This window comes from Streptomyces sp. NPDC036822 (genome assembly GCF_055609145.1).
Genome location: NZ_JBVJPY010000025.1, coordinates 1 through 55,885, shown reverse-complemented (window position 1 = coordinate 55,885; position 55,885 = coordinate 1). Strand labels below are relative to the sequence as shown.

Sequence of the window (55,885 nt, the reverse complement as noted above, 5' to 3'; positions counted from 1 at the left end):
TGTAGAGCCGGCGCCCGACGACGAACAAGAGGATCACCCCGACGATCACCTCGTTCACCTGGGCGTCCTTCGGGCCGTCCTGCCAGCCCATCGGGAGGATGGTGAGGGCCACGGCCGCGAGCAGCATCGGCAGGCTCAGGAGCTGATCGTGGACGGCGACGCGCAGTCCCCGCCTGGTGACCGCGTCTTTCGCTATGTAGTGGTGGTTATAGGTGCTCATGCCGGACTCCTTTCGCACCGCCAGGCAGGTGCCCACCCCTCGTCACGTCATTCGCAGGTGCGTACCGGCGGCATGCCGGTGCCGTGCGCCCCACCCCGCGGTCACGTCGGCGGGCGGGTCCACGCCGGGGCGGCGGAGGAGAGCCGGAGGGCGAGGATGCCGGTGACGACGAGTACGGCGAGCGCCGCGCCCAGGGTGACGGCGACGGATGTCGTCAGCAGCAGGGCCGCGCCGCCGAAAGCGCCGAGGACCATGACCAGCACCGAGAGAATCCGGCGGCCCCGGTGCGGTCCCGCCGCTTCGGGCCCGGAGTCCGCCGCCAGCCCGGTCAGGGTCGTGGTCAGTACGGTCGTGCTGATGTCGGGGACGCCGAGGCCGCGCGCCACGGCGTTCTGCAGGCCCATCGTCGCGCCGAGAAGGACGATCAGCGTGTAGCGGGCGGTGTCCGGCATCGGCCCGTGTGCCGACGCCGCCGTGGCGACGGCCGCGGTGAGGAGCACGGACTGGATTCCCATGCCGAGGGTGAGCAGATGGCCGCGGTGCCGTGCGAACCGAGTGCCGAGCCGGCCGCCGGCCAGCGCACCCGCGAGGAAGGCGGCCATCGACACGGCCGCGGCCGGAGCGGAGAGCGTCGCGGCGCCCGCGAGGGCGAAGCCGAGGAAGACGACGTTGCCCGTCATGTTGGCGACGAAGACGTGGCCGAGTGCCAGGTAGCTGACCGCGTCGACCATGCCGGTCAGCAGGGTCAGCGCCAGAAGCAGCGGCGGCAGCGGGCCGTGCCGATCACCGTGCGGCGGCACCAGCGTCCGCGCCAGATCGGTCAGCAGCCCGCGCACACCGGCTCCGGTCTCGGCCATGGCAGGCGGGGAGGGGTGTCAGCGCCGCAGCAGGGCGCAGACGAAGTCCTCCTGAACGGGGCGGAGCTTGGCCAGCAGGTCGGGTTTGAGCGTCTTGCTGGTCTGTGTGTTGATCGAGAACGTGAGGGAGCGCTTGCCGTCCTGCGTGGCGACGGCCAGCTGGGTGTAGCCGGGGAAGTTGCCGGTGTGGCCGTAGACCGTGCCGCAGCGCGTCGTGTAGCGGAAGATCGCCAGGCCGCCCGCGTTGACTCCGGGCCCGGCGGGCTCCGAGGCGGCGCCGGGGATGAAGTCCCGCTGCTGGCTGCGGACCTCTGTGGACAGGTAGTGGCGGCCGCCCGCCCAGGCCCGGATGAACGAGTTGAGGTCCTTGGGCGTGGCGACGACGCCGCCGGAGGCCCAGACTCCGGAGGCGCCGATGGCCTCGCTGATGTCCTCGGGCGGGGCGGGCGGGGTGACGTCGTAGCCGTGGAGGTACGGCCTCGGCATGCGATAGCCCTGCGGGAGGCTGGTCTGCCGCAGGTCGAGGGGCCGGTACACGAGCTGTTCCAGCAGCTGCTCGTAGGGCCGTCCCGTCACCGCCTCCGCCATCAGCGCGACGGCGATGTTGTCGGAGTTCGAGTACAGGTAGCGCGATCCGGGCGGGAATTCCAGCGGTTCGTCGGCGACGAAGTCGAGCAGCCTGCGTGAGTCGAAGTGGTGCCTCGGGTCGGCGACGAGGATCTCGACGAAGGACGGGGCGGTCGAGAAGTCGGGGAGCCCGCTGGTGTGGCTGAGCAGCTGGCGGAGGGTCACCTGGTGCCAGGCTGTGGGCAGCGTGGGAAGGTGCTTGCCGATGGTGTCGTCGAGGCGCAGGCGGTGCCGGTCCACCAGGCGCAGGGCGACCGCGCCGCTGTACGCCTTGGCGACGCTCGCGAGCCGCATGTGGTCGTTCGCCCGCGGTGGCCTGCCGCTCCTCGTGTCGGCGACCCCGGCGCGGTAGACCGTCGTGCGGTCGTTCACCTGCATCAGGGCGATCACCCCGGGCGGCCCGCCGACCGTCCGGACGAGGTCGTTCAGCTGCTTCTGCAGGGTCCTGTCCGGCGGTTGCGGCGTCTCGGATGCCCGTACGGGCTGGGCGAGGGCGCCGAGCGCCGCGGTGACGGACAGGGCGGCGACGGACAGTCGCAGACGTCCGCGCGAACGGGCGGGAACTCCAGAGCGTGCCGACACAGGCCCTCCTTCTCGTGAACGGCGCGTGCCCGGCGGACGGGCAATCGGCCAGTGCGATCCGCCCCAGCATCAGACGCCCCGCCGGCAGCCGCCTTTCCGCTGCTCCATCCGGCCGAGACCCCTTCCGGTCCTGGGCCGCCGAAGGGCGCGAGGCGGCGTCGAGGCGGGGCCGGCCGGGAGACGGAAGGCCGGTGGTCGACACCCGCTTCAGGACCCGAATACCTCCGGATCGCTCGTCGGGGTCCCGTTCGCGGGGGACGGCTCGTCGGGGCGGCGGAGCGTGCACGGGTGCCGAAGACTCCGGCGTCACCCTCCTGGCCCTGATTCCCGGGCCTCCGTAAGCGCTAGGTATAGGGACATGAGCAACGAGAACGCAGCACCCGATGCCCTGAAGGCGAAACACCGTGCGATGTGGGCGCTGGGCGACTATCCCTCCGTGGCGTCGCAGGTCATCCACGAGCTGGGCGGCGAGCTGGTGCGGGAGTGCGGGGTCCGGCAGGGAGACCGGGTCCTCGACGTCGCGGCCGGCTCGGGCAACGCGGCCATCCCGGCCGCCCTCGTCGGCGCCGACGTCGTCGCCTCCGACCTCACCCCCGAACTCCTGGAGGTCGGCCGTCACCTCGCCGAGGTGCGCGGGGCTCGGCTCGACTGGCGGGAGGCGGACGCGGAGGCCCTTCCCTTCGCGGACGGCGAGTTCGACACGGTGATGTCCTGCGTGGGCGTCATGTTCGCGCCGCACCACCAGCAGACGGCCGACGAACTGGTCCGGGTCTGCCGCCCGGGCGGCACGATCGGACTGATCAACTGGACCCCCGAGGGGTTCATCGGAAAGATGTTCGCCGCGATGCGCCCCTACGCTCCCCCGCCGCCGCCCGGTGCCCAGCCGCCGCCGCTGTGGGGCGATCCCGAACACGTGCACTCCCTGCTCGGGGACTGCGTGACCGACGTCCACGCCCGCCGGCAGCAGTTGCACGTCGACCGGTTCGCCCGGCCGGAGGAGTTCCGGGAGTTCTTCAAGACCTGCTACGGGCCGACCATCGCCACGTACCGCTTCATCGGGGAGGATCCCGACCGCGTGGCCGCCCTCGACACAGCCCTCGACGACCTGGCCGCGCACCACCTCGCCGACGGCGCGATGGACTGGGAGTACCTCCTGGTCACGGCTCATCGAACGGCCGCGTAGGAAGGCAGGCCGAGGCGGACGCGCCGGGGTGCGAGCCCGCGGGGGCACGTGTGCGTGGCAGCCACGAGCCTCCGCCGGCGTCCGCGGCTCCGGTATGCGGCGCTCTGCTCGGGGGACGAAGGGCCCGTCTTCCAGTGCACGGGACTGGAGCGCTCCCCCGCCCACCCGTCTCAGGGTCACCGGGACATTGACCTGCGCCTCCCTGACCAGCCCGGTCCGCTCGGGACGCGCCGACTCACTGCCGATCCCGCAGCCCGGACAGACCTCGCAGGACCCGAGGGAAGAACGTCGAGCGCCGCCGCCCATGAGGGCGACACCGCACGGTCGCCTCACGGGGACAGCAGGACCGCTGCCAGGATGACCAGGCCCTGGGCGTCGCCCCAGGGCCGGGGGTATCCACCCGGCCGTGGGCGGTAGGAGGCCAGCAGGGTGCTGTTGTAGGCGGCCCACAGGACGGTGGGGAGGGGCAGGACGAACTGCCCGGCCGCCGCTCCGCAGGCAGCCATGCCGTAGGCGACGACGCGGGTCCGGCGTTCACCGAGCAGCACCGGGAGACTGCTGGTGCCGGCGACGGAATCCGTGTGGTGGTCGCGGAGGTCGTTGAGGAGGGCGGTCACGCTGCCGATGAGCACGCCCGCCACGGCGAGGTACCACGTGCGCGCGTCCCACAGCCGGTGCTGCTGGACAGCCGGCAGGAGCACCGTGAGCGCGAGCCACCCGGCCATGGTGTAGGGAAGTTTGACGCCGGGAAGCTGCCGGACGGCCAGCCGCCGTCCGCGCCACGGGATCAACGGGGCCGTGTAGAGCCAGGCCATGGTGCCCACGAGAACCATGACTGCGGCGCACCACGGGCGCAAAACCGTCACGGGGAGCAGGGCCGCCGCACAGGCGATCGTCCACCAGGTCAGGTGACGGCGGTGCCGGCCGATCCAAGCGGCTCGCGGGCTGCTGTCGGTGTCGCTGGGATCCAGGCGGTCACGGGTGTACGAGCTCGTGATGAAGAGGAAGGCGAAGGCCGCGATCAGCGGGTCGCCGGGCCGGTCCAGGGCGAGGCTGGTGACCCAGGTGAAGGCTGCCGCACTGGTGCCGAGGGTGACGTTGCTCCACGCCAGGAGGGTGAGTGGGCCGGGGGCGGACGGCTCGCCGGCCACCTCGGTCTGGGCGGTCATCGGCTTCCTCCTGGTGTGTTCGGCAGCAGCGGGGTCAGAGGCGCACCTGTACCCAACGACGCGCGCGGCCGGGCGACGGCCAGGCGCCTCCAGCACCACACTGATGGGTGAGTTTGACTCTTCTGCTCTTCCTGGGGCGTGAGGCTCCGGGACATCGTGGGGGCTGGGCCGGGGCCCGCGGCGGAAGCATAGGGATTCCGTCGTGACAGGCAGACAGGCAGACAGGAGCAAGGTGTTGACGACGGACGGAATCGGGGCGGACACGTCACTTGCACGGGAGCAGCTCGCTGCCGGGGTGACGGCCGCCAGGGAGCGGGTGGTCGCGGCCTTGAGCGCTGTCGTCGGCGTCGATGGTGCGGTGCGGCGGCCGTGCGCCAGCCGGACGCTCGAGTCGGCGCTCCTGCTCGTCCTGCTGCGCGAGCGCGGTACCCACCAGGAGCAGGTGCGGGAGCTCGGCGGGTTTCTGGCCACCGGGCAGGCGCAGGCCACCCGGTTCGACACGGCGCTGGCCGAGGCGGTCCTGCACGGCCGACGGGTTGTCGATGACGTGGTCGGGAGCGAGCTGCTGGCCGGCTTCGACCACTTCTCCATCGCCCGCAAGCGGCTGCTGTTCGACGTCCACCTCGCCGTGGCCGGGGCGGTCCCCTTCGACCCTTCGATGCTCCGTCCGGTGCGGACGGGGGTCGGGGCGAGGGACAGCTCCGTCACCTGGATCGAGATGATCCTGCTGAGTGCGCGGATCCTCGTCGCGGACGGCTTGGGCAGGGCCGACGAAATCACCGATCCGGAGCGGGAGCGTCTGCTGGAGCTGCTGGGTTCCAGCCGCGCTGCGGTGTGGGAGAACTACACCGCCGCGCACCTGCTCGCTCTCCTGGCGGTCCAGCGGTTCGCGCCTGCCCACCGGCTGGTCGATGACGGTGTGACCGCGGTGCTGCGGTGCCGCAATCCGGACGGCGGGGTGCCGAGCATGGCGAACCTGGACGTGTTCAGCACCGGCCCCGCAGGGCTCGCCCTGGCCCGGTCGGGAGCCGATCGCGCGCTGCTGCACCGTATGTGTGACTACCTGATCAGCCGGCAGATGCCCGACGGCGGGTGGCCGTTCGGCGAGGACATGCGGCACAGCGACGTGGACGCCAGCTCCTACGCCGCCGCCTGCCTGGCCGCCGTCGACCACGAACGCCACCACGAGGCCCTGGTGCGGGCAGGCGGATACTTCCGGAACATCGTCGGGCCGGACGGCGGGTTCCCGACCTACGTGCAGGGCGACCCGTCCGAGGCGGGCATGACCGCCGGTGCGGTCAGCGCACTGGCGTGGAACGGCAGCGTCCACGGTGACCTGTTGGACCGCGCGGCGCTCTGGCTGCTGGACGCCCAGCACGAGGACGGCACGTTCGAGCGGAGCTGGAGCCTGAGCGAGGCGAACACGATCTGGCGGGCGATGTGGGCGCTGCACTCGATGCCCGAGCCGGCCCGCACCGCTCTCAAGGCGCGTATCGCCGATGCGAGCGCCGCCTCACACCGGTTCCTCACGCAGGCGCAGAACGCGGACGGCGGCTGGGGATACCGGCCTGGCGACGGCAGTGACACCGCCAGCACCTGCTACTCGCTGCTCGCTCTGGCCGCCCTGGGCCTGCGCCCGCAGGAGGACGCCGTCGTGCGGGCGGGGCTGGCCCATCTGCTGTCCCGGCAGGGGCCGGACGGGAGGTTCACGGCGCTGCCCGACCAGGTCGCACCCCGCCCTCTGCTGTTCGACGCGCCGGTCTTCACCGACATCTGGGTCCTGCTGGCCCTGTCAGGCGGCGACGGCGGCGACGGCGAGACATGGTGAGCCGCCACCGGACGGAGGCGAGGGCCGCCACCTGCGGGCCGCGGTCCCCCGGCCACGAGCGGGCGCCGCGCCCCCTGCCCGTCGACCGGACCTCCCCGGTGGATCCGCCCGCCGAACTCCAGCGCCTTCGCGCCGAGCTTCCCGTGGCACCGCTGGCCTTCCCGGACGGACCGCCGGGCTGGCTGGTCACCCGTTACGACGACGTCCGCGCCGCACTCGCCGACCCCAGGCTCAGCTCGCGGCGCCCGCACCTCAACTCCCACGTCCGGGCCAGCCTCATCACCGCGGAGGAAATGGCCGCGCTGCGTCCCTCCGATCTGATCACCAGTGACCCGCCCGAGCACACCCGGCTGCGCCGGCTGGTGAACGGCCAGTTCACCGCGCGTCGGACGAACCTGCTCGCCGAGCGGATCCGGGCCATCGTCGACCAGCACCTCGATGCCCTGGCCGCTGGCCCCCGACCGGCGGACCTGATGCGGACCGTCGCCCTGCCCGTGCCGTCGCTCGTGATCAGCGAACTCCTGGGCGTGCCCTTCACCGACCGCGATCTCTACCAGCGCCTGACCGGCGAGCTGCTCTCCCTCGATCGCACGCGCGACCAGCTCCTGGCAGCCAAGGCGGAGATGAAGTCCTACCTGCTGCGCCTGATCGACATCAGACGTGGGGAGCCGGATGACGACCTGCTTTCCCGGCCTCCTCCAGGCGCAGAGCGCCGACGCGACGCTCAGCGACGACGAGATCGCCGCCCTCGCTCAGCTCCTCCTCATCGCCGGACACGAGACCACCGCCAACGTGATCGGCCTCGCCATCCTCCTTCTGCTGCGCCCGCCACGCCTGTGGGACACGGTGCGCCGACGGCCTGAGCTCGTCGACGGGGTGGTCGAGGAGACCCTGCGGTACGCGACGGTCCTTCAGTTCGGACTCCTGCGGGTCGCCCGCGAACCGGTGACCATCGCCGGGCAGGGCATCGCGGAGGGCGAGCGGGTCGTCCTCCACCTGCCCGCCGCCAACCGCGATCCCGCCCGCTTCGCCGACCCCGACCACTTCGACCCCCACCGGCCCGACGCCGCCAAGCACCTCAGCTTCGGGCACGGCCCCCACCACTGCGTCGGCGACCAACTCGCCCGCGTCGAAATGCGCTCCGTCCTGACCGCGATGCTGCACCGCTTCCCCGACCTGCGCCTGGCCACCGCCCCCGACGAGGTGCCCACCCACACGCACAGGGTCGTCCACGGTCCCGCCCGTCTGCTCGTGGACTTCACCCCGTGACCCGCCGGCCGGGCAGCCGGCCGCAGCAGGAAGGGACCGCACGACCGGTGGCGGCCACGGTCCGGCCCGTTTCCGCGAGCGCCTGCGAGGTCGACGGCGCCCTCGCGTCGGCCGGACGGGCGGCCGCGGTCCTCTGCGACGCGCTTCAGCTCAGCGTCTGTACCGCGGCGGCGTCGTACGGCTTGAGCTCGTCGGTCCGCCCTGCCAGGACCTTGGCCGCCCACTCCGGGTCCTGGAGCAGTGCGCGGCCGACGGCCACCATGTCGAACTCGTCGCGCTCCAAGCGGTCGAGGAGGTCGTCGATGCCCTGGACAGGAGCACCCTCGCCCGCGAAGGCGTGGATGAAGTCGCCGTCGAGACCGACCGAGCCGACCGTGATGGTGGGCTTGGAGGTGAGCTTCTTGGTCCAGCCCGCCAGGTTCAGGTCCGAGCCTTCGAACTCCGGAACCCAGTGGCGGCGGGTGGAGGCGTGGAAGGCGTCGACGCCGGCCGCGGCGAGGGGGGTCAGGATCGCCTCCAGCTCCTGCGGGGTCTGGGCGAGCCGCGCGTCGTAGGCGTCCTGCTTCCACTGCGAGAAGCGGAAGATCACCGGGAACTCGGACGACACGGTCTCGCGGACCGCGGTCACGATCTCGGCCGCGAACTTCGTACGGGCCACCGGGTCGCCGCCGTAGGCGTCGGTACGGCGGTTCGTCCCCGCCCAGAGGAACTGGTCGAGGAGGTAGCCGTGGGCGCCGTGCAGTTCGATGCCGTCGAAGCCGATGCGCTCCGCGGCCGCGGCGGCTTCGGCGAAGGCGCCGATGACATCGTCCAGGTCGCTCTGGGTCATCGTCTTGCCCGTGCCCTCGGTGCCGTCGGGACGGATGCCGGAGGGGCCCATCGCCGGGGCGTCGGCGTAGGGTGCCTGCCCCTGCCGGCGAACCATGCCGATGTGCCACAGCTGGGGCACGATCGTGCCGCCTGCCGCGTGCACGGCTTCGGCGACCTTCGCCCACCCCGCCAGCTGCTCCTCGCCGTGGAATCGCGGAACCCGGTCGCTCTGGCCGGCCGACTCGTGGCCGACGTACGTGCCCTCCGTGACGATCAGGCCGACGCCGGCGGCTGCCCGGCGGGCGTAGTACGACCGCACGTCGTCACCCGGGACACCCCCGGGGGAGAACATGCGTGTCATCGGCGCCATCACGATGCGGTTCGGGACGGTCAGGCCGTTCAGCGTGACGGACCGGGACAGGATCTCGGCCGCGCGGGAGGTGGGGGACGCGGTGACGGTCACAGGGACGCTCCTCGAGGCGTTTACTTGACAACCTTGATGATTGAGAACTTCATGCAATGCGGACAGTAGAGGCCGATGCTTGAGGTAGTCAAGTATTTTCGGTTAGAGTGGCTCCCATGACAGAAGCTCCCCGCGTCGACACGGCCCAGCTCATGGAGCTGCTCTCCGTGGCGCTCGGTGTCTACTACGGCGACTTCACCGTCGCCGCGGCGAGCGAGAACCTGACGGTGAGCCAGGGCAAGACCCTGACGGCGCTGCGCCGGGGACCGGCCGCGATGCGCGCACTGGCCGAGAACATGACCTGCGACGCCTCCAACATGACCGGGATCATCGACCGGCTGGAGAAGCGCGGCCTGGTGCGCCGCGAAGCCGCCGCCTCCGACCGGCGTGTCAAGAACGTCATCCTCACCGCCGAGGGAGAGCGCGTCACCGACGCGATCCGCGCGAAGATGCGCACGACGCGGGAAGGCCTGGACAGGCTCGAGGACAATGACCGGGACCTCCTGTACAGCCTGCTGGAACAGGTCTTCGTCTGCCCTCCCGCCACCTGACCCCCCCCTTCACCTCCGTCTGCTCGGCGACAGCCCCAAGCTCCCGTTCGGCGCCCTCCTCCCCAGCGCCGACGGAACCTCCTTCGCACCCCTGCCGCGCACACCTGCGCAAGCACGTCCACCGAAGGGCCGGCGGACCTCATCTGCGCCGAAGTGGAACCGGCTTGTGCGTACGACGGCCCGGGGCTGGTGACCCTATGAGGGCCGGGCATCTCGCACACCGACGAGCCCTCTCCCGGCGCCATGACTCGGATGCCGCACCTTTGTCGGCATTTCGCATGCCCGGATTCTGACAGTCTGGGGCGTTGTATACCGGATCCGGCCAGAGAACGTCCTCGAGGGGTGCGCTTGAACACGGTGAAGCGGAACGGCACGACGAGGACCGCCGCCGGGGTCTCGGCCGCGGTGCTTCTGCTTCTGACCGGGTGCGAGGTGCCCGGCATGCCGGAGGTCTACCGGCCGGCCCGCCCCGCCGCCGGAGGGCCGTACACCTTCTATGTGAGCCCCGACGGCGACGACGGGAACGACGGCATGTCGCCGGAGAAGCCCTGGCGGACGCTCGACCACGCCGACGAGGCGCGCTACCAGCCCGGCGACCGGCTGCTGCTCAAGGGCGGCGAGCGGTTCCGCGGCAGTCTCTCGCTGGGCGAGGAGGAGGCGGGCGCCCCGACGCGGCCTGTCGTGATCGATTCGTACGGCACGGGCCGCGCCACCATCGCTCCGCGCGGCACGTCCGGCATCACTGTGCACGACACCGCCGGCGTGGAGATCAGGAACATCGCGCTGGTCGGCGACCGCAAGGCGCTGCGCGAAGGAGTGGGGATCGCCTTCCGGAACACGCTCCCCGGCGCCCGGCGACTCGATCACGTCAGGATCAACAACGTGGAGGCCCGGGGCTTCCAGAACGGCATCAGCGTCGGCGCGGAGAAGGACGCCGTCGCCGGCTACGGCGACGTGCGGATCACCGACGTCGCCGTGCATCACAACCTCGAGGCGGGACTGGTCTTCTACGGGCCCGCGTTCAGGCCCGACCGCCCGGCCTACGCGCACGCGGGGCTCCGGATCGAACGGGTCAGGGCGTACTCCAACGCCGGTGACCCGCAGAGCGAGGACCGCAACACCGGCAGCGGCATCGCGCTCGGCAGCGTCCGGGACGCCACGGTGACGCGCTCGGAGGCGCACGACAACGGCGCACGCTCCGCCGCCGACGCGGAGGAGGGTCCCGAGGGCATCTGGGTGTACGACTCCACCCGCGTGGTGCTGGAGAAGAACAGCTCCTACCGCAACCGCACCGGCTCATGGGTCGACGGCGGCGGTTTCGGCCTCGACAACAACGTGTCGTCCTCGGTGATGCAGTACAACCTCGCGTACGGCAACGACGGGCCGGGATTCCTCGTCTACTCCGGTCAGCCGACCGGCGCCCACAAGGACAACGTCGTCCGCTTCAACATGAGCTGGGACGATGCGCGCAAGCTGCCCGAGTACGGCGGCATCGTCGCCTACGGCTCACGCATGACGAACCTGGACATCTACCACAACACGGTCGTGATGCGGACCGAGGGCCTGCCCTCAGCCATGGCGGCGGGGAACCGGCCGCCGGCGCTCCGGCTGCGCGACGGCATGCGCGACGTGCGCGTTCACAACAACATCTTCGCCACCGACGGCGGCCCCCTGGTCGAGACCCAGTCGGCGTACGACCCGACCACGCTCCGGCTCCAGGGCAACGACTACTACAGCTCGGGAACGTGGGTGCTGGGGTGGGGCACGGAGCGCTTCACGTCGCTGGGCGGCTGGCGCACCGCCTCCCGCCAGGAGATGCTCGACGGCCGGGCGACCGGCTCCACCGACGACCCCTGTCTGCCCGGCCTGGCCGCCCCGATCAGTGACCCGGCGAGCGCCGGGGACCTGGTGCCGCGCTGCCAAACCAAGGTGCCCGTGGGCCTCGGCCCGAAGGCGCTGGGCGTCGACCTGGGCACGGTCGACTACTTCGGCAACCAGGTCCCGAAGGCGCTGACGGTCGGAGCCGTGCAGTCCGCCTTCGTGCCCGGCGCCGCCGGCTGACCCGGGCAACGCTCTGCCCTGCCTCCCGGCCGAGAGCCGAAAGGCAGGGCAGAATCCGTTTCGCCCTAGGTGGTGTCCGGAAGTATCGCCTGGGCCGCGACGCCCTTCGGGCGGACGCCGATACCTTCCGGGGCCTCCCTAGACCCTGGCGGCCGGGAGCGCCGGCGACACCGTCGCCGCGGTGCGGCCCGGCTCACCGGCCGGGGTGGCGATCGTGGACCGCAGCGGCTCCCCGTCCCGGGCGGCCGACAGCCGGTCGGACAGCGCGGCCGTCGGCCCGTCCGACAGCGGATCCGGCAGCGGGTCCGTCGGGGCGGGGCGGCCCAGTGCCTTGACGGTCCAGCCGGCCGCCCGCCACTCGTCGTGCGCGAGCGCGTTGCGCCCGTCGATGAGGACCGGCTCGCGCACCACGCGGGCCAGCTTGCCCGGGGCCACCTCGCGGTACTCGCTCCACTCGGTGAGGTGGAGCACGAGTTCCGCGTGCCGGCACGCCGTCAACAGGTCCGCGGTGTGCCGCAGCTCCGGGTGGGCGCGCCGGGCGTTCGCGGTGCCCTCCGGGTCGTGCACCCGGACCTCGGCGCCCAGTCGGTGCAGCGCCGCCGCGACCGCCAACGCCGGCGAGTCGCGGACATCGTCGCTGTTCGGTTTGAACGTGGCGCCCAGGACGGTCACCCGGCGGCCGGCCGCGTCGCCGCCGAGCAGCCGGCGGGCGAGGGCGACGGTCCGGTCCCGCTGGCGCTTGTTGATCGCGTCGACCTGGTCGAGGAAGGCCACCGCGGGCCCGACGCCGAGCTCCTGGGCGCGGGCGGTGAAGGCCCGGATGTCCTTGGGCAGGCAGCCGCCGCCGAAGCCCACGCCGGCGTTGAGGAACCGCCGGCCGATCCGGCTGTCGTGGCCGAGGGCGTCGGCGAGGGTGGCCACGTCCGCGCCCGTCGCGTCGCAGACCTCGGCCATGGCGTTGACGAACGAGATCTTGGTGGCGAGGAAGGAGTTGGCCGCCACCTTCACCAGCTCGGCCGTGTTCGGATCCGTGCTGATGTACGGAACCCCCGCCCCCAGGATCGGGGCGTACACCCGGCGCAGCGTCTCGTTGGCCTCCCGGCTGGTCACCCCCGCCACGAGCCGGTCGGGCCGCAGCGTGTCCTCGACCGCGAAGCCCTCGCGGAGGAATTCGGGGTTCCACGCCACCTCCGCCCGCACGCCGGCCGGTGTCAGTCCCGCGAGGCGTGCGGTCAGGCGCGCGGTCGTGCCCACCGGGACGGTCGACTTGCCGACCACCAGGCACGAGGCGGGCAGATGCGGGGCGAGGCCGTCGGCGACGGCGTCCACGTACCGCAGGTCGGCCGCCTGGGAGCCGGCCTGCTGCGGCGTGCCCACGCAGATGAAGTGGACCTCGCCGTGCAGCGCCGCCTCGCGCAGGCTGGTGGTGAAGCGCAGGCGCCCGGAGGCGAGCGCCCGGGTCAGGACGTCGCCGAGTCCTGGTTCGTAGAACGGCGGCCGGCCCTCGGCGAGGGCCGTGATCTTCTCGACGTCGACGTCCACACCGAGGACGTCGTGGCCGATCTCGGCCATGCACGCGGCGTGCACGGCTCCGAGGTATCCCGTACCGATGACGGTCAAGCGCATGCGCTGTTCTCCTGTCTGGGCGGAAGGGGTACGGGAGGCGTCAGGGGGTGTAGCCGTACGGGTTCTGCTGCTGGAAGTTCCACGCGTCGCGGCACATCGCGGTCAGGTCACGCCGCGCGGTCCAGCCCCAGGCCGCGGCGACCCTCGCCGGATCGGCGACGAGTTCGGCGACGTCGCCGGGGCGGCGTCCGCCCACCCGGTACGGGATCGGCCGCCCCGAGACCTCCTCGAAGGTGCGCACGAGGTCGAGGACGGACGCGCCGCGCCCGGTACCGAGGTTGAGGACCCGCATGCCGGGCTCATCGTCGATGTGGTCGAGGGCCACGCGGTGTCCTTCGGCGACGTCGACGACGTGCACGTAGTCGCGGATCCCGGTGCCGTCCGGCGTGGGGAAGTCGTCGCCGAAGACGCTCAGCTGCTCGCGGCGGCCCACGGCGACCTGGGTGAGGAACGGCATGATGTTGTTCGGCACGCCCTGCGGGTCCTCGCCGAGCAGTCCGCTGGGGTGGGCTCCGACGGGATTGAAGTACCGCAGCGCCAGCACCCGCAGTTCCGGCACGTGCCGGCACAGGTCCGCGAGGATCCGCTCGCAGGTCCACTTGGTGGTGGCGTAGGGGTTCGTCGGGGCGACCGGGGAATCCTCGGTCAGCGGGACGATGGTGGTGTCGCCGTAGACCGAGCAGGACGAGGAGAACACCAGCCTGTGGACCCCGTGGTCGTGCATCGCCGAGACCAGGGCCGTGGTGCCGCCGACGTTGATGTCGTAGTACGTGAGCGGGATCCGCACCGACTCCCCGACGGCCTTCTTCGCCGCGAAGTGGACCACCGCGTCGATCGGGTGGCTCGCGAAGACGGCGTCCAGGGCGCGCCTGTCCCGCACGTCCGCGGTGTGGGCCGCGGCGATCGGACGGCCCGCGATCTTCGCGACGCGTTCGAGGGCCTCGGGGGAGCTGTTGGAGTGGTCGTCGAGCACGACGACCTCGTGGCCGGAGCGGAGCAGTTCGACACAGGTATGGCTGCCGATGAAACCGGCGCCGCCGGTGACCAGGACCGTCTGGGGCACGGGGAATCTCATTTCTCGATCGGCCGTGGGGGCCGTCACCAGGCGTAGAAGCCGGTGAGGTAGGTGGGAAAGAGGGCGACGGCGAGCCCCAGGGGCAGCAGGCACAGCAGGCCGGCGGCGAGCGGGAGCGCGGCCGTGCGCAGCGCGCGGAGGGCGGAGGCACCGGTCGCGCGCGCGGTCTCCTTGACGTGGAGGGCGCCGATCGCGAGGGTGACGACGGTGTACGAGGCGGAGCCCAGGATGCACAGGAAGACGTAGCCGACGGCGGGACCGGTGAGCTGGCCGACCAGGGCCGATCCCGACAGGAACGTGGTGATCAGCAGGTAGGGGGCGACGGAGCGCAGCTGGAGCGGCTCCAGGCCGTCGCGCTTCTTGGGCGTGACCTTGAAGGTGATCTGACGGGGTCGCAGTTTCTGCGTCACCGCGGCGAGCACGCCCCATGCGACGTAGGGCCAGCGGGAGAGCCCGAAGAGCCAGATCTCCCAGCTGAAGATGGCGGCGTCCTTGGGACGGAGCAGACCGCGGCGGCGGCAGAGCACGGTCAGCAGGATCAGCCAGACGGACATGCTCCAGAAGTGCGCCAGGAAGTCGACGTAGTTGACGTCGATCCAGGGGGCGCCCGTGATCGCGGCGATCGGCGGCAGCAGGATGCCCATGACGGTCGCCACGGCCAGCAGCGGGTAGTACATCAGCGCCGCGCCGAAGCGCAGCCGAAGCTTGAGGGACATCCGGCCCAGATGGCGCGGCAGCATGCCCAGCAGCATCACGGCCAGGCTGCGGGACCACTGGAACTCCTGGGTGATCATCGCGCCGAAGGTGAGCGGACCCTCGCCGTGCGCCTCCGCGTCGATCGCGAACGCGCCCTGCCAGCCTGCCGAACTGAGCAGGAAGGTGGTCGAGAAGTCCTCGGCGAGCTCGGGGCCGAGACCGCCGATGTCGCGGAGCGCCTGGGTGCGGACGGCGTAGTGCGAGCCGATGCACACGGGTGCGAGGCCGGCGGAGTGGCCCAGCTGCACGGGCCCGTGGAACATGGCCTCGCGCTGCAGCCGGCCCCGGGCCGCCCAGGAGTCGTCGGCGTTGGAGTCGCAGACGCTGGGGGCGGCGACATAGCCGATGGCGGAGTCGGCGAAGGGCCGAACCACCTCGGCGAGGTACCGGGGCCCGGGGACGTGGTCGCAGTCGAGCTGGGCGACCACGTCGTAGTGGGCGTAACCCCAGTGGTCGTAGAAGAAGGCGAGGTTGCCCTCCTTGCACCGCGTGCGCCGCGGCCAGTCGGCCCGGTGGTAGTCGATACGGCCGCGCCGGCAGGAGACGTTGACGCCGTGCTCCCAGCACCAGTCGTAGATCTCGTCGGTGGGGTCCTCGTCGCACAGCCAGACGTGGTAGGCGTACGGGAAGTCCTGGTCGAGCATCGCCTCCAGCGTGGTGCGGGCGATGTCCCAGCTCTCCGACGGAGCGCGGGTCACGACGAACGCGGTGCGCAGCGCCGGTACGGGGACGGCCGGATCGAACCGCCGCATCCGGATCAGCGCGACGAGGAAGTGGACGGGCAGGTAGGTCAGGTACAGCAGCAGGGCGCTGTTGATGATCAGGCCGAGCCAGCCGATGCGGTGCGACGGCTGGAACCACCAGGTCCAGAACCAGACCAGGCAGGCCACCCAGCCGAGGGAAAGCAGCGCGACGAGAACACGGTCGGAGCGCGAGAACGCCCGTACGAAACTGGTGGGGAGGGCGGTGAGCCGGTGCGATGGCAGCGCGAGGACGGGGCCGTCCGGACCGATGGAGGCCACCGCACCGTTCGACAGGGCTCGGATCTCCTTGCCCAGCGCGTCCCATTCCTCCGGTGAGCCGGGGACCGGGGACGGGTGCGGAAGTTCCTGGATGGTGCCGGTCCCGTGGCCGGGGCCTTGCTCCAACGACGTCATGGCAGCGAGTTCTCCAGGCGGTGCGACGGCGGGCCTTGGGATGGGGAAGGGCGGGATCCGGGGCGCCACGGCCGGAATGGGCACCGGCCGGCCGCGGCGCCGGGATCAGCCGCCCGAGGCGGACGGTCCGCGTGCGGCGGTGGAGGCCACGGTGGTGCCGGCGGCCGCCGGGACCGGGATGCTCTGCTGCCGGCCGGTCCGGCTCGCCGCCATGGCCAGCGGGACCGTGTCGTGCTGGGCGCCTCGGATCGCCGCGGCCGACGCGGTGAGCCGCTCCGGACGGGCGCGGAAGTAGGCGACGGTCCGGCGCAAGCCCTCGGTGATGTCGATCTCCGGCTCCCAGCCCAGCTCTTCGCGGGCGCGGGTGATCACCGGGCGGCGTCGGGCCGGGTCGTCGACCGGCAGCGGATGGTGTTTCACCTCGGAGGTGGAGCCGGTCATCGCCAGGACGATCGCGGCGAGTTCGGAGACGGTGCGCTCGACGGGGTTGCCGAGGTTGAACGGGCCCATCGCGGAGGAGTCGAGGAGCGCGAGGAGACCACGGACCAGGTCGTCGACGTAGCAGAAGCTCCGGGTCTGCTCGCCGTCTCCGTAGATGGTGAGCGGTTCACCGGTGAGGGCCTGGGTGATGAAGCTGGAGACCACCCTGCCGTCGTGCGGGCGCATCCGGGGACCGTAGGTGTTGAAGATCCGCGCGATGCCGACGTCGAGGTGGTGCGTGCGGCGGTACGCGGCGGACACCGCCTCGGCGTATCGTTTCGCCTCGTCGTAGACGCTGCGGGGCCCGATGGAGTTGACGTTGCCCCAGTACGCCTCCTCCTGCGGGTGGACCAGTGGATCGCCGTAGACCTCGCTGGTCGAGGCGAGGATGAAGCGGGCGTCGTGACGCAGTGCCAGACGCAGGGCGTTCTCGGTGCCCCGGCTGCCGACCGAGAGGGTCTCCAGCGGACGGCGCAGGTAGTCGGGCGGGGAGGCGGGGGACGCGAGGTGGGCGACGGCGTCGACGCGGCCGGCGACCTCCACGGCCTCGCTCACGTCGGCGTGCTGGAACTCGAAGGACGGGTCCGACAGAAGAGGGGCGATGTTCTCGGGGTCGCCGGTCGAGAAATCGTCCAGGCACACCACCGAGTCGCCGCGCCGCAAGAGCGCCTCGCACAGGTGCGACCCAAGGAAACCACCGCCGCCTGTCACGGCAACGCGCATGTGTTTCTCCAGGGATGAGAAGTGGTACGGCCGCACCCCGTGCGTACGGTCAGCCACAGGGCAGTTGGCCGGACGAGCTGACATGCGGAGCACTCTCGTAATTGCAGGACGAGAGTATGGGCATACGTAGACATTTCCGGGGAGGCAAATCGTTGGCTGGGCCGTTCGGCCGATATCACCGGGGCCCGCCCTCGGGGCCGCTGCCCTTGCGGCATTGCTTGCGCATTCGAAACCGGGGAGTCGCCGGCCTCACACGCAGGGGTGAGGCCGAGTCGCGTGCGCCCGGTGCGCGGCGCGTGCGCGCGGCGCGTGCGCCCGGCGCGCGGCGCGTGGGGTTCGGCGCGCGGCGCGTGGGGTTAGGCGCATCGTGAAGCTGTACGGGGGCTCCGGCCAGGAGGTGGCGGCCGGGCAGGAGGTGCTGGGCAACGGCCCCTCGTCCGGGCCACGACCCGACTTCCCGCCTGCAAGACCCTGAAAGGTCAGGCCCTGGTGCGAAGGCCCGCGAGGAGCCGGTCGAGTGCCTGCTCCCCCGCCTGCGGGTCCCCACCCCGCGCGATCCAGAGCGCGGCCTCGTTCATCGCCCCCGAGAGCAACCGGGCCAGGGGCTCCACGGGCTGATCGGCGATGATCCCCACTGCGGCGAGCGCGGTCAGGGCCTCCGCGAGATGCCGGGCGGAGGACTCCTCGTCCATGGCCCGCCACTCGTCCCAGCCGAGCACGGTCGGCGCGTCGACCAGCAGAATCCGCCGCACCGCCGGGTCGGTTCCCGCGGCCAGGAAGGCCCGGCAACCGGCCCTCAGTTGCTCCCAGAGGTCCTCGTGCCGCTCGGCGGCGGTCGCGACCCGCTCCCCCAGCTCCTGCTGGATCTCGCCCACGACAGCCCGGAAGAGCCCGGCCTTGCTGTCGAAGTGGTGATAGGCGGCCCCCTTGGTGACCCCGGCGCCCCGCGCCACCTCGGCCAGCACCACGTGGTGGTACCCGTCGGCGGCGAACCGCCGCCGCCCTTCGGCCAGCAGCGCTCGCCGCGTGGCCGCCCTTTGCTCCGCCCGGCTGACCGTCATCGAGCGCACCGCCCTTCCCATGTCGCATACCGAGGGTATGCTAACGCCATGATTCACATACCGAGGGTATGCGAAATGAAGTCGAGGGAGCCTGCCATGACGAACGAACCCACGACCACGCCCAGGACCGCGCTCGGCGGCTTCTACCCGGTGCTCGCAAGCCGGGACGTGGCGGCCTCCCGCGACTTCTACACCCGCCACCTCGGGTTCGAGGTGACCTTCGAGGCGGACTGGTACGTCAGCATGCGCCGCCCCGACGCCTCGCACTACGAGCTGGCCCTCCTCGACTGCACCCACGCGACCGTCCCCGAAGGCCACCGGGGCGCGCTTCAGGGGGGCTTGCTGCTGAACTTCGAGGTGGACGACGTCGACTCCGAGCATCAGCGGCTCGTGGCGGAGGCCGGCCTGCCCGAAGTACTGCCGCTGCGTACCGAGGAGTTCGGCCAGCGCCACTTCATCGTCGCCGCCCCGGACGGTGTGCTCATCGACGTCATCACCGTCGTCCCGCCCAGCGAGCAGTACGCCGCTCAGTACAGCGTCTGACACCCGGGCCCCGAGGACCGGGCAGCTCACGGTCCCGGGGCATCGTCCCGTGCGGCGGCAGGGCGGAAGGTACGCCGCGCACGGGACGTCGTACGGCCCGTGCGCTACGTCAGGACGAGAGGCACGGTGATGGTGAGGTGTTCGTCCGTGGTCGGCCGGGCGGAGGCAAGAGCGTTCATACGAGCTGCGAGGTGGCCGATCACCCGGCTGGTCAGGTCCTCGTCCCACTGCGCTGTGCCTTCCGGCGGCAGCCTCATCTCCTCGATGGCAGGTGGGTTGCCTCCGATATAGCGCGCGGTGTCCGTGTTGACGACCCAACAGGCCAGTGCGATCTTCACCTGACCCGGTGCCGCCCACTGCGCCCGTACGTGGGCGCACATGGTGAAGTCGTCCCCGCCGGATGTGACCGTCGTGGAGAACGGCCTGCCACGGGGGTACTGCTGCAGCAGCTTGCGTACTGCCGGTTCCACAACCGCTCGCGCCATAGGTTCCGAGTACACCGTATGCCCCCCTGTCGAGCCTGGCCTTCAGCATCCCAGACGGGGCCTGCGAGGGACAGACCGGCCGCCGTCCCGACCGGGATCGCCTGCCGTCTTCGAGGTACTCCTCCGCCAGGTCCCGCGGTGGCGGAGGCCGAGCAGGGCCCGGGCCCGGGCCCGTAGCAGCAGGGCCACGCTGAGGTTCCGGGCGGAGCCCGTCGTGCCCGGGCCGCGCTCCGTCGCGAGAGCGTCAGGTGGCCGTGGGCCGGGGCGCCAGCGCGGTGCCGCACCGGCTGCAGAACCGCGCGTCCACCTCGATCGCGTGCCGTTGGCATCGGCCGCACACGAGGTGCACCGCGCATTGCTCCGTGAGGGGTTCGGTCCTGGGCGGCCTGCCGATGCTCATGCCGGCACGCCTGCGGTGCGCCGTGAGGTAGACCAGCCCGTCCGGGCCGGCTCGCAGCCCGCGGGCGGCGCCTCGCGGAAGGAGCGTGAGAGCGCCGGGAACGAGCTCCGACGCGGCGCCGTCCACGGTGACGGAGCCTCCACCCGCGACGGCCAGGAGCAGCACGTCGACCTCGGCCTCCGTGTGGACGGCGACATCGGTGCCCGGCAGGAGCCGCACCACGTTGGCGTCCAGCTGGCGCCCGGACGCACCCAGCCGCCACAAGGCACCGCTCTGGCCGTCCGGTGCGGCCGCGATCAGGTCCGCGACCGTGACCGCCACGGCTTCCTCCTCGGCCACCTCGGTCCTCTTTCTGCAAAGTGTCGGCGTTGACGACTGCCATGATCTCGCATCGGCGGACGGCGGTCGTACGAGGCGCGATGACAGGGGAGCTGTCGGCGGGCGGCCCGCGGGCTTGACGTACCCAGGATGCCCGGTCGGAGGCGCGGAACGTCCGGAGGTGCCTCGGGTCGGCGTGGTCCCCCACGCGTGGGAGGCCTGCCGGAGAAACGGCTGGCGGAGCCGGCGGGGCGCTTGCGAGCATGCGCGTATGAAAACGACGGGGGATGAACGGATCGACGTGGTGCCGCTCGGCACGACGCGGGTCCAGGGCACGGTCGAGGCGATCGCCGGAGGGCGGCTCCTCGTTCGTACGCCGGGACTTGTGGAGGTCCATGACCGCGAGGGCTTCCTGACGGGCAGGGGCCGGAGCGCGACCGCCACTCTGCGCACGCCGGAGCAGGGCCGAGCGGCCCCCGGACCCGATGGCGGGTTCGTGGTGGCCGAGGTGGCGTCGGTGCGGGCGGTGGATTCCGACGGCAGCACGCGCTGGGAGTTCGCCCACGACCCTTGGCACGGCGTGGCCCGGGCGCACTCCACCCCTTCCGTCAGTCCGGACGGACGGTTGGTGAGCGTCCTCGTGCCGACGCTGGAGCCCGACAGCCGGAAAGCGGCCCTGGTGTACGACCTGGAGCCGGGTCGCAACTACACCTGGGACGAGCTGGTGCTCCTGGACGCCGCCACCGGCGAGGTCCGCGGCCGTCGGCAGATCCGTTCGCTGGCGTCGGGCGCGTCGCAGTGCTGGCACCCGGACGGCGGGGCGGTGGTGGTGTCCTGCTGGACCGCCTGGCAGAGCTGGTCGACGTGGTGGGTCGATCCGCGCACCGACGGTCTGCCCCTTCTCGGCAGCACGTGGATGTACGCGCTGGCGGGGTTCCTTCCGGGCTTCCGGGCGCTGACGCAACGGTACGCCGAGTACCTCTTCGCCGACGACGACCGTGATGAGCTGGCGGTGTACGACCTCGGCTCCGGGGAGCGGACCGGGCTGCTGGATCTCGCGGAGCTGTGCCTCGACCCGGAGAACGACGAGTTCTTCTCCGCCCAGGTCCTGGACGAACGGCATGTCCTGGTTCCGGGCCGGGTCCACCCGCTGGGCGGAGCGCCGGAGACGCGGCACTGGCTTCTGCACACGGACACGCTGCGTCCGCTCGGCCGGCTGAACTACCCGGTGCCGGTCGACGAGGACGTCACCGTGCTACGAGACGGCACGTGGCTCACGCGCGACGGCGACCGGCTGCACCGCTGGTCGCTGGCCCGCACGGGCACATGACATGTCGAACCACGTGGTCACGCCGTCAGGTTCAACCGGACGGCGTGGCCACGGGCACGACGCCGAACCACTGCTCGGCGCCGTACTCCTCGAACCGCTCGGCCTCCCACGCTCGGACGACGGGGGCCGTCCTGCCCAACGGGCCCTCTGAGAAGCCATCTCAATTGGCTCGGTAGGCTGTGGGATGTAGCGGGGATCGTTGAGCGGCTGGTGCCGGATGAGCTGTGGGAGTTGTTCCAGCGGGTAGTGCCTGAGGCTCCTCCGTGCACCCTGATCTGCTACCGCAGACTCAACTCACCAAATGAGGTGACTTCAGCCGTAAGGGTTGTCTCGTAAACTCCGACGGCCCTGGCTTCGACTGTCATCGGAAGGCTTGGTCAGGCGTCACTGCGACCGGGAGCCCAGCCGGTGTGCTGGGCCCAGGCGTCAGCGCGTCGGATGATGTCCCATACGAAGGCATCTTTTGCTTGGACATAGCCGGTGCGGTCGTTGCGGAATTTGGCTGCGCAGTGCTTCTTGGCTACCGCGTACTCGTTCGCGGCAGCCGTGTGGCACCGGAGGTAGTCGCGAAACAGTAGGGGGAACTGCTGTGAGAAGCTGCCCAGTTGCCGTACGTGCACGTGGGTACGGCGCTGACCTGGAGATTCCCGGAAGTATCGTTTGGTCCGTTCGGGATTGTCCGCCCGGTATACGAGCCCCATCTCTGTCAGCGGGCGCAGAAATGCATCCGTCGCTTCCAGCGATGCCACTGAGACCTGGATGTCAATCACCGGCTTGGCCGCCAATCCTGGCACCGAGGTGGACCCGATGTGGTCGATACGAGCCGCAGCATCACCGAGGGCGACACGGAGGCACGTGCCCCACTCGGCGAACATGGCTGGCCAAGCAGGGTCGTAAGGCACGATCTCGACTGACTCTCCCATACTGAGAAGTGTTGCAGGGCTTGCCGCAACCGTGATGCGCGGCTGCCGCCGCCTGCACCGCCGCTGCGAGTGCAAGGCCGAGCACTTCCCGGCCTTTGCTGGGATGGCAGCCGCTCTCATCTGCTATCGCAGGCTGGCGGCCTGACGGGCAGCGTCCGGAAATGGGACGATCCACAGCGTGATCGGATGGATGCGCCACACCCCGCGCTGGGCGGTCATATCGGTCTGCGTGATCGCGGCCATGCTGCTCTTCGTCGGCGCTTCCGCGCATGTAGCCGACCTTCTCAGCCACGGTCTGCACCCCTACGACTGGGCACCGGGCTGGCTCAACCTCTACTGGTCGTCGCTGGCGCTGTTCGACACGCTCGCCGCTGTGTTCCTGATCAGTGGCAAACGCCGAGGCGTCGACCTCGCCTGCGTCATCATGGTGACCGACCTCGCCGCCAACTGGTACGCGGTCTACGGCATCCAGCACAGCAGCTTCGCCGCTCAGCCTGGCGTTCAACGACTGACCGTCTTCGCCGCACTCGTCCTGGGAACGGCACCGTTTATCCGACGACACCTAACCAAAGGAGATGACGTCTAAACCGCCCCTTCCGTCGGCTGCGCACCGGCCTCGGGCCCGCACGACGTGCGCAAGGCCTCCCATGCTTCCCGGCCGCGTCCCTGGGTGAAGAGGTGTGTGACGGAACCCGAGTCGATGTCCATGATCGCGTAGTGCTCGGCAGTGAGGGACAGGTCTCCCCAGGGCTCGCGGGTATGGGCCCGGGCCAGCGTGTGGCCGCACGCCGTGCACCTGATCCAGGGGACCAGGAGGAGCTGATCGCTCAGACCGACGGTGGTTCCGGGAAGCGGCACTTCGGCCGCGTCCTCGATCAGCCGCAGGACCGAGGCGGTCCCAGCGCCGGCACACCGGCCGAGGAGCGGCTCGAGCGGCCGGGGCCACATGCCCCAGGCTTCGCCGACGACGGCGATCTCGGCGCGGGTGCTCTCGTCGATGGCCACGTGGTGCCGCAGCAGGGCGGCGACGAGCAGGTCGAGGCCGCGTTCCTGCTCGCCGATACTCCAACAGTCCGCGACGCGCTGGGCGTCCTCGGCAGGAAGGAGAGCGGCGAGCCGGTGCCACACGGCGGATTCATCGGTCATACGGGAAGGCTAGGGCTTGTAGCGAAAGTGGTTGGTCGTGACTCTGTGACCTGTGTTTCTATGCCCGGGTGAACATCGAGAGCTCCGGGGTGCCGGACGAGGGGCCGAGCCGCTGGGTCCGGCACAGGGCTGATGGCGATGTTGCGGAATGCGTACGGGTCCTGGCGGAGGTCCATGCGCGCGACGGCTATCCGGTGAACTGGCCGGACCAGCCCGGCGAGTGGCTGATGCGCGGCCCCCTGCTGGGCTCCTGGGTCGCCGAACTCGAAGGCGGCCTGGCCGGGCATGTCAGTTTGTCGCAAGGCGGTGAAGGCGATCTGGCCCCGACGTTGTGGAGCGAGCGGAACGGGGCGACGCGGGGTATGACCGCCGTGGTGAGCAGGCTGTTCGTTGCCCCGCAGGCGAGGGGACATCGGATCGGTGCACTGCTGATCGGTAAGGCAGTGGAGGAAGCGCGGCGTCGTGGCCTGCATCCGGTGCTCGACGTCGTCGCATCCGATACCGCGGCGGCAGCCCTGTACGAGCGGCTGGGCTGGGAGCTCATGGCCACCGTCGAGCAGCGGTGGAGTCCGCACCAGACGGTGGCCATCCACTGTTACGCAGCGCCATCGTGACGTGGTCAGTCATAGCCACTCGTTGACGGCCGCGACGAGGACGGTCGCCTCGTAGCGGACCGCGGGCTTGTCATACCTCGTACCTCGCACCTCGTGGCCGGCCCGGTGCCTCCTGAGGCACTTGATGCCGCACTCGACCGCGTGCCGAGCCTCGTGGCCCTATGGGTCGAACTTCGGCGGCCGGCCGCCGTTCGAACTCCGCTTCTTGCGGTTGCCGGCCTGGTCGGCCTCTCACCCCGCTGCCCGGCCGTGATCACGATGGACAGGCCCCCGTCGTGCGACGTACGCCTCCCCCGGGCCGGCCCCGCTCCCGGTGACCCTCGACGTCGATACCGAGAATCGAGCGCCTGGCGCCTCACAAGGCATCGCCGCGGCCGCGTGCGCGGTCGGGGCGCGGGACCGGGCAGTCGGGGTGAGGCCGACGCCGCCCGGGGGGACGGCTCGCTCCGTCCTCCTGGTCGTCCAGGGGACCGTCAGTCGCCGATCAGCGCGTCCACGACCGCCCTCGCGACGCGGCTCGTCCGCTCCGCTGTCCAGTAGGCCGGCTCCTCCATCGTGGAGACGTAGTAGCCGCGGGTCAGGAGGGAGAGGACGTCGGCCGCGAGGTCGGCGTCCTGGACCCCGGCGGCGGCGGAGGCGTCGAGGAACTCGGCGCGTGATTCGCGTGGCTCGCGGCGGTCGACGCCGTCGGGGTCGACGTCCGCCGTCGAGAGCATCTCGACCCAGAGGGTGCGGAGCAGCAGGTCCTCGGGCTCCGTGCTGAGGTGCCATTCCACCGTGGCGCGCAGTCGGTCCGCGCCGCTCCGGTCGCCCAGGTGGGCTTCCAGGTCCGCGCGCCACCGGGACTCCGCCGCGCGCACGGCGTTGGTGATGAGAGCCATCCGCGTGCGGACGTAGTTCGTGACCATCGCGGTGGATCCGCCGAGCTCCTTGGCCACGGCCCGGATGGTGATGGCGCGCGCGCCGTCCCGGGCGGCGACAGCGAGGGTCGCCTCGGCGATTGCCTTGCGGCGCTGGACTTCGTCGACGTCGATCGGCATGAGAGCAACCTAGCTCAGAGGGGGTTGACGTTGAACGCCTCTAGATGCAACGCTGTTATATCACGTTGTTTTTCAAAGGTTGGCTCCCTGGAGGGACTTCATGAACCTTGCCGTCCACCGCGTCACACCGGAGCCCGTCCCTCCCCACGCGCGGCAGCACCACGTGCGCATGCGCGACGGCGTGCGGCTGGCCACCGACGTGTACGGCGCCGACCCGGAAGCGGCACCCGCGCCGACCGTCCTGACCCGCCTGCCCTACGACAAGAACAGCCGGTACGCGTTCTTCGACAAGATCGCGGAGAGGTTCACGGCACGCGGCTACGTCGTGGTGGTCCAGGACGTACGGGGCAAGTTCCGCTCGGAGGGGCGGACGCTCGGCTGGACGGGAGAGGTCGACGACGGCTACGACACCATCGAGTGGATCACCCGTCAGTCCTGGTCCGACGGGATCGTGGGCATGTTCGGCGACTCGTACTACGGATTCACCCAGTGGTCGGCGGTCTCCAGCCAGCACCCCGCCCTGCGCGCCATCGTGCCCCGCGTGACCTCCACCTCGAACGCGCCCGGCATCGCCACCTACGACTCCGGCTCCGGCCGCCAGCCCCTGTGGCTGGAGGGGGCCACCTACCAGGCGCAGGTGTGGACGGACCGCGACAGCTACGAGTTCGACGTCGACCTCACCCGGCGCCCGGTCATCGCCGCCTACGAGGAGGCGTTCGCCGCGATCGGGAAGCGCTCGGCCGGGTTCGACCTCGTCGTCGGCGGCATCCCCCTCTCCCCGTACAACGGTCCGCACCCCTACGACGCCCGCCCGGTACCGGTGCTGCACTGCGTGGGCTGGTTCGACAACCTCGGCATCGCCCACATGCGCGACTACACGGAGCTGGCCAAGCGTCCCGGCTGGGCGGCCGTCCAGTACCTGATCGCCGACACCATCGACCACGAGAACTACTTCCTGGAGGACGCCCCGGCGACGCCCGAGACCGACCACCTGGCCGGCGAGAAAGCCCTCGCTCGCATGCTGGACTCCTACACCGGCCCCGCGATCGAGTTCTTCGACGTCTTCCTGAAAGGCATCGCCCGGCCCGACTCGCTGCCCCGGGTGCGCTGGAAGCTCGGCCACGCCGGCTGGCGCACCGCGGCCACCTGGCCGCTGCCCGAAGCCGCCTCCACCGAGCTGTACTTGGCTGCTCCCGGCGCGGCGAACGGCACGGTCCCCGGCGGACTGCTGACCCCGCGCCCGGCCGGGACACCGGAAGCGGCGGAGTGGCGGTACGACCCGGACGATCTCGTGCCGTCCGCCGCGACCGACACCTTCCTGCAGCTGCGCGACCACGCCGACGAGCGCCGCACACTCGACCGCGACGACGTCCTCGTCTTCACCGGCCCCGCCGCCGACCGGCCGCTCGACCTCGCAGGTCCCGTCCACGCGGTGCTGCACGTGGAGAGCACGGCGCCCACCTTCGACATCCTCGTCCGTCTCCTCGACCTGGCACCGGACGGCACGGCGCGCCTGATCGTGCGGGGATGCGCCCAGGCCGACGGGCCGGGCGAGGCGGAGATCGCCCTGGGGCACACCGGCTACCGGGTGCGTCCGGGCCACCGTCTCGCGCTGATGATCGCCGGCAGCGACTTTCCGAACCACCTGCCCAACTCCGGTTCCCTGGAGTGTCCATGGCGGACGACCGCTCCCCAGGGGAGCCGGCAGAAGCTCCGCACCGGCTCAGCCCACCCCTCCCGCCTGTGTCTGACCGTCCTGCCCGAAAGCGGCGAATAGCCCCTGCACCTGGAGGGCTCATGCTCCCTCTTCGACACCTCCCCCGTACGCCACCGCCAACCGGTTCGGCAGTGCGCCGCCCTGCTGGGGAACAGCGCCCTGAAGGAGGCGGTCCGAGATGAGTGTCCGCTTCGTCGCCACTCGGCTGGGCATGCTCGTCGTGACCGTGCTCGTCTCCAGCCTGGCCATCTACGGCGCGATGTTCCTCACGCCCGGGGACCCCGCCACGCTGCTCGTCGGCGGCAGCCGGGACCCCGACCCCGCCGTGCTGGCGCAGATCCATCGCGAGTACCACCTGGACGATCCGTTCGTCCAGGGCTACTGGCACTGGCTGAGCAACTGCCTGCGGGGCGACTTCGGCACGTCCCTCGTCTACCGCGACTCCGTGGCCGGCCTCATCGGCGCGCGCGCCGGCGACACCTTCGCACTCGTCGCCTACGCCTCCGTCCTCGTCCTCATCGCCGGCACCGTCATCGGCACCGTCGCCGCCCTGCGCGGCGGACGCACGGAGACGCTGACCACGACCCTGACGGCGGGCGCGATGGCCGTACCGACCTTCATCATGGCGGTCCTGCTCATCTGGCTCTTCGCCGTCCAGCTGCCGTGGTTCCCCGTCTACGGCTCCGGCGAGGGCTTCACCGGGACGCTGACACACCTGACACTGCCCGCCGTCGCGCTGGCGATGACCTGGATCGGGTACGTCGCTCAGGTCACCCGGACCGCCGTCCGCGCGGAGATGCGCTCCGAGCACGTGGAGACCGCCCGCAGCCGTGGTGTCCCCGAGCGCACGGTGATCCGACGGCACATCCTGCACAACGCCTCCGGCCCCGTCTTCGCCGTCTCCGGCGTCGGCATCGCCGGACTCATCGCCACCGCGGCCGTCGCCGAGCAGGCCTTCGGCACCGGAGGGCTCGGAGCCCTCATGATCGAGGCCGCGTCCAAGCAGGACATGGCCGTCGTGCAGGCCGTGTCGTTGATCTTCGTGGTCGTCTTCGTCGTCATCAACACCACCGTCGACCTGGTCAGCGCCGCCCTCGACCCACGGACCGCACAGAAGGGGGTCCGATGACCACCGCCCTGTCCACGCGCGTCGCGCCCTGGCGGCGGGCCGGACACCCCCGCGACCACCTGACGTTCGGCGCGGGATGTGTCGTCGCCCTCTTCGTCCTGCTGGCCGTGCTCGGACCGCTGCTGGCCCCGCACGACCCGAACGCCGTCGACCCCCTGAACGTCAACGCCGGACCGTCCCCCACTCACCTCCTGGGAACGGACGACACCGGACGCGACCTGCTGTCCCGGCTGATCGCCGGAGCCCGTGCCAGCCTTGCCGCCCCCGCCGTCGTCATCGCCGTCTCCACCACGCTGGGCACCCTCCTCGCGCTGGCGGCGGCCTGGTTCGGCGGCCGGCTCGACCGGTTCGTCTCGGGCGCCCTGGACATCGTCTTCGGCTTCCCCGGGCTCATCATGGCCGTCCTCGTCGCCGCGGTCTTCGGCGCCGGGCTCACCGCACCGATCGTCGCCCTGTCGATCGCCTATCTCCCCCTGATCACGCGCGTCGTGAGATCCGCCGCGATCAAGGAGCGCAACCTGCCCTACGTCTCGGCTCTCCAGCTCCTCGGCGCGCCCACCGCCCGCATCTGGCTACGGCACCTCCTGCCGAACCTGCTGCCGCTGGTCCTCGTCCAGGCCACCATCGGATTCGGTTACGCCCTGCTCGACGTGGCGGCGATCTCCTTCCTCGGTCTGGGCAGTCAGCCGCCGGACCCCGAGTGGGGACTGATGGTCGCCAACGGCGCCCCCTCCATCCTCGCCGGCCAACCGCAGCAGTCGCTGTACGCGGGCATCGCCATCCTGGTCGTCGTGGTCGCGTTCAACCTGCTGGGGACGGGCCTGTCCCGACGTCTGCTCGGAGAGAACGCATGAGTGCCACACCGCTGCTCCGGATCGACGCGCTCGGTATCGATCTGCCCCTGGACGGAGCACCGCGCACCGTCGTCCACCGCGCCGACGTCACCCTCCCCGAGGGCACGGCCGTCGCCCTGGTCGGCGAATCCGGATCCGGCAAGTCCCTGACGGCCCGCTCCGTGATGGGCCTCCTGCCGGAGAACGCCCGGATCCACGGGGACATCCTCTTCGACGGGGAGTCCGTCCCGCGGATGACGCCCGAGCGCCTGCGCACCTTCCGCGCGCGGGAGGTCGCCATGGTGTTCCAGGACCCCCGCGCCCACATCAACCCGGCCCGCGGCGTCGGCGACTTCCTGATCGAGGGACTGACCACCACACGCCGTGTCCCGGCCGCCGAAGCGGCCAGGAAGGTCACCGGGATCCTGCGCGAGGTCGGCATCACCGATGCCGACCGGCGCATGCGCCAACGGCCCCACGAGCTGTCCGGCGGCCTGCTCCAGCGCGTCATGATCGCCGCCGCGCTGGCCGCCGAACCCCGCCTGCTCCTCGCCGACGAGCCGACCACCGCCCTCGACGTGACCACCCAGGAAGAGGTCATGGCGATCATCGGCGAGGCCCGTGAAGCCCGCGGGCTCGCCATGCTGTTCATCACGCACGATCTGGAGCTCGCGGCAGCCGTGTGCGACCGGGTCGTGGTGATGTACGCGGGCACGACCGTGGAGGAGCTGCCCGCCGACCGGCTGCGCGGGCGCGCCGCCCACCCGTACACGCGCGCCCTGCTCGCCTCCCGCCCCTCGGTCTCCGACCCCGCCGCGGAACTGCGCTCGATCCCCGGCCGGCCCCTGTCCGGCTTCGAAGCGCCCGGCGGATGCGCCTTCGGCGACCGATGTCCCCGGGTCCAGGACCTGTGCCGCGGTGACCGGCCGCGGCCGACCCCCGCCGGTGACGCCACAGCGGCCTGCCACTTCCCCCACACGCTCTCGCCCGAGGAGGCCGGAAGTGATGCTTGAGGTACGCGCATTGCGCAAGGAGTTCGGTGACTTCGTCGCGGTGGAAGACGTGACGTTCTCGCTCCCGGAGCACGGGTCACTGGCGATCGTCGGCGAGTCGGGCTCGGGCAAGACGACGACCGCCCGCATGATCGCCGGGCTCGAGTCACCGACCGGCGGACGCGTCGTCGTCGCCGGTGACGAGCGCCGGCCCGGGCGGCCGCGGGCAGGCGAGCGCCGTGCGCGCGGCCGGCAGATCCAGATGGTGTTCCAGGATCCCTACTCGTCCCTCGACCGGCGACAGCGCGTCGGGGACGCCGTCGCCGAGGCGGTCGCCCTGCACCGGCACCTGCCCGCGGACCGGCTCCGAGACCGCGTGGCCGAACTGCTCGACATGGTGGGCCTGGACGACCGGCAGGCACGTTCACTGCCGAAGGCCCTCTCGGGCGGACAGCGCCAGCGCGTCGCCATCGCCCGCGCCCTGGCCGCCGAGCCCCGGGTACTGATCCTGGACGAGGCCATCGCCGCCCTGGACGTGTCCATCCAGGCACAGATCCTGACCCTGCTCGCCCGTATCCGGGCGGACACCGGTACCGCCCTGCTGTTCATCACGCACGACCTGGGCGCCGTCCGGCACATCAGCGACGACGTCCTGGTGATGCGGGCCGGAAGGATCGTCGAACACGGCCCCGCCGCAGGGGTCCTCGGCGACCCCCAGGACCTCTACACCCAGCGCCTCATCGCCTCCATCCCGAAGCCGGGCTGGACGCCGCGAAGGAGGGCGGACGGAGCCGCCGCCTGACGTCCGGGACGCCACGCGGCCCACACGGGAAGACGTCTGTCCCGGCGAGGGGGCGGGACAGACGTCTTCCTACGGCGTGCCGGCCCCGACAAGCTGCGTGCCGACGAAGCACACTGCCAGCGGTCCTACGGGCATGGCCGCCGAAGGGCGAGGCGCAGACGGCGAGGCCCCGCACAGCACACGCTGTGCGGGGCCTCGCCGTCTCGTAGGCCGTCACCGTGGACTCCGCGAGGCGGTCGTGTGGTCCGCCGGGACAGCCTCCTAGGTGTGCATCTGCCGGAGCTTGCTTACACCTGGGCTGGGGTCTGCTTTTGGTTGCGGACTTCCAACATGTGGCGGATGTCGTCGAGGCGCCCCGCGCCCGGGCTGTGGCGGCTCGTGACGCCGGAGCGGATCACGTCGAGGACCGCCAGGCCACGTTCGTCGCCGCGCAAGGCGAGCCCGGCGGCGGCCTCGATCCTGACGTCGAGGTGAGGGTCCGTCAGGTGCGCCGCCATGACGGCGCGCAGCTCCGGGGTGTCGATTGGAGGCTGGAACCGCCTGAAGGCGTTGAAGCTGTAGAGCGCGCTCGCCCTGATCGCGGGGATGGGATCTGCGGCCAGGCGCATGAGGGCCGCGACGGCGTCGTGGTGCTCGCCCGTGCCGACGAAGAGATTCGCGGCGACCCTTCGGCGGACATCCGGGTCGGCGTGGTCGGCGTGGACCAGGATCGCCGGCGCCGCCCCGGTGGAGCAGTAGGAGGCGAAGGCGTCAATGATGGTGGCGAGGGCGTAGGGATCCTGCTCGCTGTCCAGCAGCGGGCGCAGGAACTCGGCCGCCTCACGAGCGAACGGCATCTCGTCGTCCATGACGGAACCGATGCCGAACCCCAGGAAATTCACCGTATCGAGCCCGAAGCGCCTGCGGCTGAGAGAAGAGGTGTCGGTTGCGACGTCGCGTGCCCAGTCGAACGTCTCCTGGTCCTCCCGCAATCCCAACCGGAGGAGCGAGGCGAACCAGTCGTCGTGGTGGGGGTCGGCGTGGACCAAGGCGCGAGCCATCAGTTCGTCCGGCGAGCGGCGGATGCCGAGCGCAGCCTCCAGATCGGTGATGATCGCCCGATGAGCGGGAGGCGGATCGCTCCTGATGCCGGCCTCGGAGGCCATCGCGTCCTGCGCCGTGCGAAGTGCGCGGCGATGCGGGCTGTCGGCGCTCGACGGGTCTCGGTCGCGCGACAGCAGAGCCTGCAGGACCCCGTACATGCCTCGCTCGGCTGCCCACGTCACAGGGTCGACACCGCCGTCCCAGGGACGGGTCACGTCGACGTCCCAGACGACCAGCCAGTCGACGACCTCGTGGCGTCCAGCCTTCGCGGCGGCAGCGAGCAAGGTCACGGCGTCATCACCGGCGAGTTCGTCCGCGGTTACGTCGTCCAGGAGCTCGAACACCGCGACGTCGTCGCCGCGCTCGACAGCCGCCAGCAGCGGGGGAAGGTGCATCGGGTGATTGTGCCCCCGCGAGAGACGACAGGGCGAACGGATTCCGGGCGAGGCCGCCACGATCCGCCGGAGGGAAGACCGACGGCGCGCCCCAGCGGTCGGGTGGGACCGCCGGGGCACGCCGTCGAGAGGCTGAGGGAGCGGGCGATCAGCCGGTCTGTGCCCAGGAGAGGGTCGGCCGGGTGCGCGTGGCCCGGGTCTCGATCGCCGTGGCCACGTGGAGCAGCAGGTCCTCCTGGAAGCGTCCGCCGATCAGCTGCACGCCGGACGGCAGTCCGTCGCGCAGGCCGGTGGGCACGGAGACGGCCGGGAAGCCGAGAACAGGGACCGCCTGCATCGGCCACTGCGCGGCCAGCAGTTCGCTCACGCGGGCGTCGCCTGCGAGGTCGGCGTCCTGCTCGAACGGCGGTTCGGCGCAGACGGGTGTCAGGACGATCCGGTCGTGGCCCAGGAACTGCTGGAGGCGGCTGATGAGGGTGCCGCGGCGGGCGTAGCCCCGGATGTAGTCGGTGAGGGTGGGCTGCTCGCCCCAGGTCTCGGCGGCGGCGGCGAACGAGGCGGCGAGCGAGACGCGTACGGTGTCGTCGCCGAACATCTCGATCTCGGACATCATCGTCTTCAGCTCCTGGTAGAGCAGGAGCGACCACAGCCGGGCGGCCTCGCCGAGGAGGGGAAGGTCGACCTCCTCGACCTCGTGGCCGGCGTCGCTGAGCCAGCGGGCCGCGTCGTCGACGGCGGCGTCGACGCCGGGATGCGGCTTCACACCTCCGGCGTCGCGGACGACCGCGACCTTGACCCGGCGGGGCTCGCCCAGCGGCGGGCGCACAGGGAGGCCCACGGGGTCGGTCAGGTCGGGGCTGACCATGGCGTGCAGACCGAGCCGGACGTCGTCGACGGTCCAGCCCAGCGTGCCGTGGACCGCCATGGTCTGGAAGGACAGCGGGCTGTCGAACTCCTCGGCGCCGCGCGGCTCCACCCCGGAGACGAGCCCCATGGTGGGGCGCAGGCCGACGGCGCCGCAGCAGTAGGCGGGGAAGCGGACGGACCCGCCGATGTCGTTGCCCTGTGCGATGGGCGTCATGCCGGCGGCGACCGACGCGGCGGCGCCGCCGGAGGAGCCGCCCGGAGTGTGGCCGGGGGTCCACGGGTTGAGGGTCTTTCCGTGCAGGTCGTTGCCAGTGAACCAGCGCACGGAGAAGGCCGGGCTGTTGCTGCGGCCCAGCAGGGTCGCGCCCGCGTCGCGGAGGCCGGCGATACAGACCGCGTCGTCCTGGGCGACCGCGTCGGCCCAGGCGGGGACGCCGTGCGACGTGGCGTATCCGCGCTGCGAGGTGTTGATCTTGGTGGAGACCGGGACGCCGAGCAGCGGGGGCAGGTCTCCACCGGCCGCGACCGCCGCGTCGGCGGCGGCGGCCTGGGCCAGGGTGTCCTCCGGCCTGATGTCCACGAGGGCGTTGAGCGCCGGGTTGGTCTCCTCGACGCGGGCGAGGAACGCCTCGGCGACCTCGGTCGCCGAGAACGCCTTCGCGCGGATACCGGCGGCCAGTTCGGCGGCCGAGTGGTCCCACAACGGCCTGTCGCCGGTGGTGTCGGTCATCGTCGTCTCCTGATTCGAAGGGGTGGCGGTCACTTGTCGGTGCCGCCGAGGTAGGCGGCCCACGGCATGCCCATGTACGCGAAGGAGGTCGGCGCGCCGCTGATCCGCTTGTTCATGAACATCCGCTCGTGCGTGGTGGCCAGGAACACCGCCGGGGTGGTGGGGGTGAAGAGGGCCTGGGCCTCGGCGTACGCCGTGGCCGAAGCCGCGGGGTGGGAGGAGGCGCGGGCCTGGTCGAGCAGCCGGCTGACCTCGGGGTTGTCGTAGCCCGTCCAGTTGAAGATGCCACGGGGGGTGACGCTCTCGGCTACGTAGGAGGACGGGTCGGGCATCGTGACGTAGCCGAAGGTGAGGATGAGGTCGAGGCCCTTGCGGACGGAGGGGTCGTAGAAGAGCGAGGACATCTCGGTGGGCTGGAGCTGCTTGATCTCGATGTCGACGCCGATCTTCCCGGCCGCGGCCTGGATGAAGGTCAGCGCCTGCAGTCCGCGCTGGTCGCCCGCGGGGATGGCGGCCACGAGGGGGCGGGAGACCGCGCGGGCCTGCGCGACCAGCTTCCGCGCCTTCTCCGCGTCCGGCTCGGGGACGTCGGGCAGCGCGGCGTAGGCGGCGTCGTACTGGGCGGCGGCCTTGTCCCCCTGCCAGGTCAGCGGTGGGACGAGGGACTTCAGGGTGGTGGCGGCACCGCCGAAGACGTTCTCGATCAGGGCGTCACGGTCGACGACCAGGGACAGGGCGTCCAGAAGCCTGCGGTCGGCCGCGGGCGTCTCGCCGTGGGCGGGGATCAGGAGCACGTTCTGGGTCGACGGGCCGAGGTGCACCGCGCCGTTGCCGGCCTTGCCGAGCGCGGTGGCGCTGCTGGGCGGCAGTTCGTAGGTGCCGTCCACCTCACCGGACAGAAGGGCGCTGGTCAGTGTGTTGTTGTTGGTGATGAACCGGAACTCGACCTGCTTGGCTTTCGGCTTCAGTTTGGGGTCCCAGTAGGCGTCGTTGCGTACGAGGGTGAGGGCGCTGCCGGACTTCCAGGAGCCCAGCTTGAACGGACCGGTGCACATCAGGCCGCCCCTGGTGGTGCCGTAGGCGGAGCCGGCCTTTTCGGTGTACGCCTTCTGATTGACCGCGCCGAACGACGTGGACAGCGCCTTGGGGAGTGTCTGGTCGTACCCCTTGGTGCTCAGGGTCACCTGGTGGGGGCCGGTGGCCTTGACGGAGGTCACGGCGGACAGGTGGTTCCCGTATAGGCCCTGCGTCCTGGGGTCTCGCTGTCGCTGCAGGCTGTGGATCACGTCGTCGGGCGTCATGGGCGAGCCGTCCCAGAACGTGACGTCCGGGCGGAGGTCGAGTACCAGCGTCCGATTGTCGGTCCAGGTGACCTTTCGGGCGAGGCCGGGGCTCAGGGAGAAGTCGGCGTTCATCCGGGTCAGGGTGTCGCAGAGGTTGGCTTCGACGGTCTGGGGCGAGTAGTCGCCGATCTTCGCGGGGTCCAGGGTCGTCGGCTCGCCGTAGGGCAGGGCCCAGGTGATCCGGTCCACCTCGGAGGTGCCGGGGGCCGTGGTGGTGGACAGATCCGCCGGCCTGGGGGTGGCGCTGTTTCCGTTCGACGGGCTGGTGCAGGCCGTGGCGGCCAGCAGTCCCACGCTCGTGAGCACCGTCAGCACCGATTTCTTCGCAGCCATAGCTGATGCTCCTTGCCGAGGGGAGGGAGAAGGAGGGGACGCTCGACATGGGGGAATGACATGGGGGGGAATGAGACACGCCGACGAGCCGTCGTAAACGAACGTCATATAACGCTGTTGCATGTCACGCTTGCATCTGGTGAGCTAGGGCGTCAAGAGCCAGACGTGACCGTCTCGCGCGGACCGGGCTTCCGTCTTCCGGGAACCTTCCGCGCCAGGGCTCGCCGACCAGCGGCGATGCCCTGCGGCCTCATGATGTGCGCCGCCCGCCCGCCTTCCGGGGCGAGCGGCGGCCCGCCCCCGCCCCCGAGGCGAGGACGGGCGGATCGCGCCGGCCGCGCGGGCACACCGCCCCTTCTCACAGAAGCGGAGATCCGCCATGCCCTTCACACCCGCCCTCGACTTCGCGTTCGAGATCCGCGCCGAAGTGTCCGACACGCTGCACATCGGCAACGGTGACGGGGAGGTCACCGAGTTCACCCCCATCACGGGAGGCAGTGTGGACGGGCCCCGACTGCGGGGGACAGTCCTTCCCGGCGGAGGCGACTGGAGCAGCACACGTGGGGAGGTGTGCGAGCTGGAAGCCCGCTATCTGCTCCAGGCGGAGGACGGCGCCGTGATCGACATCGTCAACCGCGGCTACTACCACCCCGCCGCCGACGCTCCGGACCAGTTCGACGGAGAGCTGCAGGTCTCCGAAACCGGGCACTACTACCGCACCTCGCCGGTCTTCCGTACGGACGCCCCCGCCCACCGCTGGCTCGCGGAGACGGTCTTCGTCGGCCTCGCCCGCCCGGACGGCGACAGCGCCGTGATCATCCGCATGTACGCGCTCACCTGAGGGGAGCGCCCCCAGGGCTCGTTCACGGTCCGCGCACCGACCGCGCGGGCCGTGACGCGCCCGCCGCGACCACTGCTCAGGACAGGGATCGCCACGCACCGACCAGCGCCTCCCGGAGTACGCCGACCTGCTCGGCGCTCAGGTCGGCGACCATACGCTCCTCCAGCGCGCGGGCCGGCCCGGCGTACTCGGCGAGCAGTCGCCGCCCCGGGTCTGCGAGCAGGATGAGGCGTTCGCGGCGGTTGGCGGGGTTGGGCTCGCGGCGGATCAGGCCGCGGCTCTCCAGCGCCCGGACCATGTCGGCCATCGACTGGGCGGTGACGAAGGAGTCGCGGGCGAGTTGGGCGGCGGAGATGCCGTCGTGCCGCTCCAGCACCGTCAGGGCGGTGTACTGCAACGCCGTGATCCCGGCGGGCTTGAGCAGCTCCTCCAGACGGGCGCGCACCGCCAGCTCCGTCCTCTTGAGCAGATAGAGCAGCGAGGTGCTCACGTTCGTCCTCCCGTGGTGGGGTTCGGGCGGGTGACGCCGAGAGCTCCCCGCGGTCGGCGCCACCGGGGTGGCGGCGCCTCCTCACCCTAGAGCATTGACAGGAATCCTGTTGATTCTCCAGACTGACGTTCATCAGGATTCCTGTCGATCCCGGCTCGGGCCGGTGCTTCGGCACATCCCCCTTTCCTCCGTACGAGAGGCACCTCTCATGAACCTTCAGGGCAAGGCCGCCGTCGTCACCGGCAGCGGACGCGGTCTCGGACTGGCCTACGCACAGGCCCTCGCTGCAGCCGGCGCCGCCGTGGTCGTCAACGACGTCGACCAGGCCGTCGTCGACGCCGCCGTCGCCTCGATCACGTCCGAGGGCGGCACGGCGACCGGTGTCGTCGCGGCGGTGGGCGACAGCGCGTCGGCGCGGAAGCTCGTGGACACGGCGGTCGAGCAGTTCGGGCGTCTGGACGTGCTCGTCACCAACGCCGGCATCCTGCGCGACCGCGTGCTGTGGAAGATGACCGACGACGACTTCGACGACGTCGTCCGCGTCCACCTGCGCGGCACCTTCACGTGCGCCCGAGCCGCCGCCGTCCGCATGCGCGAGCAGGGCACCGGAGGCCGCCTCGTCCTGATCTCCTCCCCCGCCGGCCAGCGCGGCAACTTCGGCCAGACCAACTACGCCGCCGCGAAGGCCGGCATCGTCGCCATGGCCCGCACCTGGGCCATGGAACTCGGCCGGGCCGGCATCACCGTCAATGCCGTCGTCCCCGTCGCCGCGACCGAGATGACCCGGACGATCCCGGCCTTCGCCCCGGTCATCGAGGAGTCCGAGCGCACCGGCAAGCCGCTGCCGGACTGGCTGCGCAAGGACGAGGGTCTCGGCACCGTCGAGGACGTCGCCGCCCTGATCACCTTCCTTGCCTCGGACGACTCCGACGGAGTCACCGGGCAGGCCATCGGCATCGGCGGCGACCGGCTGGCCCTGTGGGCGCACCCCAAGGAGAAGGCGGTCGCCTTCGCCGACGGAGGCTGGAGCGCCGACGCCCTCGCCACCGAGTGGGCGGGCGGCATCGGAGCCGAGCCGGAGACGTACGGCATCCCCGCGCCGCAGGCCCCGGAGGCATGACATGAGCGGCCTGACACTCGACCTCGACCGGCTCACCGCCATCGACGTACACACGCACGCGGAGATCTCCAAGGACGGCCACGGAGCCCTGAGCTCCGAGCTGTTCGGCGCCTCCGAAGAGTACTTCAAGGCCCACGGACACCGGCAGCCGACCATCGAGGAGATGGCCGGGCACTACCGCGAGCGCCACATGGCCGCGGTCGTCTTCACCGTCGACGCCGAACACGCCACCGGCCACCCGCGGATCTCCAACGAGGAGATCGCCGAGAGCTGCGCCGCCCACGCCGACGCCCTGATCCCCTTCGCCAGCGTCGACCCGCACAAGGGCCGGGCGGGCGTGCGCGAGGCCCGGCGCCTGGTCGAGGAGTACGGCGTCCGCGGCTTCAAGTTCCACCCCAGCATCCAGGCGTTCTCCCCGAACGACCCGCTCGCCTACCCCCTGTACGAGGCGATCGAGGAGCTCGGCGTGCCGGCGCTCTTCCACACCGGCCAGACCGGCATCGGCGCCGGCGTCCCGGGCGGCGGCGGCATCCGGCTGAAGTACTCGAACCCGATGCTGGTGGACGACGTGGCCGTCGACTTCCCCGACCTGCGGATCATCCTGGCCCACCCGTCCTTCCCCTGGCAGGACGAGGCGCTGGCGGTGGCCACCCACAAGCCGCACGTGTACATCGACCTGTCCGGCTGGTCTCCGAAGTACTTCCCTCCGCAGCTCGTCCGGTACGCCAACACCCTGCTCAAGGACAAGGTGCTCTTCGGCTCCGACTATCCCGTCATCACCCCCGACCGGTGGCTCGCCGACTTCGCGGAGCTCGACATCAAGCCCGAGGTCCGGCCGAAGATCCTCAAGGAGAACACCGCCCGCCTGCTCGGTCTGACCACGACCTGACCCATGGGACCGACCACCGACTGAAGGAGACGCCGTGTTGAACCAAGGCATCGGCTCCTGGCCGGCCCGCCGGGCCCGAAAGACCCCCGATCGCATCGCCGTCGTCCACGAAGACCGCGCCTGGACCTACCGCGAGCTGCACGCGCGGGTCCTGCGCCTCGCCCATGCCCTGCGCGGGCTGGGGCTGGCACGGGGCGACCGGATCGCCTACCTCGGACCCAACCACCCGGCTTTCTTGGAGACCCTGTTCGCCGCCGGAGCGTTGGGGGCGGTGTTCGTCCCGCTCAACACCCGCCTCGCGGCGCCGGAATTGGCGTACAACCTGGCCGACTCGGGCAGCACCGTCCTCGTCCACGCGCCCGACCAGTCCGAGGTGGCCCGTGCCGCGACGGCCCAGGCGGGCTGCGGCACCGCATCGTGCTCCCCCGCCCCGACGACTCCCCCGACCCGCTCGGTGTCGAAGACGCCTTCGACTACGAGGAGCTGCTCGTCGGCGCCGGGACCGGCCCGCTGGACGAGGCCGTGGCGCCCGAGGACCCGTGCATGATCATGTACACCTCCGGGACCACGGGCCGTCCCAAGGGCGCCGTCCTCTCCCATGCCAACATCACGTGGAACAGCGTCAACGTCCTCGTCGACACCGACCTCTCCGGCGACGAGGTCACCCTCGTCGTGGCGCCGCTGTTCCACACCGCCGCTCTCAACATGACGTGCCTGCCGACCCTGCTCAAGGGCGGCCGGGTGGTCCTCCTCGGCGCCTTCGACGCCGAGCGCGTCCTGGGACTCGTCGAGGACCTGGGGGTGACGTACCTGTTCGGCGTCCCCACGATGTTCGACGCCATGGCCGCCCGCCCGCGCTGGGAGACCACGGACCTGTCCAGCCTGCGCACCCTCAACTGCGGCGGCGCCCCGGTCCCCGCGCGCACCATCGCCGCGTACCTCGCCCGCGGCCTGGCCTTCAGCCAGGGGTACGGCATGACCGAAGCGTCCCCCGGGGTCCTCTTCCTGGACCGGGAGCAGGCCGCGGCCAAGGCGGGCTCCGCCGGGGTGCCGCACTTCTTCACCGACACCCGCGTCGTGCTGCCGGACGGCAGCGACGCCGGCCCCGGGCAGCGCGGCGAGATCCTGGTCCACGGCCCTCACGTGATGAGCGGCTACTGGGGCCGGCCCGAAGAGACCGAGGCCGCCTTCGCCGACGGCCGCTGGCTGCGCACCGGCGACATCGCCCGCACGGACGACGACGGATACGCCTACATCGTCGACCGGGTCAAGGACATGTTCGTCTCGGGCGGGGAGAACGTCTACCCGGCCGAGGTGGAGGACGTACTCCTCACCCACCCCGCCGTCGCCGAATGCGCGGTCATCGGCGTGCCCGACCCGCACTGGGGCGAGGTGGGCCGCGCCGTCGTCGTCCTCACGCCCGACGCTCGCGCCGGGGAGGACGACATCCTCGGCCACCTGCACGGCCGCCTGGCCAGGTACAAGATCCCCAAGCCCCTCGTCGTGACCGCATCACTCCCCCGCACGGCCACAGGAAAAATCGTCAAGCCGGCCGTACGCGCCACCTACGCACCCGGGACCGCCGAGCGCCACCACCCGTGACGGACACGCCGTCCGCAGCACGCCCGCACAGGCAACGCTCCCCGCTTCCCTGCCATTGCCACGCCACGCCACGCCATGTCATGTCATGTCATGTCATTGAGAGGATTTCCCATGCCCACGATCGCCAGCGGCCTCGACGGACTCAAGGCCCTCAGCGGAGCCGACCTCGGCCGCACCGAATGGACCGAGATCACCCAGGACCGGGTGAACACCTTCGCCGACGCCACCGACGATCACCAGTGGATCCACACCGACCCGGAGAAGGCCAAGGACGGCCCCTTCGGCGGCCCGATCGCGCACGGCTACCTGACCCTCTCCTTCATCATCCCGCTCTTCGGCCGGCTGCTCACCATCACCGGCACCACGATGAGCGTCAACTACGGCCTGGACAAGGTCCGTTTCCCCAGCCCCGTACCGGTCGGCGCGAGGATCCGGCTCCACGGCGCCGTCGGTGCGGTGGAGGAGGTCAAGGGCAACGGCGTGCAGATGCCGCTGACGTTCACCGTCGAGGTCGAGGGCAGCGACAAGCCGGCGTGCGTCGCCCAGGCCGTCTACCGCCACTACGCCTGACCGGACACCCGTTCGCGGATCGCGTCGCATCGCCTCGCATAAAACGCCTAAGAGGGATAAGCGAACAGCTTCTCGGCGGGGTTCAGGAAAAGTTGAGTAAAAGAATTCCGGAGGGGCCACAGAAGGCGAACCGGTCCATTGACGGCTGACGGCGCGGCGGCCACTTTGAGGGCGAAGCAGATTCCGTTCGACCACGAGAGCTGGGACGCCCATGAGAACGATCCGGCACTGCGTCACCTCTGCCGTGACTGCCGCGGCCGTCGCCGCGGCAGTCTTCGTCTGGCCTGCGGCGAATTCCGCGCAGGCATTTCCCGCGACCCCGAAACAGAACGTACTGAACTATCTGCGCTCCATAACCGGGAACAGCATCGTCTCCGGTCAGCACAACAAGGAGCCCGCTTCCGCCCCCGGCCAGTACACGCAGCAGGTGAAGGACGTGACGGGGCAGTACCCCGGGTTGTGGGGCGGCGACCTGATGTTCACCGCCACGGACGTGGCCAACCGCCAGCGCGTGATCGACCAGGCGAAGACCGAGTGGGCGAACGGCTCCCTGGTCAGCCTCACCTGGCACGTCTGCCCGCCGACCGGCGGAAGCACCTGCGCGTTCGAGGGCGGCGTGAAGTCGAACCTGACGAACGCGCAGTTCTCCCAGCTCCTCACCGAGGGAAGCGCCCTGAACAACGCCTGGAAGCGGCGCCTCGACGAGGTCGTCCCGTACCTCCAGCAACTGAAGAACGCGGGCGTTCCGGTCCTCTTCCGGCCGCTGCACGAAATGAACGAAGCGTGGAACTGGTGGGGAAACCACCCGGGAGCGAACGGCAGTGCGCGCCTGTACCAGATCACCCGCGACTACCTCGCCGGGACAAAGGGTCTGGACAATCTGATCTGGGTCTGGAACGTGCAGGACAATCCGGCCGGCGGCTGGAGCACCTACTATCCGGGCAACCAGTACGCGGACGTCGTCTCGCTGGACGTCTGGTACAAGAACCATCCCAGCTCCGCCGACTACCAGCAGATGCGGACCATTGCGGGGACGAAGCCCATGGCCATTGCGGAAATGGGTAAAATGCCGACCTCCGCACTGCTGAACAGTCAGACCCAGTGGTCGTGGTTCATGATGTGGTCCGAGCATCTGCGCGGAAGCAACACCAACGCCGAGATCCAGGCGGCGTATTTCCACCCCCGTGTACTGAACCAGGGCGAGGTCCGGCTGCCCTGACGCCTCCGCGCGTGAACCGCACGGCCGGCGGGCTCGGCCGTGGGTCGGCGAGGGGGACCGGATAATGGATCCGGCCGGGGCCGCCCGCGCGGGTTGCCCCGGCCGGAACCGACCGAAGAGATGGAGGGACCGATGGCGCTCAAGGACGGCCAGCGGGTGAAGCTGGCGGCCGACCTCGGACTGCACGGGTCGCTCTCGCTGACCGGTGACACGCCGGCGGCAACGATGCCGGTCGTCGGGCTGCTGTCCCTGGCAGCGGGCACCGAGGGCACCGTCGAACGGGTCGAGCGGCAGCCTCGGGTGGAGAACCATGAGGTACGCGAATACGTACGTCTCAAGTCCCTCCTCGACGACTTCGGTCCCCACATGCCGCCGGGAAGCAGGAAGCAGCTCGAAGACCAGGTCGGTTCCCTGGAACCCGCGTGGACCGCGTACGAACAGCAAAGGCCCAGCGTCACCGTTCGCGTCCGCCTCGACAACGGATTCGTCCTCGACGAGGTGGAGGAGACCCTCTTCACCGCCTCCTGAGCCGCCTCTTCAGGCGGGGCCTCCCGGGTCACCGCTCCGGTCCCCCGAACAGTTCGACGGCTGCCGCGCGGACGGCGTCCGGGGCGACACTCGCCAGGCGGTCCAGGACGTTCTCCCACGGGCCGACGGCCAGAGCCCGGGCGAGCAGGCGTGCGCGCTGGGGCGGGGTGGCGGCGTCGGAGAGGCTCGCCAGGGTGATCGCCTGGGCCAGTTCTTGGTCGAGGAAGCGGATCAGTGGCTCAGCGTCCGCGACGCGTGCAGACGCCCGTTCGTTGGCGCCGGCCTTCCCCAACGCAACGGCGAGCTCCGTGAGTGCCTCCACCCGGTCGTGCGGAGCGTGAATTCGGTCGATCAATGTCTCCGCCGCGGTGGCCAGCGCGGCCATCCGGTCCCAGGTATCGGGGCCGCTTTCATTCCCCGGCCCGCCCGGAGCGGAAGAGGCCTTCGCGGCAGCGGCAGGGCCGATGGCCTGAGCGCATGCCTTGGCACGCTCCGTGAGATCGGGGATCGCCGCGATGGCCGCATCCGCGCGGTCGTGGTCACCGAGGGTTGTGTACAGCTCCGCCGCACAGGACAGTTCCAGTGCCATGCTCATCATGAAGTGGATCTCGTGGGCGAGCTCTTCGGCTTCTCCGGCCAGCTCTCGGGCCCAGTCGGACATCCCGTGCTCGGCCAGGACCTTGCCGAGGGACACCAGCGCCCGTGCACGACGCGCCAGCTGCTGGTCCGGCGGATTGTCCTCGATCGCGCGGGCGAGCCGCTCGGTCCGACGGGCCAGGGCCATGGCGTGGGCGACGTCACCACGGGTGGCCGCGAGGTCGGTCAGCGCAGTCAGCACCCGACACCGCTGCTCCCCTCCTTCGACCCGCTGGGCCAGGTGTTCGGCGTCCTCGGCGAGGAGGGCGGTGCGGCAGGTCGCTCCCGCGGCCTGTCCGGTCACCGCTTTCGGCCGGAGCGCGGCCTTGGCCAACGTGACCATTGCCAGTGCCCGCTGTTCGTGGTCGGCGATCTGCCGGACTGCCAGCTCGGCACTGATCCAGTCGCCCGCGTCGGTCAGGACCTTCGCGAGGGCGGTCAGGGCGACCCCTTGGTAGTGGGTCGATGTGATGTCGCCGGTCCGGCTGACGGCCATGCGGGCGAGGGCGATGCCTCCTTCGAGTTCTCCCGCGTCTTGTCGCTCCCGGGCCACCACGGCCAGGGCAGCGAGTTGCTGGTACGTGTCGGTGACGCGATGGGCAAGGGTTTCGGCGGCTTCGTGGTCCCCTGTTCGGGCGAGTCCTCGGACCATCGCCGCCATGGCCCTGGCCTGGGTGCTGGAGGTCGTGCCGCCCCGCGCCACGTTCTCGGCCTCCTTCGCCAGTAACGTCGCCCTCGCTCGGTCGACGAGGGCGAGTTCCCGGGCCAGCGAGGCCAGTACGTCGGCGCGGGCGGTGGGGCTGGGGAGGGCGCGGGCGAGGCTCTCAGCCTGGTCGTGATCGCCGGCGGCGGCGAGGGCGACGGCGAGTTCCAGGGTCGCATCGGCCACCGCTGCCTGCTTGAAAGCATCTTCCAAGGCGCTCACCTCCTCCGACTCTTCCTCGGACGGGTCCGTACCGGCCGGGGCTGGTGGGTCGATGGCGTCCACGACTGTCCGGGCGCCCTCGAAGTCTCCAGTGGCGGCGAGGCCTTTGGCCAGTCCGGCCAGCATGTCCTCGCGCCGGAACTTCCAGTGTCCGAACGCCCCAGTGATACGGAGCGCCCTGGAGAGATCGCCGGCGGCGGCGGAGCTTCGTACGAGCCGGGCGTAGGCGATGTGCCAGGCGGTCTCCTGGGGTTGGGCGCGGACGGCTCGTTCCGCTTCGGCGGTGGCCGCCAGGACCCGGGCTTCGTCGCCGGTCGAGGCACGCACCTCTGCCAGTTCGCACCACACGAGTGCGCGCTGGTGGCTGTCCTGGAGCCCGAGGGCTGTCTCCTCGATGGAATCGGCCAGGGCCTTGGCCTTGGTTCGGCCCCTCTCCCCGTCGGCAGCGGCCACCCGGGCCACCACGGCCAGGGCGGTGGCCCGGTAGACGGAGTGAGCGATGCCGGCGGCCACGTGTTCCGCCCGCTCCACGTCACCGGCCCGCGCCGTTCCGCGGGCGAGCGCGGCCCTCGCCTCATCGCGTTCCTCGGGCCGGGAGAAGCCCCGGGCGATCTCTTCCGCGCCGGTGGGATCACCGGCCTCTGCGAGGCCTTCCACCAGGAAGAGAAGGGCCCGTCTCTGTGGAAACCTGTCCGAAGCGGAGCGGGCGATCGCCTCGGCCCGGTGGGGCTGTCCCAGTACCGCCCAGGCGGCCGGCAGGCAGTCGGGCATGGCGGTGTTGCGCTCCGCCAGTTCGTTGCGGTGGACGGACAGGCGCAGCATCCGGGTGAGGTCGGGGTGGTCCTGTCCGAGAAGGAAGTCCTGTGCCGTGGCGATCTCGGCGAACGCGGCAGCGTCCCCGCCGGAGAGGTCGAGCTGCCGGTTGTGGCGGGCGGCGTCGGCGGCGCAGCGGAGCATGTCGGCTTCCGCCTCTGCCGCGCCGGTGCCGGTTTCGCCGGCCGCTGCCCGCAGCATCCTGTAGTAGCCGGTGAGCAGGTACTCGGGCGTGTCCGCGGGCCAGTCGCGCTGCCGGTAGGTCTGGGCCCAGGCTTGCAGACGCCGGCGGTGGCGGAGGAGGCCGGCCGCGCCGAACGCGGCCTTCGACATGACCTGGAGCTCTTCGTGGGCGAGCGCGTAGAGGTCGGTGGCTTCCTGCTGCCACAGTCCGGGGCGGGTGCTGAAGGCTCGGCCCGTCACGGCGTGCAGCCTGTCCTCGACCTCGTAGCCGGGGAGGCCGGTGAGTTCGGCGAGGTCAGCACGGGTCAGGCCGCCACCGGCCGCCGTGACCAGCCCCAGGAGGTCCTGGCCGGCGGAGTCGCCGTGCAACAGGCGTTTCAGATCGCGCTCCGCGGCGGTGCGGACCACTTGGGCATGCCGGGAGAGCGCGAGGTTCCGGACCACGCCGCCCTGGCGCAGCGGGTGGTCGTCGGGCACGTCGTGCGGGATCGGCGGGTGCGGGCGGCCCGCGACCACGACCCGAAGGCCCCTCGGCACGCGCACGGGCAACAGGGCGGCGATGCTGTACGTCCCGGGACCGCCTGACACGCCCTGATCCTCGTCCAACCCGTCCACGAGGAGGACGAGCCGGCGGCCGCGCCGCAGGCAGGTCGCCGCGGCCGCGTCCAGAAGCCTCGTCACGTGTGCCTCCCGCAGCTCCCGGGGCGGGAGAGGCACCCGGCTTCCCCCTAGGGCGGCGAGCTGTTCGGCGACGGCCTCCAGGAACGCCCACCGGTCGTTGTGGCTGGCGAACCGGGCGGTCACGAAGAACGAGACGACGTCGGTGTTCGGCGGTGGGTTCAGCGCGAACCACGACATCAAGGCGGACTTGCCGGCCCACGCGGGAGCCTGCCACCACAGGTAGGCGTTCTCGGTCGGGCCGCCCGAACCGAAGGCGGCCAGCTCGGCGAGTTCCGCGGTGCGGTCGCGGAGTTCGGCGGGGGCGATCTGGCGAACGTAATCGGTGTAGAGGGACGCAGCCGGGCGGGTGCGGCGGACCCGGCCGTTCCGGGCCTTTCGGTAGAGCTCCTGCCCCTTGGCCACTTCGTCCGAGCCGCCGCCCAAAGCCCGTATCAGACTGGTCAGCTGGGCCTGGTCGACGGGCAGGCGCGCACCACGAAGCAGTTCGTTGACCGCCGATGGCGAGCTGAGATTCATGCGCTCGGCGATGCCGCGCAGGCCTTCGCGGCCGTTTCCCTCACGGACCTTGTCCAGAAACAGGAGCAGATTCCGTACGGGCCCCGATTCGGGCCACATGCTCCGGTCGGTCGGCTTCCCCGTCGCCAATCGAGCCCTCTCCCCCGCTCCCGCAAGTGTCCACCGGGTGTCCTACGGCAGCTCCTGTCGACGTCGCCGAACCGCTGGTCAGCCCCCTGTCCGTCACGCCTGCCGCAGACAGGACAGCACATCGCACCGTCCTGGGGCGGCCGAAGCGCAGGATTCGTTCCGTCACCGGTGCCGGCCGGCCCCCCTTCTCTCAGGACAGGACACGGATCATGAGCCAGTGGATCTCCCTCATCGAGCTGGTCGGCAGCCTCGCGGGCGCCGCGACCGCCGCCTTCACCCTTGTCACGGCGGTCACCGAAGCCAGGCGCAGGTTGGGCCGACGGGCAGAACGTCCCGGCCGCGACGACAACCGACAGGACGGCGAGTGACCGGGGGTTTGACCGGACCGCAGGGACGCGGAGCGGGAGTACGGCCCGGCGGACCGTACCCCCGGCTCCGTGCCCCTGCTCGGGAGCTGGGCCCTCTCGACTCCACCACCCCCGCGTACACCGCCGAGCCCGGCAACGGCCCGAACACAGCAGGTGGCCGCCCTCGAGCCCCTCGCGACAATGGCGGTTACTACGACGGGAACTACGACAACGACGACGAGTGGCACCGTGACTACGGCAACCCTGATGAGTATGACGACGGAAATTACGACAACGACGATGCTTATCACCGCAAGTACGGCAGAAACTGACCCACGCATCCCTCGCCGGTGGGCTTCCCGGTGAGGCATGGGCCTGCGGGTTGCCGCATCCTTCACCGTCATGAAGCACCGGCCCATCCGCCCTTCTCGCTGGGCGGGCGGTGGTCCAGGCAGCAGCGGACGAAGTCCTGGACGACGGGGTCGGTGTCGGCGGCGGGCGGCCAGGCGACGCCGACGCTGGTCGGGGCGACGCCGGTGACGGGCCGGTAGACGATGCCGGGGCGCGGGTAGAAACGGGCGGCGGACGCGGGGGCGAGGGCGATGCCGTATCCGTTGGCGATGGCGGTGAGCCAGTCGTCCGGGTTCTCGGTGACGGCTCCGATACGGACGGGCCGGCCCTCGCGGGCGTCAACGGCCAGCCAGTAGTCGTGCCAGGTGCCGGTCTCGGGCGGGGCGGCGACGAAGGGCTCGTCCCACAGCTCCGGGAAGGGGATCTCGGCACGGCCGGCCAGGGGGTGGTCGTCGGGCAGGACGACCCACCGGTCCTCGGTCAGCAGCGTTTCACTCCGCAGGCCGTCCTGTCCGGGGAAGGGGAGCCGGAGCAGCGCGGCGTCGACGTCCCCCGCGGCAAGACCCGCGGTGGGGTCCGACCACGGCGCCTGGCGCATGTCCACGCGCCAGCCGGGCCGGCGGGCGGCGAACGCAGCGGTAATCCGCGGGGTGAGCTCGTTGGCGGCGCTGGCCAGGAAGCCGACGCGCAGGACGCGGGCGGCGCGCGAGGCCGCGCTCCGGGGAATCGCGGCGCACGCGGTCCCAGTCGGCGAGCAGGCCGGGGACGCCGGCGGCGAGGGCGCGGCCGGGCTCTGTGAGGGTCATACCGGCCCGGGAGCGGGTGAAGAGCCTGACGTCGAGGAGGGTTTCCAGCTGCCGGATCTGTTTGGTGAGCGCCGGCTGGGAGATGAACAGCCGTTGCGCGGCCCGGGTGAGGTTGCCTTCCTGGGCGACGGCGGCGAAGTAGCGGAGCAACCGGGTGTCCACATCCATGCCGTCAGGTTATGGATGCAGGTATTGGACCCGCAACCGCGGGCGCGGGGAGGGTGGTGAGCAGGGCCGAACGCCCTCTCGTCGGGCTCATCACCATGGAGGCTTCCGTGTTCGCCGTCTACGTCGTCCTCGCCGTGCTCACCTCCACCGGCCTCGCGTACGGCGCGTACCTGGACTTCGTCCGGCACCCGTCGATCGCCTCGATCGCGGACCGGTTGAGCGTGCCCCAGGCATGGATGAGGCCGTTGGGTGCGTGCCTGGCGGCGGGCTCGGCGGGACTGCTCGCGGGGATCCCCGTCCCGTGGATCGGAACGGCGGCCGGGATAGGGCTGGTGCTGTACTTCCTCGGGGCGCTCGGCGCACATCTGCGGGTCGGCGACCTCCGTATCGGCGGGGCGCTCCTCTTCCTGGCGCTGTCGGTCGCCGTGCTCGTCCTGGGCATCGCGGTGCACGGGGTGAAGTAGGCGCAGGACATGCCGTACGGGCTCGGCCCCCTCATCCCTGTGGGAGCGGCGAGCGGCCGACTGATATCCCGATCAAGGGTCGGCCGGGATATCGCTACGGCGCCAACGGGCCTGCACTCAGGCGGAATTGACGTGCGAGGAGCCAGAGCGAGCAACTGCGCCCGCCCGAGGGCCAGCCCCACCCGGGCGGGCGGAGCGACTGCGTGGGGTAAGGCCGACGTACGGACGAGGGCGTGCCTGTTTCGGATACGTCGGCGAACCGATGTCCTGTGGGCCATGGTGATCCTGTTGTCGCCTCGGAGGTGGAGTCGCGGCTGTGGGCTCGGCTTGCGCACGAGCCGGAAAGCGGCACCACCCACCCCGAACAGCGGCGGTGCCTCGGTATAACGGGTCGAGTCCTCGAGCTCGAGTGCTCGATCATGTGTTCATGTCTCAGTTGCACACCCTCGCCCGAGTCGACGCCGATCTCGCCGCCGGGCGGGTACCGATGGCGCGGCAGCGGCTGCGTGGGCTGGTCTCGTCGTTCCCCTACGATCTGACGCTGCGCCGCCGGCTCGGCGAGGTATACCGGCTGTACGGGGACGCGGCCCAGGCGGGGCGCTGGATGTACCTCGAGGAGGACCGGAGTGCGGAGGAGACAGCCGCGTTCGAGGCGCGGTACCAGTCGCCCCCGCGGCGCATGAAGGCCCTTGCCTGGCGCGGGCCCGAGACGCTGGCCGCCACCGCCTTTGCCAAGGAACAGCTGGTCGCGGTGCGTACCGCCTGCGCCGAGCGGTTCGGGCGCCCGGTCGACTGGGACGACCCGGCCTCCTACGAGGGGAGCGAGTGGGTCGCGCCGGACGCCAAGGTGTGGACGTTCCGCGGTGTCGTGCTGGGCGGCGGCCTTTTCGTGGGTGTGGCGGGGCACGTGTGGCTCTGGGTACTCGGGGTGATGTCCCTCTTCGAATAGGGCGGGGTCGGGTGACCGGGGTCGTCACGTCCGGTCGTCGGGACCAACTGATCGCGCCAATTGGCGGCCACCTCCCCGGCCCGGGTCCACGATGCCTTCGGTACGCTCTTCCGCAACCGCCTCAGCGCCTCCGGCGTCGACCTCACCGGCAGTGTCACGGCCACCGAACCCAGCACAATCGCCGTCGCCGATCTCGACACGGCCGGTCAAGCCACCTACACGTTCTACGCCGACCGCGCCGCCGACTGGCAATGGACCGACAGCGAACTCGCCGCGGCCCGGAACGACGACGCCGTCTGTCTGCACACCGGCTCCCTCGCGCTGATACGGCAGCCCGGCGGCGGCCGCATCCAGGCCCACCTCGCTCAAGCGCGCGAGCACGCCACCATCTCCATCGACCCCAATGTGCGTCCCCTGCTCGTACCACCCTCCGCCTACCGCGAACGACTGCCCCACTGGTGCGCGGCCGCGGACATCCTCCGCCTCAGCGAGGACGACTGTGCCATCCTCGCCCCGGGAACGGGACTGGAAGAAGCGTGCGACACCTGGCACGCGGCCGGCGCCCGCCTCGTCGTCATCACCCTGGGCGGAAACGGGGCCCTCGCGTCCCTCGACGGCCGGCGCGTCACCGTCACGGCTCCCCCCCGTCACCGTCGTCGACACCGTCGGCGCCGGAGACTCCTTCACCGCGGGCCTCCTCCACCGCCTCGCCGCCCTCGGACACCTCGGCGGCCGCCTCGACACACTGACCCTCGACAGCATCACCGACGCCTGCTCGTTCGCCGCTCAGGTCGCCGCCCTGACGTGCTCGGTCCCCGGCGCGAATCCGCCGCGGGCCGGTGAACCGGGGCTGCGGAACGGCGCCGAACGATCGCTGCCCCGGCACCCCGGCTGAGAGGCCGTCGCGTGCGTGGATCCCGCCCCTGGCCGGGACCCACGCTGCGAGCTGCACATCCGAGGACGCCGTTCCGCCCAGACAGCGGGACTGGGCCCCCCTCCGTCGACGTCCGGGCGTCAACGCCCTACTCAGCGGTCAGGTGCGTGGTTGTGGCTCCTGCTGATGGGCTGCCCGATGCTCCCGCCCCTCGGACGTGAGCGGCTCCGCAGGGCGTCCCTCCCGCTCACGCTGCCTGGCTGCCAGAGCCCTCGCCAGCACCTTCGCCCGGTAGGGGTTGGAGGTACCGAGGGCCTTCGCCACCTCCACGGCCTCGTCCAGCAGGGCCAGCCGTCGCTCGGGCAACTCCCTGACCAGAGGCGACGCGCTCTCCTCCACCAGGACGTACGCCAGCTTCGAGCCGTACGCCTCCACATCGACCTGTGTCAGAAGGCGGTAGATCCACAGCCCCTCCGTACCCCGTACCACCCGCCGGTTGGCACTGAGCAGCCTGACCCTCGCCAGCACAACCATGTCCTGATCCATCGGTCTCCTTCGTCCCCCCACCCCCGCCCGGTGCACGTCACACGGCGAGACAGCACGGCGAACGTGCCGACAACCGAGGAAGGCTGCAGGCACGTTGGCCGAAGAGTGGATGACGACGAGTCTGGCGGCGCGGTACCGGCTGCCACAAGGCCGGACGGACGTGCCGTGCGTCCTACCGAAACCGCCTCCGAACAGGCATGATGGACCTGACACTCACTCAAGCTCTGTCTTTCTGCGCACGCGCGGCCGTTCGATCGCTTCGGCGCCCCGGCCGGGCCGAGTCGGGAACCGGCCCCACCGTCCCGCTGCCCCACCGGCGCACCCAGGCCCGTCTCGCCGCCCAGCTCCTCATCCGCGCATGCGCGAATAGCTGATCGTTCAGCCTGCCGGCGCACCTCCTGGTCGCCGCGGTGGGCATTGCGGCGGACGGTCACGTCCGAGACGTGACCGTCCGTCGGACCGATCACCCCGCCACGTCCCGGCTTCGATGAAAGGGAATGGGCGCCAAGGGAGATCGATGCAGGCCGCCGCGGGCGCTCTCAGCCTGCCGGGCGAACAACAAGATGGCCGCCATCGTGCCTGAGGTGCCCTCAGAACGCTTGGTTTGGCTCGTCGGCCGTCGCTGGGCAAGAGGGAGACTTCGACGTCTCCCACGCGGGCCGCCCATCGCTTTCCCCAGCCCACCGCGGAGCGACCCTCGTTGAGCAACTGTTCTCGTATCGCCTGTGCGGTGCGTCAGGCGTTACTGAAGTCGCGCACCTGCCCGTAGACGGTCGGATCCGAACCGATGGCGGTGTGACTGAGGCAGGCGGTCTGGATGTTCTTCGCGCCATTCAGGGAGACGCTGCTGTCGGGGTTGATGATCGTGTCGCAGGGCGACCACCAGGTGCCGTAGCGCGGGTTGCCCGGGGTTTCGTCACCGGCGTTCAGCGACGTGAGGAAGGTGGAGCCGATGCGCATCTCGAGGCAGGAGGTGTAGGCGCACCCATTGGCCCAGTCGGTGCCGTGGTTGGGACCGGCCAGCGAGACCCAGGCGTCGATCTTTCCGCTGCCACCCAGGTTCTTGGCGTAGTAGCGACTGGAGAGCCCGCCCATCGAGTGGCTGACGATGTCGACCTTGGACGCGCCGGTGGCCGCGAGCAGGCGGTCCACCTCGGCGGCCAGTTGCTGGGCGGTGGTGGCGTTGGACTGGCGCCAGTCGTAGCTCCACTGGTCCAGGTATGACGAGGGCCAGCCGTCGGCTCGGAAGTCGTCGGCCATGGTGTTCCAGTAGGAGCCGGACGAACTGTATCCGTGGACGAACAGGATGGGGTTGCTGGACGCTCCGAAAGTGGATGTTCCGGCGGCGTGACCCGGAGCCGCGGACGTGAGCCCAAGCAGGGCGCTTGCGAGGGCGGCGAGCACGTACTTCTTCAAGGCGTACCTCTAGGTGATCGGCTCGGTGGGGGGCGGCGCGACCAGAGGTTACTTCTTGGTAGACCAGCCGGGTCAATGGTCCTCCAGGGATCGATACCAGCCCTTGACCTGTGGTTTCGCTCCGAGTCGTAGCGTTGTGAGGTGTCGTGGCGGCCCTGAATGAGCCTCAGCCGGCTGCGGAACGTGCCGAGGGCGTCGTTCACGGACCGGACGCGACAACGGGATCCCTGCGCAGCGCGGGTGGGACCTGCGAGGAGGCCGCGTCACCCGGCCCGTCCACCCTCCTCGTTGGAGAACCGCTGGTTGACCTTGGTGCCGTAGACGTTGACCGCCTGGATCGGATGCCACTCCGCGCGATATATGGCATCCGACTGGCCGGCCGTCGGCCGCCTCCCGCAGGAAGACCGCGAGCTCCGCAGGGACCCCCTCGCCGACCTGATCATCAGCATGCGCGGACTCATCGTTACGGACGCCCAGAACCCACACCCGACCAGCTTCACCAAAGACGTAGGGTCACCCCCCACCGATCAGAAATGCCGCTGCTCGTGGACATGCGGCGCTCGCCGTCTTGGGTGGGCGGCTCCTGAAACGGACCGAGCTGAGCAAGCACTGAATGACACGGTGCGCGTACTGCTCGGCCAGGCGAGGGCGTTTCGGGAGTGGGGCAATGAGCCTGCTCTCTCAGGTACATGGGGCGCCCTCACCACCATCGCCCGGCAATGGCGACGCTGAGGAAATCGCGGCGGTGACGGGCCGGTGCAGTGAATCGCACCGCTCGCCCCGGGCCGGCGCCGCCTGACGGCGACGGCCTAAAGTGGCGAGATGTTTGCACCTGCCGACCGGGCGGCCCTGGACCTGCTGGAAGCCCATCTGGAGGCACTGTGGGACGCGAGGGACGCCCCGCTCCCGCCGGAGCCGCTCGGCCTCCCGGCGGAAGAAGAGGGCGAGCTCGTCCGTTGGGCCCTCGACCGACTCCGGCGCATCCCGCGCGAGCCGAAGGACGCCTTCTCCCGGGAAGTCGGCGGCTTGCTGGCGCAGTTCCGCTCGCGCCGCAGCCCCTGGAACGCGGCGGCGCTGCGCCTGCTGGACGACACGTACACCTTCGTGGCCACCGGTCCTCGACGGCACGAGGACTGGACGCACGACATCCATGCAGTACTGCACCGGACGGTCGCCGACCCCCGCGGCTGGATCCGGCTGGACGGGGACCGCATCAACCCCGCCCGCCAGACGGTGCCTGCGTACCCCTTCGACCCGCCGGACCTGGCGGAGTTGTCGGCCCGTCTGTACCCCTTGAAGGCAGAGGCGGCAGTCGCCGCACTGGCCATCATGGCGGAGGAATGGCAAGGGGAGCCTGCCCCCGTCCGCTCCCGCCCCAACCGGGACGCCCTGCTGGCGGATGCCCGGTTGTTGCTCGACCGCTACGGGTCCCGTGCCCGCTACTGGACCAACGCGACGGCCGCCGCCTCCGACCCGGCCCCGAACTTCCTCACCCATGGCCTCCAGGGCACCGCCTCCCACTGTTTCCACACCCGCGAGTACATCGCCGGCCTCGACATATTCGAGGACCTGGGCGTGGTCGCGGTGAACGACGAGGAGGCAGGCGTTTTCTGGTCGTTCGGGGCGTACTGACGACCATCACGGAACATGCGCCCCCGTACCCACACGGGTCGACCCCGCCGCTCCCGACACGATGCCACCGACCCACGAAGATCCTCAGGGCAACGACGCCACGCCACGCTTCTCCAGCCCAGCAGAACCGCTGATCCGATGTGTCGAAGACGACTCACTCGCGTCAGCTCGCGTCGACGAGGACATGCGGCGGCTCGCGGAGGGAGACCGGCTTACTGAAGCCGGGGACGACGACGGCTGGTAGCGCCCTGCGGCTTCCACAGATCACCCCTGAACGCGCCTGGATATCGGCAAGCCTCGGCCCCACGCCCCTGGGCCATGTCCCGGCTCCAAAAACGGACGGCTCCGTCCGTGCTGGCAGAATGGCGCACCCTCACTGAACGTCAGTTCCGTTGCCCGACCGTCCGGTCCAGCGCCGACGCGGCCCAGGGAGTCTCTCTTTGATGGGTCCTACGAAAGCCACTCTTGACGGTACCCGGGGTGCTCGACGTACGACTGCGCCAGAACGTTGAGCGCGTACGCGAGACCTGCGTGGCGGGCATCCGCCGGATCCATTGCCTCATATGGCCTGGCCAGCATGTCGACCATGTCGAGCATCGGCAGGTGGCTGTCGAGGAGGGCTTCGCCGCCGAAGCGGTGGGCCACCTCGGCATAGGCGTGGTTGTCCGCCATGTTGCGGTCCCGAAGGAATGTGACGAGGTCGTCCATGAGGTCATCTTCGCGCACTGGCAGCGGCGGCGGGTGAGTCATTTCCGTCTAGACGGGCCCGCCTGCTGATCATCTTCGTGCCCGGATGAGGATGGCGGCGGGGTGGAGCGTGGCTTGGTAGACGATGGGAACTTGTCGGTCCGCAGAGCCAGACCAGGCCCCAGGGGCGAGGTCGTCCTCTCGGTGGATTCCGCGTTCGGGACGGTCGCGGGGCGGCCTGACCTGCAAACTCCATCTCGCCGGTGAAGGCGGCTGCCGCCCGCTGGCGTTCCTAGTTAACTCAAGAACTCCCGGGCGATCGCTACTCGCTACGACAAGAGGGACTACGTCTTCCACGGCACCGTCACCACCGCTGCGGTCCGGCTTTGGCTCCGTTCCTGATTGGTCACCCCTGGAACACTTGCCAGGTTGTTCCGGAAGCCTCATCGCGGGTCGCGAAGTGTCCCAGTGGCAGGGCCGGCAGGCTGGCCAACGACGGATCGCGCTCCAGCAGGTGAGCTGCGTGAAGCAGCCGCGGGCGGCCGAACCAGCGTGGTTCGGCACCCGAAAACGCCTGCCAGTCTCCGTCCTCATCGAGGTGCACCCGCATGACCGGCTGCCCACGGAACACCCGCTTGGACACGAACACGTGATCATCAGGGGAGAGAGCCTGCACCGGGCCACAGCCTTCGTGCGCGCTGCTGTCCATCTTCCCTCCCTGGCCGAAGGGCCCCATCTCAGCACACCCCTTGCACACAGGTGCATCGAGGCTGCTCAAAAGGCGGCTTCGCTAGATCCGCCGGACAGAACCTAGTGACCCGAGTCGGAGGTTTGTCGTTAGTTCGGTATGAGTCGTCCGGGTCCGAAGATTCCGCCGTTGTCAGTGACTGATACCCAACGGGCTGTGTTGGAGGGCTGGGTGCGTCGGCGTACGACCGCGCAGGCGTTGGCTCAGCGTTCGCGCATCGTGTTGGAGTGTGCG

The 55,885-nt window shown here is 70.8% G+C and carries 50 protein-coding genes and 3 pseudogenes (1 of these 53 cut by a window edge); 28 read left to right on the top strand and 25 right to left on the bottom strand.

Annotated elements, in window-relative coordinates; all coding sequences use genetic code 11:
• From ACZ68P_RS33210 to ACZ68P_RS33200, 3 genes are all read right to left on the bottom strand, one after another.
• Window positions 1-220 carry the 5' portion of an SPW repeat domain-containing protein gene (locus ACZ68P_RS33210; protein ID WP_471012755.1) on the bottom strand. The gene continues 218 nt to the left of window position 1, outside the view, so the window shows 220 of its 438 coding nt (coding positions 1-220); it begins with the start codon at window positions 218-220; its stop codon lies beyond the left edge, outside the window.
• A gap of 101 nt (window positions 221-321) precedes the next feature.
• Window positions 322-1,077 carry a YoaK family protein gene (locus ACZ68P_RS33205; protein ID WP_471012753.1) on the bottom strand — a complete coding sequence of 252 codons (756 nt, stop codon included), beginning with the start codon at window positions 1,075-1,077 and terminating at the stop codon, window positions 322-324.
• An 18-nt stretch (window positions 1,078-1,095) separates the two neighbouring features.
• Window positions 1,096-2,286 (bottom strand): serine hydrolase domain-containing protein, encoded by a 1,191-nt coding sequence (locus ACZ68P_RS33200; RefSeq protein WP_471012751.1) that lies wholly within the window; start codon window positions 2,284-2,286, stop codon window positions 1,096-1,098.
• 358 nt (window positions 2,287-2,644) lie between these two features.
• Between ACZ68P_RS33200 and ACZ68P_RS33195 the strand changes: the two genes are divergently transcribed.
• The gene (locus tag ACZ68P_RS33195) at window positions 2,645-3,469 is read left to right on the top strand and encodes a class I SAM-dependent methyltransferase (protein WP_471012750.1); all 825 of its coding nucleotides are present in this window, start codon (window positions 2,645-2,647) and stop codon (window positions 3,467-3,469) included.
• A gap of 329 nt (window positions 3,470-3,798) precedes the next feature.
• Here the strand turns inward: ACZ68P_RS33195 and ACZ68P_RS33190 are convergent, their stop codons facing one another.
• Complete coding sequence (locus ACZ68P_RS33190) at window positions 3,799-4,638, bottom strand: UbiA family prenyltransferase (RefSeq protein WP_471012749.1); 840 nt, start codon at window positions 4,636-4,638, stop codon at window positions 3,799-3,801.
• Between the two features lie 235 nt (window positions 4,639-4,873).
• On the opposite strand from ACZ68P_RS33190, the gene ACZ68P_RS33185 reads away from it, so the two are divergent.
• Together ACZ68P_RS33185 and ACZ68P_RS33180 are read left to right on the top strand one after the other, a co-directional pair.
• Entirely contained in the window at window positions 4,874-6,466 is a 1,593-nt protein-coding gene (locus ACZ68P_RS33185; protein ID WP_471012747.1) for a prenyltransferase/squalene oxidase repeat-containing protein, read from the top strand.
• 672 nt (window positions 6,467-7,138) lie between these two features.
• Window positions 7,139-7,735, top strand: a complete 597-nt coding sequence (locus ACZ68P_RS33180; RefSeq protein WP_471012745.1) for a cytochrome P450 — start codon at window positions 7,139-7,141, stop codon at window positions 7,733-7,735.
• A 145-nt stretch (window positions 7,736-7,880) separates the two neighbouring features.
• Here ACZ68P_RS33180 and ACZ68P_RS33175 read toward each other — a convergent pair whose 3' ends face one another.
• On the bottom strand, window positions 7,881-9,008 hold the full coding sequence (locus tag ACZ68P_RS33175) for an NADH:flavin oxidoreductase (protein WP_471012743.1): 1,128 nt from the start codon (window positions 9,006-9,008) through the stop codon (window positions 7,881-7,883).
• Window positions 9,009-9,124: 116 nt separating this feature from the next.
• On the opposite strand from ACZ68P_RS33175, the gene ACZ68P_RS33170 reads away from it, so the two are divergent.
• Together ACZ68P_RS33170 and ACZ68P_RS33165 are read left to right on the top strand one after the other, a co-directional pair.
• Window positions 9,125-9,559 (top strand): MarR family winged helix-turn-helix transcriptional regulator, encoded by a 435-nt coding sequence (locus tag ACZ68P_RS33170; protein WP_471012741.1) that lies wholly within the window; start codon window positions 9,125-9,127, stop codon window positions 9,557-9,559.
• Window positions 9,560-9,916: 357 nt separating this feature from the next.
• The gene (locus ACZ68P_RS33165) at window positions 9,917-11,620 is read left to right on the top strand and encodes a right-handed parallel beta-helix repeat-containing protein (protein WP_471012780.1); all 1,704 of its coding nucleotides are present in this window, start codon (window positions 9,917-9,919) and stop codon (window positions 11,618-11,620) included.
• 138 nt (window positions 11,621-11,758) lie between these two features.
• Here the strand turns inward: ACZ68P_RS33165 and ACZ68P_RS33160 are convergent, their stop codons facing one another.
• The 5 genes from ACZ68P_RS33160 to ACZ68P_RS33140 form a co-directional block, all read right to left on the bottom strand.
• Window positions 11,759-13,246: a UDP-glucose dehydrogenase family protein gene (locus ACZ68P_RS33160; protein WP_471012739.1), complete on the bottom strand. Its 1,488-nt coding sequence runs from the start codon at window positions 13,244-13,246 to the stop codon at window positions 11,759-11,761.
• Between the two features lie 40 nt (window positions 13,247-13,286).
• On the bottom strand, window positions 13,287-14,309 hold the full coding sequence (galE, locus tag ACZ68P_RS33155; RefSeq protein WP_471012738.1) for a UDP-glucose 4-epimerase GalE: 1,023 nt from the start codon (window positions 14,307-14,309) through the stop codon (window positions 13,287-13,289).
• Window positions 14,310-14,344: 35 nt separating this feature from the next.
• Complete coding sequence (locus tag ACZ68P_RS33150) at window positions 14,345-16,234, bottom strand: glycosyltransferase (RefSeq protein ID WP_471012735.1); 1,890 nt, start codon at window positions 16,232-16,234, stop codon at window positions 14,345-14,347.
• A 105-nt stretch (window positions 16,235-16,339) separates the two neighbouring features.
• Entirely contained in the window at window positions 16,340-17,437 is a 1,098-nt protein-coding gene (locus tag ACZ68P_RS33145; protein WP_471012733.1) for a UDP-glucuronic acid decarboxylase family protein, read from the bottom strand.
• A 479-nt stretch (window positions 17,438-17,916) separates the two neighbouring features.
• Window positions 17,917-18,519: a TetR/AcrR family transcriptional regulator gene (locus ACZ68P_RS33140; RefSeq protein ID WP_471012732.1), complete on the bottom strand. Its 603-nt coding sequence runs from the start codon at window positions 18,517-18,519 to the stop codon at window positions 17,917-17,919.
• 75 nt (window positions 18,520-18,594) lie between these two features.
• On the opposite strand from ACZ68P_RS33140, the gene ACZ68P_RS33135 reads away from it, so the two are divergent.
• A complete protein-coding gene (locus tag ACZ68P_RS33135) occupies window positions 18,595-19,041 on the top strand; it encodes a VOC family protein (RefSeq protein WP_471012731.1) in 447 nt (148 codons plus the stop codon).
• A gap of 104 nt (window positions 19,042-19,145) precedes the next feature.
• Here ACZ68P_RS33135 and ACZ68P_RS33130 read toward each other — a convergent pair whose 3' ends face one another.
• Together ACZ68P_RS33130 and ACZ68P_RS33125 are read right to left on the bottom strand one after the other, a co-directional pair.
• A complete protein-coding gene (locus ACZ68P_RS33130; RefSeq protein ID WP_471012729.1) occupies window positions 19,146-19,526 on the bottom strand; it encodes a hypothetical protein in 381 nt (126 codons plus the stop codon).
• 244 nt (window positions 19,527-19,770) lie between these two features.
• Window positions 19,771-20,265, bottom strand: a complete 495-nt coding sequence (locus ACZ68P_RS33125) for a hypothetical protein (protein WP_471012728.1) — start codon at window positions 20,263-20,265, stop codon at window positions 19,771-19,773.
• 250 nt (window positions 20,266-20,515) lie between these two features.
• Between ACZ68P_RS33125 and ACZ68P_RS33120 the strand changes: the two genes are divergently transcribed.
• Window positions 20,516-21,574 carry a hypothetical protein gene (locus tag ACZ68P_RS33120; protein WP_471012727.1) on the top strand — a complete coding sequence of 353 codons (1,059 nt, stop codon included), beginning with the start codon at window positions 20,516-20,518 and terminating at the stop codon, window positions 21,572-21,574.
• A 377-nt stretch (window positions 21,575-21,951) separates the two neighbouring features.
• Here the strand turns inward: ACZ68P_RS33120 and ACZ68P_RS33115 are convergent, their stop codons facing one another.
• Complete coding sequence (locus ACZ68P_RS33115; protein WP_471012726.1) at window positions 21,952-22,497, bottom strand: GrpB family protein; 546 nt, start codon at window positions 22,495-22,497, stop codon at window positions 21,952-21,954.
• A gap of 178 nt (window positions 22,498-22,675) precedes the next feature.
• Here ACZ68P_RS33115 and ACZ68P_RS33110 point away from each other — a divergent pair, with 178 nt between their 5' ends.
• Window positions 22,676-23,083: a hypothetical protein gene (locus ACZ68P_RS33110; protein ID WP_471012725.1), complete on the top strand. Its 408-nt coding sequence runs from the start codon at window positions 22,676-22,678 to the stop codon at window positions 23,081-23,083.
• Here the strand turns inward: ACZ68P_RS33110 and ACZ68P_RS33105 are convergent.
• Window positions 23,080-23,643 (bottom strand): hypothetical protein, encoded by a 564-nt coding sequence (locus ACZ68P_RS33105; protein ID WP_471012723.1) that lies wholly within the window; start codon window positions 23,641-23,643, stop codon window positions 23,080-23,082. The two genes, ACZ68P_RS33110 and ACZ68P_RS33105, sit on opposite strands and share 4 nt — an antisense overlap.
• 68 nt (window positions 23,644-23,711) lie before the next feature.
• Here ACZ68P_RS33105 and ACZ68P_RS33100 point away from each other — a divergent pair, with 68 nt between their 5' ends.
• Window positions 23,712-24,257, top strand: coding sequence for a GNAT family N-acetyltransferase (locus ACZ68P_RS33100; RefSeq protein ID WP_471012721.1), 546 nt, complete (start codon window positions 23,712-23,714; stop codon window positions 24,255-24,257).
• Between the two features lie 473 nt (window positions 24,258-24,730).
• Here the strand turns inward: ACZ68P_RS33100 and ACZ68P_RS33095 are convergent, their stop codons facing one another.
• Window positions 24,731-25,297 (bottom strand): TetR/AcrR family transcriptional regulator, encoded by a 567-nt coding sequence (locus ACZ68P_RS33095; RefSeq protein ID WP_471012720.1) that lies wholly within the window; start codon window positions 25,295-25,297, stop codon window positions 24,731-24,733.
• A gap of 100 nt (window positions 25,298-25,397) precedes the next feature.
• Here ACZ68P_RS33095 and ACZ68P_RS33090 point away from each other — a divergent pair, with 100 nt between their 5' ends.
• The 5 genes from ACZ68P_RS33090 to ACZ68P_RS33070 all read left to right on the top strand — a co-directional run bounded on the left by ACZ68P_RS33090 (window position 25,398) and on the right by ACZ68P_RS33070 (window position 30,770).
• Window positions 25,398-27,074, top strand: a complete 1,677-nt coding sequence (locus tag ACZ68P_RS33090; RefSeq protein WP_471012718.1) for a CocE/NonD family hydrolase — start codon at window positions 25,398-25,400, stop codon at window positions 27,072-27,074.
• A 118-nt stretch (window positions 27,075-27,192) separates the two neighbouring features.
• Entirely contained in the window at window positions 27,193-28,143 is a 951-nt protein-coding gene (locus ACZ68P_RS33085) for an ABC transporter permease (protein WP_471012716.1), read from the top strand.
• Window positions 28,140-28,997 (top strand): ABC transporter permease, encoded by an 858-nt coding sequence (locus ACZ68P_RS33080; protein WP_471012714.1) that lies wholly within the window; start codon window positions 28,140-28,142, stop codon window positions 28,995-28,997. The genes ACZ68P_RS33085 and ACZ68P_RS33080 overlap by 4 nt, the downstream gene beginning before the upstream one ends.
• Window positions 28,994-29,989 carry an ABC transporter ATP-binding protein gene (locus ACZ68P_RS33075; protein WP_471012712.1) on the top strand — a complete coding sequence of 332 codons (996 nt, stop codon included), beginning with the start codon at window positions 28,994-28,996 and terminating at the stop codon, window positions 29,987-29,989. Before ACZ68P_RS33080 ends, ACZ68P_RS33075 begins: the two co-directional genes overlap by 4 nt.
• Window positions 29,982-30,770, top strand: coding sequence for an ABC transporter ATP-binding protein (locus tag ACZ68P_RS33070; protein WP_471012711.1), 789 nt, complete (start codon window positions 29,982-29,984; stop codon window positions 30,768-30,770). The genes ACZ68P_RS33075 and ACZ68P_RS33070 overlap by 8 nt, the downstream gene beginning before the upstream one ends.
• A 287-nt stretch (window positions 30,771-31,057) precedes the next feature.
• Here the strand turns inward: ACZ68P_RS33070 and ACZ68P_RS33065 are convergent, their stop codons facing one another.
• From ACZ68P_RS33065 to ACZ68P_RS33055, 3 genes are all read right to left on the bottom strand, one after another.
• Window positions 31,058-32,248 (bottom strand): hypothetical protein, encoded by a 1,191-nt coding sequence (locus ACZ68P_RS33065; protein WP_471012709.1) that lies wholly within the window; start codon window positions 32,246-32,248, stop codon window positions 31,058-31,060.
• 148 nt (window positions 32,249-32,396) lie between these two features.
• Window positions 32,397-33,845, bottom strand: a complete 1,449-nt coding sequence (locus ACZ68P_RS33060) for an amidase (protein WP_471012707.1) — start codon at window positions 33,843-33,845, stop codon at window positions 32,397-32,399.
• Between the two features lie 29 nt (window positions 33,846-33,874).
• The gene (locus ACZ68P_RS33055; protein WP_471012706.1) at window positions 33,875-35,521 is read right to left on the bottom strand and encodes an ABC transporter substrate-binding protein; all 1,647 of its coding nucleotides are present in this window, start codon (window positions 35,519-35,521) and stop codon (window positions 33,875-33,877) included.
• Window positions 35,522-35,900: 379 nt separating this feature from the next.
• On the opposite strand from ACZ68P_RS33055, the gene ACZ68P_RS33050 reads away from it, so the two are divergent.
• Entirely contained in the window at window positions 35,901-36,362 is a 462-nt protein-coding gene (locus tag ACZ68P_RS33050; RefSeq protein ID WP_471012704.1) for a DUF3237 domain-containing protein, read from the top strand.
• 76 nt (window positions 36,363-36,438) lie between these two features.
• Here ACZ68P_RS33050 and ACZ68P_RS33045 read toward each other — a convergent pair whose 3' ends face one another.
• The gene (locus tag ACZ68P_RS33045) at window positions 36,439-36,852 is read right to left on the bottom strand and encodes a MarR family winged helix-turn-helix transcriptional regulator (protein WP_471012703.1); all 414 of its coding nucleotides are present in this window, start codon (window positions 36,850-36,852) and stop codon (window positions 36,439-36,441) included.
• A 208-nt stretch (window positions 36,853-37,060) separates the two neighbouring features.
• Between ACZ68P_RS33045 and ACZ68P_RS33040 the strand changes: the two genes are divergently transcribed.
• From ACZ68P_RS33040 to ACZ68P_RS33010, 7 genes are all read left to right on the top strand, one after another.
• The gene (locus ACZ68P_RS33040) at window positions 37,061-37,972 is read left to right on the top strand and encodes an SDR family oxidoreductase (protein WP_471012701.1); all 912 of its coding nucleotides are present in this window, start codon (window positions 37,061-37,063) and stop codon (window positions 37,970-37,972) included.
• A 1-nt stretch (window position 37,973) separates the two neighbouring features.
• Entirely contained in the window at window positions 37,974-38,861 is an 888-nt protein-coding gene (locus ACZ68P_RS33035; RefSeq protein WP_471012698.1) for an amidohydrolase family protein, read from the top strand.
• Window positions 38,862-38,895: 34 nt separating this feature from the next.
• Window positions 38,896-39,408: an AMP-binding protein gene (locus ACZ68P_RS33030; RefSeq protein ID WP_471012697.1), complete on the top strand. Its 513-nt coding sequence runs from the start codon at window positions 38,896-38,898 to the stop codon at window positions 39,406-39,408.
• Window positions 39,405-40,463 (top strand): AMP-binding protein, encoded by a 1,059-nt coding sequence (locus ACZ68P_RS33025; RefSeq protein WP_471012779.1) that lies wholly within the window; start codon window positions 39,405-39,407, stop codon window positions 40,461-40,463. The genes ACZ68P_RS33030 and ACZ68P_RS33025 overlap by 4 nt, the downstream gene beginning before the upstream one ends.
• A 111-nt stretch (window positions 40,464-40,574) precedes the next feature.
• Entirely contained in the window at window positions 40,575-41,033 is a 459-nt protein-coding gene (locus ACZ68P_RS33020) for a MaoC family dehydratase (protein WP_471012695.1), read from the top strand.
• A 211-nt stretch (window positions 41,034-41,244) separates the two neighbouring features.
• A complete protein-coding gene (locus ACZ68P_RS33015) occupies window positions 41,245-42,252 on the top strand; it encodes a glycosyl hydrolase (RefSeq protein WP_471012693.1) in 1,008 nt (335 codons plus the stop codon).
• A gap of 132 nt (window positions 42,253-42,384) precedes the next feature.
• A complete protein-coding gene (locus ACZ68P_RS33010; RefSeq protein ID WP_471012692.1) occupies window positions 42,385-42,780 on the top strand; it encodes a hypothetical protein in 396 nt (131 codons plus the stop codon).
• Window positions 42,781-42,808: 28 nt separating this feature from the next.
• Here ACZ68P_RS33010 and ACZ68P_RS33005 read toward each other — a convergent pair whose 3' ends face one another.
• On the bottom strand, window positions 42,809-46,633 hold the full coding sequence (locus ACZ68P_RS33005; RefSeq protein WP_471012690.1) for a hypothetical protein: 3,825 nt from the start codon (window positions 46,631-46,633) through the stop codon (window positions 42,809-42,811).
• A gap of 239 nt (window positions 46,634-46,872) precedes the next feature.
• On the opposite strand from ACZ68P_RS33005, the gene ACZ68P_RS33000 reads away from it, so the two are divergent.
• Window positions 46,873-47,031, top strand: a complete 159-nt coding sequence (locus tag ACZ68P_RS33000; RefSeq protein ID WP_471012689.1) for a hypothetical protein — start codon at window positions 46,873-46,875, stop codon at window positions 47,029-47,031.
• Between the two features lie 379 nt (window positions 47,032-47,410).
• Here ACZ68P_RS33000 and ACZ68P_RS32995 read toward each other — a convergent pair.
• Window positions 47,411-48,335: pseudogene (locus tag ACZ68P_RS32995) on the bottom strand (LysR family transcriptional regulator).
• Window positions 48,336-48,391: 56 nt separating this feature from the next.
• Here ACZ68P_RS32995 and ACZ68P_RS32990 point away from each other — a divergent pair.
• From ACZ68P_RS32990 to ACZ68P_RS32980, 3 genes and pseudogenes are all read left to right on the top strand, one after another.
• Complete coding sequence (locus ACZ68P_RS32990) at window positions 48,392-48,799, top strand: DoxX family protein (RefSeq protein WP_471012687.1); 408 nt, start codon at window positions 48,392-48,394, stop codon at window positions 48,797-48,799.
• 427 nt (window positions 48,800-49,226) lie between these two features.
• Window positions 49,227-49,748: a DUF6584 family protein gene (locus tag ACZ68P_RS32985; RefSeq protein ID WP_471012685.1), complete on the top strand. Its 522-nt coding sequence runs from the start codon at window positions 49,227-49,229 to the stop codon at window positions 49,746-49,748.
• Window positions 49,749-49,838: 90 nt separating this feature from the next.
• A pseudogene (locus ACZ68P_RS32980) lies at window positions 49,839-50,643 on the top strand (carbohydrate kinase family protein); the annotation flags it as partial.
• A 138-nt stretch (window positions 50,644-50,781) separates the two neighbouring features.
• Here the strand turns inward: ACZ68P_RS32980 and ACZ68P_RS32975 are convergent.
• Together ACZ68P_RS32975 and ACZ68P_RS32970 are read right to left on the bottom strand one after the other, a co-directional pair.
• Window positions 50,782-51,168, bottom strand: a complete 387-nt coding sequence (locus ACZ68P_RS32975; protein ID WP_471012683.1) for a hypothetical protein — start codon at window positions 51,166-51,168, stop codon at window positions 50,782-50,784.
• Between the two features lie 735 nt (window positions 51,169-51,903).
• Entirely contained in the window at window positions 51,904-52,584 is a 681-nt protein-coding gene (locus tag ACZ68P_RS32970; RefSeq protein WP_471012682.1) for an esterase/lipase family protein, read from the bottom strand.
• An 822-nt stretch (window positions 52,585-53,406) separates the two neighbouring features.
• Between ACZ68P_RS32970 and ACZ68P_RS32965 the strand changes: the two genes are divergently transcribed.
• Window positions 53,407-54,216, top strand: coding sequence for a hypothetical protein (locus ACZ68P_RS32965; protein ID WP_471012680.1), 810 nt, complete (start codon window positions 53,407-53,409; stop codon window positions 54,214-54,216).
• 450 nt (window positions 54,217-54,666) lie between these two features.
• Here ACZ68P_RS32965 and ACZ68P_RS32960 read toward each other — a convergent pair whose 3' ends face one another.
• Complete coding sequence (locus ACZ68P_RS32960) at window positions 54,667-54,924, bottom strand: DUF6221 family protein (RefSeq protein WP_471012678.1); 258 nt, start codon at window positions 54,922-54,924, stop codon at window positions 54,667-54,669.
• A gap of 279 nt (window positions 54,925-55,203) precedes the next feature.
• Here ACZ68P_RS32960 and ACZ68P_RS32955 point away from each other — a divergent pair.
• Window positions 55,204-55,305 (top strand): annotated as a pseudogene (locus ACZ68P_RS32955) (IS5/IS1182 family transposase); the annotation flags it as partial.
• A gap of 4 nt (window positions 55,306-55,309) precedes the next feature.
• On the opposite strand, the gene ACZ68P_RS32950 reads toward ACZ68P_RS32955, so the two are convergent.
• On the bottom strand, window positions 55,310-55,612 hold the full coding sequence (locus ACZ68P_RS32950; protein ID WP_471012676.1) for a hypothetical protein: 303 nt from the start codon (window positions 55,610-55,612) through the stop codon (window positions 55,310-55,312).
• Between the last annotated feature and the right edge of the window lie 273 nt (window positions 55,613-55,885).

Excerpts from the sequence above, each read along its gene's own strand:
- ACZ68P_RS33205 (WP_471012753.1), bottom strand. The coding sequence starts at position 1,077 with ATGGCCGAGACCGGAGCCGGTGTGCGCGGGCTGCTGACCGATCTGGCG.
- ACZ68P_RS33195 (WP_471012750.1), top strand. The coding sequence starts at position 2,645 with ATGAGCAACGAGAACGCAGCACCCGATGCCCTGAAGGCGAAACACCGT.
- ACZ68P_RS33190 (WP_471012749.1), bottom strand. The coding sequence starts at position 4,638 with ATGACCGCCCAGACCGAGGTGGCCGGCGAGCCGTCCGCCCCCGGCCCA.
- ACZ68P_RS33180 (WP_471012745.1), top strand. The coding sequence starts at position 7,139 with ATGACGACCTGCTTTCCCGGCCTCCTCCAGGCGCAGAGCGCCGACGCG.
- ACZ68P_RS33170 (WP_471012741.1), top strand. The coding sequence starts at position 9,125 with ATGACAGAAGCTCCCCGCGTCGACACGGCCCAGCTCATGGAGCTGCTC.
- ACZ68P_RS33160 (WP_471012739.1), bottom strand. The coding sequence starts at position 13,246 with ATGCGCTTGACCGTCATCGGTACGGGATACCTCGGAGCCGTGCACGCC.
- ACZ68P_RS33150 (WP_471012735.1), bottom strand. The coding sequence starts at position 16,234 with ATGACGTCGTTGGAGCAAGGCCCCGGCCACGGGACCGGCACCATCCAG.
- ACZ68P_RS33145 (WP_471012733.1), bottom strand. The coding sequence starts at position 17,437 with ATGCGCGTTGCCGTGACAGGCGGCGGTGGTTTCCTTGGGTCGCACCTG.
- ACZ68P_RS33140 (WP_471012732.1), bottom strand. The coding sequence starts at position 18,519 with ATGGGAAGGGCGGTGCGCTCGATGACGGTCAGCCGGGCGGAGCAAAGG.
- ACZ68P_RS33135 (WP_471012731.1), top strand. The coding sequence starts at position 18,595 with ATGACGAACGAACCCACGACCACGCCCAGGACCGCGCTCGGCGGCTTC.
- ACZ68P_RS33130 (WP_471012729.1), bottom strand. The coding sequence starts at position 19,526 with ATGGCGCGAGCGGTTGTGGAACCGGCAGTACGCAAGCTGCTGCAGCAG.
- ACZ68P_RS33120 (WP_471012727.1), top strand. The coding sequence starts at position 20,516 with ATGAAAACGACGGGGGATGAACGGATCGACGTGGTGCCGCTCGGCACG.
- ACZ68P_RS33115 (WP_471012726.1), bottom strand. The coding sequence starts at position 22,497 with ATGGGAGAGTCAGTCGAGATCGTGCCTTACGACCCTGCTTGGCCAGCC.
- ACZ68P_RS33105 (WP_471012723.1), bottom strand. The coding sequence starts at position 23,643 with ATGACCGATGAATCCGCCGTGTGGCACCGGCTCGCCGCTCTCCTTCCT.
- ACZ68P_RS33095 (WP_471012720.1), bottom strand. The coding sequence starts at position 25,297 with ATGCCGATCGACGTCGACGAAGTCCAGCGCCGCAAGGCAATCGCCGAG.
- ACZ68P_RS33090 (WP_471012718.1), top strand. The coding sequence starts at position 25,398 with ATGAACCTTGCCGTCCACCGCGTCACACCGGAGCCCGTCCCTCCCCAC.
- ACZ68P_RS33085 (WP_471012716.1), top strand. The coding sequence starts at position 27,193 with ATGAGTGTCCGCTTCGTCGCCACTCGGCTGGGCATGCTCGTCGTGACC.
- ACZ68P_RS33080 (WP_471012714.1), top strand. The coding sequence starts at position 28,140 with ATGACCACCGCCCTGTCCACGCGCGTCGCGCCCTGGCGGCGGGCCGGA.
- ACZ68P_RS33075 (WP_471012712.1), top strand. The coding sequence starts at position 28,994 with ATGAGTGCCACACCGCTGCTCCGGATCGACGCGCTCGGTATCGATCTG.
- ACZ68P_RS33070 (WP_471012711.1), top strand. The coding sequence starts at position 29,982 with ATGCTTGAGGTACGCGCATTGCGCAAGGAGTTCGGTGACTTCGTCGCG.
- ACZ68P_RS33065 (WP_471012709.1), bottom strand. The coding sequence starts at position 32,248 with ATGCACCTTCCCCCGCTGCTGGCGGCTGTCGAGCGCGGCGACGACGTC.
- ACZ68P_RS33060 (WP_471012707.1), bottom strand. The coding sequence starts at position 33,845 with ATGACCGACACCACCGGCGACAGGCCGTTGTGGGACCACTCGGCCGCC.
- ACZ68P_RS33055 (WP_471012706.1), bottom strand. The coding sequence starts at position 35,521 with ATGGCTGCGAAGAAATCGGTGCTGACGGTGCTCACGAGCGTGGGACTG.
- ACZ68P_RS33050 (WP_471012704.1), top strand. The coding sequence starts at position 35,901 with ATGCCCTTCACACCCGCCCTCGACTTCGCGTTCGAGATCCGCGCCGAA.
- ACZ68P_RS33040 (WP_471012701.1), top strand. The coding sequence starts at position 37,061 with ATGAACCTTCAGGGCAAGGCCGCCGTCGTCACCGGCAGCGGACGCGGT.
- ACZ68P_RS33035 (WP_471012698.1), top strand. The coding sequence starts at position 37,974 with ATGAGCGGCCTGACACTCGACCTCGACCGGCTCACCGCCATCGACGTA.
- ACZ68P_RS33025 (WP_471012779.1), top strand. The coding sequence starts at position 39,405 with ATGATCATGTACACCTCCGGGACCACGGGCCGTCCCAAGGGCGCCGTC.
- ACZ68P_RS33020 (WP_471012695.1), top strand. The coding sequence starts at position 40,575 with ATGCCCACGATCGCCAGCGGCCTCGACGGACTCAAGGCCCTCAGCGGA.
- ACZ68P_RS33015 (WP_471012693.1), top strand. The coding sequence starts at position 41,245 with ATGAGAACGATCCGGCACTGCGTCACCTCTGCCGTGACTGCCGCGGCC.
- ACZ68P_RS33010 (WP_471012692.1), top strand. The coding sequence starts at position 42,385 with ATGGCGCTCAAGGACGGCCAGCGGGTGAAGCTGGCGGCCGACCTCGGA.
- ACZ68P_RS33005 (WP_471012690.1), bottom strand. The coding sequence starts at position 46,633 with ATGTGGCCCGAATCGGGGCCCGTACGGAATCTGCTCCTGTTTCTGGAC.
- ACZ68P_RS33000 (WP_471012689.1), top strand. The coding sequence starts at position 46,873 with ATGAGCCAGTGGATCTCCCTCATCGAGCTGGTCGGCAGCCTCGCGGGC.
- ACZ68P_RS32985 (WP_471012685.1), top strand. The coding sequence starts at position 49,227 with ATGTCTCAGTTGCACACCCTCGCCCGAGTCGACGCCGATCTCGCCGCC.
- ACZ68P_RS32975 (WP_471012683.1), bottom strand. The coding sequence starts at position 51,168 with ATGGATCAGGACATGGTTGTGCTGGCGAGGGTCAGGCTGCTCAGTGCC.
- ACZ68P_RS32965 (WP_471012680.1), top strand. The coding sequence starts at position 53,407 with ATGTTTGCACCTGCCGACCGGGCGGCCCTGGACCTGCTGGAAGCCCAT.
- ACZ68P_RS32960 (WP_471012678.1), bottom strand. The coding sequence starts at position 54,924 with ATGGACGACCTCGTCACATTCCTTCGGGACCGCAACATGGCGGACAAC.
- ACZ68P_RS32950 (WP_471012676.1), bottom strand. The coding sequence starts at position 55,612 with ATGGACAGCAGCGCGCACGAAGGCTGTGGCCCGGTGCAGGCTCTCTCC.